The 55997-nt window shown below is 66.0% G+C and carries 50 protein-coding genes and 1 tRNA gene; 14 read left to right on the forward strand and 37 right to left on the reverse strand.

Translation table 11 applies throughout. The features are described 5' to 3' along the window. Window positions 1-153 precede the first annotated feature (153 nt). From ACX9OT_RS19905 to ACX9OT_RS19920, 4 genes are all read right to left on the reverse strand, one after another. Entirely contained in the window at window positions 154-1749 is a 1596-nt protein-coding gene (locus ACX9OT_RS19905) for an alkaline phosphatase D family protein (protein ID WP_459003351.1), read from the reverse strand. 10 nt (window positions 1750-1759) lie between these two features. Beyond that, on the reverse strand, window positions 1760-4693 hold the full coding sequence (locus tag ACX9OT_RS19910; RefSeq protein WP_459003353.1) for a TonB-dependent receptor: 2934 nt from the start codon (window positions 4691-4693) through the stop codon (window positions 1760-1762). Between the two features lie 141 nt (window positions 4694-4834). Continuing rightward, on the reverse strand, window positions 4835-5857 hold the full coding sequence (locus tag ACX9OT_RS19915; protein ID WP_459003355.1) for a FecR family protein: 1023 nt from the start codon (window positions 5855-5857) through the stop codon (window positions 4835-4837). Beyond that, on the reverse strand, window positions 5854-6369 hold the full coding sequence (locus tag ACX9OT_RS19920; protein ID WP_049400446.1) for an RNA polymerase sigma factor: 516 nt from the start codon (window positions 6367-6369) through the stop codon (window positions 5854-5856). Before ACX9OT_RS19920 ends, ACX9OT_RS19915 begins: the two co-directional genes overlap by 4 nt. A gap of 138 nt (window positions 6370-6507) precedes the next feature. Here ACX9OT_RS19920 and ACX9OT_RS19925 point away from each other — a divergent pair, with 138 nt between their 5' ends. Both ACX9OT_RS19925 and aceE read left to right on the forward strand, forming a co-directional pair. Beyond that, complete coding sequence (locus ACX9OT_RS19925) at window positions 6508-6807, forward strand: hypothetical protein (protein WP_032128423.1); 300 nt, start codon at window positions 6508-6510, stop codon at window positions 6805-6807. Between the two features lie 244 nt (window positions 6808-7051). After that, the gene (aceE, locus tag ACX9OT_RS19930; RefSeq protein ID WP_459003357.1) at window positions 7052-9724 is read left to right on the forward strand and encodes a pyruvate dehydrogenase (acetyl-transferring), homodimeric type; all 2673 of its coding nucleotides are present in this window, start codon (window positions 7052-7054) and stop codon (window positions 9722-9724) included. Window positions 9725-9781: 57 nt separating this feature from the next. On the opposite strand, the gene ACX9OT_RS19935 is transcribed toward aceE, so the two are convergent. Beyond that, entirely contained in the window at window positions 9782-10264 is a 483-nt protein-coding gene (locus tag ACX9OT_RS19935) for a LuxR family transcriptional regulator (RefSeq protein ID WP_459003359.1), read from the reverse strand. Between the two features lie 60 nt (window positions 10265-10324). Here ACX9OT_RS19935 and ACX9OT_RS19940 point away from each other — a divergent pair, with 60 nt between their 5' ends. From ACX9OT_RS19940 to ACX9OT_RS19955, 4 genes are all read left to right on the forward strand, one after another. Next, window positions 10325-11683, forward strand: a complete 1359-nt coding sequence (locus ACX9OT_RS19940) for an MFS transporter (protein WP_459003361.1) — start codon at window positions 10325-10327, stop codon at window positions 11681-11683. Beyond that, a complete protein-coding gene (locus ACX9OT_RS19945; RefSeq protein ID WP_125895295.1) occupies window positions 11680-12837 on the forward strand; it encodes an ROK family protein in 1158 nt (385 codons plus the stop codon). The genes ACX9OT_RS19940 and ACX9OT_RS19945 overlap by 4 nt, the downstream gene beginning before the upstream one ends. Window positions 12838-12923: 86 nt before the next feature. Beyond that, window positions 12924-15419 (forward strand): TonB-dependent receptor, encoded by a 2496-nt coding sequence (locus ACX9OT_RS19950; RefSeq protein ID WP_201118718.1) that lies wholly within the window; start codon window positions 12924-12926, stop codon window positions 15417-15419. Next, window positions 15419-16525 carry a YdcF family protein gene (locus ACX9OT_RS19955; RefSeq protein ID WP_459003364.1) on the forward strand — a complete coding sequence of 369 codons (1107 nt, stop codon included), beginning with the start codon at window positions 15419-15421 and terminating at the stop codon, window positions 16523-16525. Before ACX9OT_RS19950 ends, ACX9OT_RS19955 begins: the two co-directional genes overlap by 1 nt. Window positions 16526-16542: 17 nt before the next feature. Here ACX9OT_RS19955 and fauA read toward each other — a convergent pair whose 3' ends face one another. After that, window positions 16543-18714 (reverse strand): TonB-dependent alcaligin siderophore receptor FauA, encoded by a 2172-nt coding sequence (gene fauA / locus ACX9OT_RS19960; protein ID WP_459003366.1) that lies wholly within the window; start codon window positions 18712-18714, stop codon window positions 16543-16545. 111 nt (window positions 18715-18825) lie between these two features. Then, window positions 18826-19764 carry a helix-turn-helix transcriptional regulator gene (locus tag ACX9OT_RS19965; RefSeq protein ID WP_049422688.1) on the reverse strand — a complete coding sequence of 313 codons (939 nt, stop codon included), beginning with the start codon at window positions 19762-19764 and terminating at the stop codon, window positions 18826-18828. Between the two features lie 139 nt (window positions 19765-19903). On the opposite strand from ACX9OT_RS19965, the gene ACX9OT_RS19970 reads away from it, so the two are divergent. Together ACX9OT_RS19970 and ACX9OT_RS19975 are read left to right on the forward strand one after the other, a co-directional pair. After that, complete coding sequence (locus ACX9OT_RS19970; RefSeq protein ID WP_459003368.1) at window positions 19904-22234, forward strand: TonB-dependent receptor; 2331 nt, start codon at window positions 19904-19906, stop codon at window positions 22232-22234. Between the two features lie 120 nt (window positions 22235-22354). Beyond that, on the forward strand, window positions 22355-22810 hold the full coding sequence (locus ACX9OT_RS19975; RefSeq protein ID WP_459003370.1) for a DUF4189 domain-containing protein: 456 nt from the start codon (window positions 22355-22357) through the stop codon (window positions 22808-22810). 84 nt (window positions 22811-22894) lie between these two features. On the opposite strand, the gene ACX9OT_RS19980 is transcribed toward ACX9OT_RS19975, so the two are convergent. The 15 genes from ACX9OT_RS19980 to rlmE all read right to left on the reverse strand — a co-directional run bounded on the left by ACX9OT_RS19980 (window position 22895) and on the right by rlmE (window position 38374). After that, window positions 22895-22987 (reverse strand) — tRNA-Ser (locus ACX9OT_RS19980). 78 nt (window positions 22988-23065) lie between these two features. Continuing rightward, a complete protein-coding gene (gene csrA, locus ACX9OT_RS19985; RefSeq protein WP_004152909.1) occupies window positions 23066-23269 on the reverse strand; it encodes a carbon storage regulator CsrA in 204 nt (67 codons plus the stop codon). A 147-nt stretch (window positions 23270-23416) separates the two neighbouring features. Beyond that, entirely contained in the window at window positions 23417-26065 is a 2649-nt protein-coding gene (alaS, locus tag ACX9OT_RS19990; RefSeq protein WP_459003372.1) for an alanine--tRNA ligase, read from the reverse strand. Between the two features lie 109 nt (window positions 26066-26174). Further along, window positions 26175-26666: a recombination regulator RecX gene (recX, locus tag ACX9OT_RS19995; protein WP_005409024.1), complete on the reverse strand. Its 492-nt coding sequence runs from the start codon at window positions 26664-26666 to the stop codon at window positions 26175-26177. Between the two features lie 110 nt (window positions 26667-26776). Further along, window positions 26777-27814, reverse strand: a complete 1038-nt coding sequence (recA, locus tag ACX9OT_RS20000) for a recombinase RecA (protein WP_005412937.1) — start codon at window positions 27812-27814, stop codon at window positions 26777-26779. 203 nt (window positions 27815-28017) lie between these two features. After that, complete coding sequence (gene lexA / locus ACX9OT_RS20005) at window positions 28018-28653, reverse strand: transcriptional repressor LexA (protein ID WP_005412936.1); 636 nt, start codon at window positions 28651-28653, stop codon at window positions 28018-28020. 212 nt (window positions 28654-28865) lie between these two features. Then, window positions 28866-30548: a 2-polyprenylphenol 6-hydroxylase gene (gene ubiB, locus ACX9OT_RS20010; RefSeq protein WP_459003401.1), complete on the reverse strand. Its 1683-nt coding sequence runs from the start codon at window positions 30546-30548 to the stop codon at window positions 28866-28868. Window positions 30549-30582: 34 nt separating this feature from the next. Beyond that, complete coding sequence (locus ACX9OT_RS20015) at window positions 30583-31077, reverse strand: CinA family protein (RefSeq protein WP_010484249.1); 495 nt, start codon at window positions 31075-31077, stop codon at window positions 30583-30585. A gap of 122 nt (window positions 31078-31199) precedes the next feature. Beyond that, window positions 31200-32510 (reverse strand): ribosome rescue GTPase HflX, encoded by a 1311-nt coding sequence (hflX, locus tag ACX9OT_RS20020; RefSeq protein WP_032128411.1) that lies wholly within the window; start codon window positions 32508-32510, stop codon window positions 31200-31202. Window positions 32511-32524: 14 nt separating this feature from the next. Continuing rightward, the gene (gene hfq, locus ACX9OT_RS20025) at window positions 32525-32800 is read right to left on the reverse strand and encodes an RNA chaperone Hfq (protein WP_004152891.1); all 276 of its coding nucleotides are present in this window, start codon (window positions 32798-32800) and stop codon (window positions 32525-32527) included. Window positions 32801-32896: 96 nt separating this feature from the next. Beyond that, complete coding sequence (gene miaA, locus ACX9OT_RS20030) at window positions 32897-33850, reverse strand: tRNA (adenosine(37)-N6)-dimethylallyltransferase MiaA (RefSeq protein WP_459003376.1); 954 nt, start codon at window positions 33848-33850, stop codon at window positions 32897-32899. Next, window positions 33850-34746 carry a dihydropteroate synthase gene (gene folP / locus ACX9OT_RS20035; RefSeq protein ID WP_071229244.1) on the reverse strand — a complete coding sequence of 299 codons (897 nt, stop codon included), beginning with the start codon at window positions 34744-34746 and terminating at the stop codon, window positions 33850-33852. Before folP ends, miaA begins: the two co-directional genes overlap by 1 nt. A gap of 703 nt (window positions 34747-35449) precedes the next feature. Further along, window positions 35450-35635: a hypothetical protein gene (locus ACX9OT_RS20040; RefSeq protein WP_005409016.1), complete on the reverse strand. Its 186-nt coding sequence runs from the start codon at window positions 35633-35635 to the stop codon at window positions 35450-35452. Between the two features lie 102 nt (window positions 35636-35737). Next, window positions 35738-37672, reverse strand: coding sequence for an ATP-dependent zinc metalloprotease FtsH (gene ftsH / locus ACX9OT_RS20045; protein ID WP_005409015.1), 1935 nt, complete (start codon window positions 37670-37672; stop codon window positions 35738-35740). Window positions 37673-37741: 69 nt separating this feature from the next. Next, a complete protein-coding gene (gene rlmE / locus ACX9OT_RS20050; protein WP_005409014.1) occupies window positions 37742-38374 on the reverse strand; it encodes a 23S rRNA (uridine(2552)-2'-O)-methyltransferase RlmE in 633 nt (210 codons plus the stop codon). A gap of 65 nt (window positions 38375-38439) precedes the next feature. Here rlmE and yhbY point away from each other — a divergent pair, with 65 nt between their 5' ends. Together yhbY and ACX9OT_RS20060 are read left to right on the forward strand one after the other, a co-directional pair. Beyond that, window positions 38440-38745, forward strand: coding sequence for a ribosome assembly RNA-binding protein YhbY (gene yhbY, locus ACX9OT_RS20055; protein WP_004152868.1), 306 nt, complete (start codon window positions 38440-38442; stop codon window positions 38743-38745). A gap of 13 nt (window positions 38746-38758) precedes the next feature. After that, the gene (locus ACX9OT_RS20060; RefSeq protein WP_459003380.1) at window positions 38759-39133 is read left to right on the forward strand and encodes an Mth938-like domain-containing protein; all 375 of its coding nucleotides are present in this window, start codon (window positions 38759-38761) and stop codon (window positions 39131-39133) included. 26 nt (window positions 39134-39159) lie between these two features. Here the strand turns inward: ACX9OT_RS20060 and ACX9OT_RS20065 are convergent, their stop codons facing one another. From ACX9OT_RS20065 to surE, 5 genes are all read right to left on the reverse strand, one after another. Next, a complete protein-coding gene (locus ACX9OT_RS20065) occupies window positions 39160-39648 on the reverse strand; it encodes a YqhG/Tai3 family protein (protein WP_459003382.1) in 489 nt (162 codons plus the stop codon). Window positions 39649-39821: 173 nt separating this feature from the next. Further along, window positions 39822-40607 (reverse strand): peptidoglycan DD-metalloendopeptidase family protein, encoded by a 786-nt coding sequence (locus ACX9OT_RS20070; protein WP_107432324.1) that lies wholly within the window; start codon window positions 40605-40607, stop codon window positions 39822-39824. Further along, entirely contained in the window at window positions 40604-41218 is a 615-nt protein-coding gene (locus tag ACX9OT_RS20075; protein ID WP_014036746.1) for a YqaA family protein, read from the reverse strand. The genes ACX9OT_RS20070 and ACX9OT_RS20075 overlap by 4 nt, the downstream gene beginning before the upstream one ends. A gap of 18 nt (window positions 41219-41236) precedes the next feature. Then, the gene (locus ACX9OT_RS20080) at window positions 41237-41914 is read right to left on the reverse strand and encodes a protein-L-isoaspartate(D-aspartate) O-methyltransferase (protein WP_010485977.1); all 678 of its coding nucleotides are present in this window, start codon (window positions 41912-41914) and stop codon (window positions 41237-41239) included. Then, window positions 41911-42690 carry a 5'/3'-nucleotidase SurE gene (gene surE, locus ACX9OT_RS20085; RefSeq protein WP_132809783.1) on the reverse strand — a complete coding sequence of 260 codons (780 nt, stop codon included), beginning with the start codon at window positions 42688-42690 and terminating at the stop codon, window positions 41911-41913. The genes ACX9OT_RS20080 and surE overlap by 4 nt, the downstream gene beginning before the upstream one ends. A 209-nt stretch (window positions 42691-42899) precedes the next feature. Here surE and ACX9OT_RS20090 point away from each other — a divergent pair, with 209 nt between their 5' ends. Beyond that, window positions 42900-43439: a Smr/MutS family protein gene (locus ACX9OT_RS20090; RefSeq protein ID WP_032130120.1), complete on the forward strand. Its 540-nt coding sequence runs from the start codon at window positions 42900-42902 to the stop codon at window positions 43437-43439. 69 nt (window positions 43440-43508) lie between these two features. Here ACX9OT_RS20090 and truD read toward each other — a convergent pair whose 3' ends face one another. The 10 genes from truD to ACX9OT_RS20140 all read right to left on the reverse strand — a co-directional run bounded on the left by truD (window position 43509) and on the right by ACX9OT_RS20140 (window position 51402). Further along, window positions 43509-44540 (reverse strand): tRNA pseudouridine(13) synthase TruD, encoded by a 1032-nt coding sequence (gene truD, locus ACX9OT_RS20095; RefSeq protein WP_459003385.1) that lies wholly within the window; start codon window positions 44538-44540, stop codon window positions 43509-43511. Next, entirely contained in the window at window positions 44537-45034 is a 498-nt protein-coding gene (gene ispF / locus ACX9OT_RS20100; RefSeq protein WP_005409005.1) for a 2-C-methyl-D-erythritol 2,4-cyclodiphosphate synthase, read from the reverse strand. Before ispF ends, truD begins: the two co-directional genes overlap by 4 nt. A gap of 34 nt (window positions 45035-45068) precedes the next feature. After that, window positions 45069-45767, reverse strand: coding sequence for a 2-C-methyl-D-erythritol 4-phosphate cytidylyltransferase (gene ispD / locus ACX9OT_RS20105; RefSeq protein WP_459003388.1), 699 nt, complete (start codon window positions 45765-45767; stop codon window positions 45069-45071). Then, the gene (gene ftsB / locus ACX9OT_RS20110) at window positions 45764-46117 is read right to left on the reverse strand and encodes a cell division protein FtsB (protein WP_032130117.1); all 354 of its coding nucleotides are present in this window, start codon (window positions 46115-46117) and stop codon (window positions 45764-45766) included. Before ftsB ends, ispD begins: the two co-directional genes overlap by 4 nt. Window positions 46118-46121: 4 nt before the next feature. Continuing rightward, window positions 46122-47414, reverse strand: coding sequence for a phosphopyruvate hydratase (gene eno, locus ACX9OT_RS20115; protein WP_032130116.1), 1293 nt, complete (start codon window positions 47412-47414; stop codon window positions 46122-46124). Window positions 47415-47510: 96 nt separating this feature from the next. Next, complete coding sequence (locus tag ACX9OT_RS20120) at window positions 47511-47840, reverse strand: hypothetical protein (RefSeq protein ID WP_459003391.1); 330 nt, start codon at window positions 47838-47840, stop codon at window positions 47511-47513. Then, the gene (locus tag ACX9OT_RS20125; RefSeq protein ID WP_459003393.1) at window positions 47840-48187 is read right to left on the reverse strand and encodes a hypothetical protein; all 348 of its coding nucleotides are present in this window, start codon (window positions 48185-48187) and stop codon (window positions 47840-47842) included. The genes ACX9OT_RS20120 and ACX9OT_RS20125 overlap by 1 nt, the downstream gene beginning before the upstream one ends. After that, window positions 48184-49014, reverse strand: a complete 831-nt coding sequence (gene kdsA / locus ACX9OT_RS20130) for a 3-deoxy-8-phosphooctulonate synthase (protein ID WP_459003395.1) — start codon at window positions 49012-49014, stop codon at window positions 48184-48186. The genes ACX9OT_RS20125 and kdsA overlap by 4 nt, the downstream gene beginning before the upstream one ends. Before the next feature lie 89 nt (window positions 49015-49103). Further along, window positions 49104-50768, reverse strand: a complete 1665-nt coding sequence (locus tag ACX9OT_RS20135; protein WP_458075220.1) for a CTP synthase — start codon at window positions 50766-50768, stop codon at window positions 49104-49106. 400 nt (window positions 50769-51168) lie between these two features. Further along, complete coding sequence (locus ACX9OT_RS20140) at window positions 51169-51402, reverse strand: hypothetical protein (RefSeq protein WP_005416022.1); 234 nt, start codon at window positions 51400-51402, stop codon at window positions 51169-51171. Window positions 51403-51574: 172 nt separating this feature from the next. On the opposite strand from ACX9OT_RS20140, the gene parE reads away from it, so the two are divergent. The 3 genes from parE to ACX9OT_RS20155 all read left to right on the forward strand — a co-directional run bounded on the left by parE (window position 51575) and on the right by ACX9OT_RS20155 (window position 55797). Further along, a complete protein-coding gene (gene parE / locus ACX9OT_RS20145; RefSeq protein WP_005408996.1) occupies window positions 51575-53464 on the forward strand; it encodes a DNA topoisomerase IV subunit B in 1890 nt (629 codons plus the stop codon). A 147-nt stretch (window positions 53465-53611) separates the two neighbouring features. Continuing rightward, complete coding sequence (locus ACX9OT_RS20150) at window positions 53612-54190, forward strand: GNAT family N-acetyltransferase (RefSeq protein WP_107432345.1); 579 nt, start codon at window positions 53612-53614, stop codon at window positions 54188-54190. Between the two features lie 110 nt (window positions 54191-54300). Continuing rightward, on the forward strand, window positions 54301-55797 hold the full coding sequence (locus ACX9OT_RS20155) for a S10 family peptidase (protein WP_459003398.1): 1497 nt from the start codon (window positions 54301-54303) through the stop codon (window positions 55795-55797). The last annotated feature ends 200 nt before the right edge of the window (window positions 55798-55997 follow it).

Genomic DNA, 55997 nt, shown 5'->3' on the forward strand with positions numbered 1-55997 from the left:
CATGCTTGACGGTCCCTCCACCCTGGCTCCTACATACCTCGTAGGAGCCGGGAGGAACATACAAGCCATGCTCGACTGCTTTTTCCGGTCAATGATCGAAGAACGATCGAAAAGCAGTCGAGCATGGCTCGACTCTACAGTGGTGCTGGCTGATCAGGCCTCCTGCAACCCCGGCCGGCCGTGTTCCACCGCGTAGCGCTTCCAGCTCTGCACCGTTCCATTCGGCTGCATCACGGTATCCAGCGTCTTCATGTCGCCGATCCAGGCATCACGGGTGACATCGCACAGCACATAGCCACGCTTGTCGGTGGTCGCCCTCAGATAAGGGCTGTGCGCGAGCTGATTCCTGGCGTACGCATCCACGCCCTGGCCGTCGGCCCCCGAAGTGATCGAAGTGGCAAGGAACTCACTGGAGACCACGCCTGAATCACGATGGTCCTGCACCAGGTCGCTGGCGTAATGCCGGTGCGCGTCGCCACACGCCGTCACCACGTTGCCGAAGCCCACCTTCTGGATGTGGTCGAGCAGGCGCCGGCGGCTGTCCAGATAGCCCGACCATTGGTCGTCGGACGACTGCACCACGCCGTCCTTCTCGCGCATGTAGTTGCCCAGTGCCACCTGGTGGGCGATGGTGTGCCAGCGCGGCGCGGCATCGGCCAGGCCGTCGAACAGCCAGCGCTCCTGCGTCGCACCCACAATGCTGCGCTCCGGCGATTCCACCTCCCCGCGCACCGCCATGTTTACCTGCTTGCTGCGGTACTGGCGTGTGTCGAGCAGGTGCAGGTCCATCAGCGTGCCATAGCGTGCGCGCCGGTACATCTGCATGTGGCCATCGCGCGGGAATGCCGAACGGCGCAGTGGCATGTTCTCGTAGTAGGCCTGGAACGCCTGTGCGCGGCGCAGCAGGAACACTTCGCTGGGCGTATCGTCCTGGTCTTCGGCGCCGGCCCAGTTGTTGTCCACTTCATGGTCATCGAAGGTGACGAACCACGGCGCCGACGCATGCGCGGCCTGCAGGTCAGCATCGCTCTTGTACTGGGCGTAGCGGCGACGGTAGTCGTCCAGCGTGTAGGTCTGCGGCCCGACATGATTGCGCAGGTTGGTGAACGGCTGGCCGTTCATTTTCCGCAGGCCCGGCTGGCTTTCGCCTTCATAGATGTAATCACCGTAGTGGAAGACGAAATCCAGCGGTTCCTCGGCAATGCGCCGCCACGCGGTGTAGTGGCCTTCCTCGTAGTGCTGGCAACCGGCCACCGCAAAACGCACGCGATCCACTGCGGCCGTGGCTGCGGGCAGCGTGCGGGTGCAACCGACCGCACTGGCGTGGCCGCCTACGGTGAAGCGGTACCAGTAAGGCCGTGCGGGCGCCAACCCACCCAGCTCCACGTGCACAGCGTGGCCGAGTTCGGGATGCGCCATCGCCGAACCCTGGCGTACCACCTTGCGCATGCCCTCGTCCGCAGCCAGCTGCCATTCGACCACCATCGGCCGGGTCGGCATGCCACCGCCGAACACCAGCGGCTCGGTCGCCAGCCGTGTCCACAGCACCATGCCATCGGCCGAGGGATCACCCGAGGCCACGCCCAGGGTGAACGGTGTACTGGCGAACCGCGGCGATGCCAGCAGGTTGCGCGGGTTCAGCGCGGTGGCATCGGTCTGCGCGGCCAGCGCCCGTGCCGTGCCCATCCAGGCGCCGGCGGCGGACAGACCGGCCAGGGCCAGGAATCGCCTGCGATTGATCGTATCCACGGATGCGCCCTCAGTTGTAGATGATGTGGAAGTAGAAGAAGCGGCCGTAGTCGTCGATCTCGGTACGGAAGCGCCCGTTCGGACCAGTGCTGTAGGTCGGCTGGGTGTTGAACAGGTTCTTGGCCTCGTACTTCAGCGTCACGTGCTTGCTGACCTTGTGGCTGAAGCCCATGTTGAAGGTCATGTACGGGTCGTAGTACGAATCCAGCCACTGGGTATCACCGAAGTCGACCAGCATCCGGCTGCGGTAGGTACCGGACAGGCGCAGCTGTGCGCTCTTCCACGGCATGCGCCAGATCACCGACCCATTGAGCGACCAGTCCGGCTGGTACAGCAGGCGGTCCAGGCGGCGTTCGGTGCCATCACTGATGCGGTAGTTGGTCTGGCCTTCCAGCCGCGTGGCGTTGAAGTACATGTCGAAGCGCTGACGGCCCCACTGCAGGTTGCGGTTGGCCACCGCGAACTCGACACCGCGCAGCCTGGACTCATCGGTGTTCATCGGCTGGGTGACCCGGTAGCGCGTGTCACCCACGTTCTCGAAGGTGGTCAGGGTGTAGATGTCGTCCTTGATCACCTTGTCGAACAGTGCCACCGAGACCAGGCCGTTGTTGCCGTTGAAGTACAGGTCCCACCCCAGGTCGATGTTGGTGGAACGGCGCGGCTGCAGGTTGGCGTTGCCCTGCTTGATGGTGCAGAAGCCCCTGCCCTCCTCGTCATCACCACAGCTGGTGCTGGTGGCCTGGGCGATGTTGCTGGGTGTCGGCCGGCCCAGCGTTCGGCTGGCGGAGAAGCGCAGGCGCTGGTCCTCGCTCAGCTTGAACGTCGCATTCAATGACGGCAGCAGGTTGTTGTAGCCACCGCTCGTATTGCGGAAGGCAGAGGTATACGTAGTGCCGCCATCATCGCTGAATGGGCTGTAGGCATCGAAGCGGGTGTGGTCGTAGCGCAGGCCGCCGATCAGCAGCAGTCGGTCCCAGGCGTAGTGTGCGGACACGTAGGCATTGGTGATGTCCTCCACGTACTTGTAGTCGCTGGTGAAGTTGGCATTTGGATACGCCGCATTGTTGTTGCCCAGTTTAGGCAGCAGTTCCTCGTTCCACTTGCGGTTGTCGATCAGCGGGAAGCCCGGCACGCTGCCCAGCAGCGTCGAACCCGGATACAGGTAATCGTTGAGCGTGGCACTGCTCTTGAAGTAGTCGAAGTCGATGTCCTGCCAGATCTTCAGATGGCGATACTCGGCGCCGGCGGCCAGGCCGAAGCCACGCGCATCGGCGTCGATGTTGTAGCTGAAGTCGGCACGCAGGTTGTCGATGCTCTCCTTGGCGTCGCGCGGCGAGACATAGGCCTGTGCCGGGTTGAGTTTGAACGCCGAGCTGGTCAGCAGGCTGGAATCGGAAACCGCCACTGCGTTCGGGAAGCCGTGGCTGTCGTTCTCGTAGTCGACGAACAGATTGCTTGGGTAGGCGCGCACACCCCAGTAGACCTGATTGTTGTGGAAGGTCTCTTCGGTGTGGCCACCGCGCAGGGTCAGCCGCGAGTGATCACCGATATCCCAGTTGAAGCTGGCGATGGCGCCACGGTTGCTGCGGTCCCAGCGGTCGTGGCGGTTCTTGATGTAGATGCTGTTGATCTGGGTGGTGCCACTGTCTTCGGTCTGGTTGCGGATCGGAAACTTGGCGTTGCCGTACAGATCGGTCTTGTTCATCGTCGAGTTCTCGTAGAACCGGTACGAGTACAGCAGCAACGATGCGTAGAAAGGATCGTCCGATGGCTTCCATTCCAGCTTGGCCGAGCCACCGAAGTTGGTGATGAAGTTGGTGTAGGTGCCGGTGCTGAAGTTGCCCGGCGCACGCAGCCCGTTCCAGCCCTTGGCCTCGTCCGGCCCGGTGGTGCCGTCGGTGAGGTACTTGCCGGCGTCGTTGTAGTAGTAGTTCGACTCCACCCAGCGCTTGACGCTGTTGCGCGAACGCTGCTCATAGCGCGCTACCGCAACAAGGCCGAATTCCTGGTCGGCACCGAACTGGTTGGAGAACACCATCTTGGCGCTCTTGCCGAAATGCCCCAGGGTCTCGTGGTTGCCACCGGCACTGCGCTCGACATTGGTCTCGGCCGTGGAGTAGATACCAGCCACATCGGCGAACACGTACTTGCCGGACCGGTCGAAGGCACTGCGGCTGATGATGTCGATCACGCCGCCGATCGCATCCGGCGCCTGCTCTGCGCTGAAGCTCTTGTAGATGTCGGTGCGGGTGCCGATGTCGCTGGGAATCAGCTGCAGGTTGTTCATGCGCTCACCCGAGCCACTGCCACCCACGCTGGCAATCGCGATGCCGTCGATGGTGGTGTAGTTGAGGTTGGCCTGCACGCCACGCACCGTCACGTAACGGGGCTCACCGGCATCCTCCACGGCACTCAGGCCCGGCGCGGCCATCAGGCTCTCGGCCAGTGTCTCGTCGCCGTAGCTGTCCATCTCGTCGTAGACCACCGAATCCTTGATCACCGGCGAGGTCTTCTTCTGGTCGATCACCTCATGCGCAGCAATCACCTTCACCGTGCCCAGGGTCGGCGCCACCACCGCTTCGGCCTCGCGCGGCTTCGGCGCGGCCGGCTTCGGTTCGTTGTGTGCCGGCGCAGGATCAATGGCGATGACGTTGCCATCCACCACGGTGTAGCCCAGGCCGGTCCCTGCCAGCAGCGCGTCCAGCGCCTGCTTGACGGTGGCACCGCGCGGCACCGCCCCGGCCATGTGCGCTTCACCACTGCCCGAATACAGGAACTGCACGCCGGAACTGCGCGACAACTGCTCCAGCGCGCGCGCCAGCGGCTGCGCCGCGATCGGCGCCGAAACGCGGGCCTCGAGGCCATCGGCAGTGGCCGCAGCCGCCAGCGGCACGCTGCAGGGAGACAGGGCGAGGATGATCGACAGGTAGAGCGTGTTGCGCATCACGGGTCCTTGGAAGAGAGAAGGCAGCAGGTGCCGCTGCGTGACTCGGCAGCGGCTTCTCCCAAGTAAGAGCCCGCATCCACCGAAGTGGAGAACGCGGATTTGATGAATTTTTTCTGACAACGCACGGCCATGTCGACCTCAGCGACTGCCAACCCGCACGGTGTCGCCTTCTCGCCGCACCACGAAGCGCGGATCGCGCTCGAGGAAGGCCTGCAGCGCACCGATGCGATGCGCGTCCAGGCTGCCGGACAACCGCGCCGACGCCGCACCTTCATCCAGCACCCGCACCTGCACCTGGTTGTGGCGGTTGAAGGCGGCGGCCACCTCATCCAGCCGCTCGTCCAGGAAAGAGACCTTGCGTTGCTGCCAGTCCAGCAGCATCGACAACGGCACATCCAACGACTCGACCGCATGGCTGCGCGCGTCGACCTGCACCACCTGGCCTTTACCCAGTTGTGCAAGACGCCGCGCATCCGCACCGTGGCTCCACACTTCCACCTCGCCGGAAACCACACCGATGCGGGTGCCCTGCAGCCGTCGCGACACGTCGAACACCGTGCCGATATCGCGGATCTGCAATCCGTTCACCTGCACCTCGAACGGCCGTCGGTCCTGGGCGATGTCGAACGTGGCCTCGCCCTGCAGCAGCTCCACCCTGCGGCTGAACCCGCCCATGCGCACCCGCAGGCGGCTGTCCGCGTTGAGCCGCACCTGGGTCTGGTCGGGCAGCACCAGGTCGCGAATTTCTCCATGTCCGGCGCTGTAAAGCTGCTCGGTAGGCATCAGCTGCGGAACCAGGCCCACGCCGAGCAGGCCGATACAGGCCGCGGCAGCCGCCACCCACCAACGCGTGCGACGGCTGTGCGGCGCACTGCGCAGCGGGGCCTGTGCGTGTCCGAACAGCGGCACGACCTTGGCAGCGGCCTGCTGTGGCGGCACCGAGGCCTCTTCAGCCAATGCCGATTGCAGCGCCTCACCAACCTGCCGGTGCAGTGCGAGCGCGTGCATATAGGCGCGCACATGCTCCGGCGAGCGCTTCATCCAGTCCAGCAACGCAACCCGCTCGGCTTCGCCCAGCACGCCCTCGCGATTGCGCTGGAACCAATCCATGGCCTCGCTGGCGATCACGTCGTCGGCCGCACCCGATGGATTCCGTTTCATGTGAGCTCCCTGGCGCCCAGCGCCTTCCTGCAGGCGTCCAGCCCCTTGCCGATATGCTTGCGCACCATGTGCACCGAGACCTGCAGCTGCTGGCTGATTGCCGGGCAGTCCAGCCCGTCGCGATAATGCAGCTCCATCACCCGCCGCGTGGTCGCCGGCAGCCGTGCGATGGTGGTGCGGATATCGTTCCAGCGCTGCGCGCGCTCGAATTCGCCTTCGATGTCTTCTTCGCTCTTCAACACTTCGGCCAGGAGGTCGACGTCCTCCAACGGCGGCAGCGACGAACGCGCGCGCGCGTGCTCCCGTGCAAGATTGGCGGCCACGGTGAACAGGTAGGCTTCCGGGTTCTCGACCGCGTCGGCATGCTCACCGGTGCTGCGCAGCAGCCGCAGGTAAACCTCCTGCGCCAGATCCTCGGCATCTTCGCTGGCAGAACCCCGGCGCAGGAAGAAGCCGCGCAGCAGCCGCCGCCGCAGCGCATAGCTCTTCTCCCAGATCCTCACGCTGTTCACGGCCGGCCAACCACCCCAAGGCTGGAAAGCCCCGCAGGGTGACGGCCATCGATGACAGTGGCGTTTCAACTGCCGGCAGGCAGCCGCTAGAATGCCGCCTCTGCAGTTTCCGGCAGCCGGCACAAGGAGTGCCCCGCAATGAACGCCCGCACCGCCATCAACACCCTCAGCAGCCTGCTGTTCCTGCTGCTGGTCGCCCACACCACCGCCTACCAGCAGCAGATGTGGCCGCCCAGCCGTGTCGTCCACGTGCATCCGGTGGTCGTCGCCCTCGCCTACGCGCTGGGCCTGCTCACCCTGCTGCTGTGGATCGGAGGACGCCGCTTGCCGGAACGCTGCCAGCAGCTCTCAGGATGGCTGCCGATCGTGGCCTGGTGCCTGCTGGGGGTTGGTGTGGCGGTCATCCCGATGTTCTTCCCGGGCCTGTCACCGGCCTGATCAGCGGCCGCACCCGGCGCGCCCGCCCATGATACGGCGCGCCGTGCCAACCCTTGCTTGCCAGAGACCCAAGCCGGGCCCGCCTATCGAAGCCGGGTGGCCGGGCCTACGCTTGTCTTCTCGGCGGCCGCCACGGTCGCCCTTCGCGTCACGGCCCCGCCGTTGCGACCCCGCTCCAGTGCTGTGCGCCCTGCCGGTGTTGTCGCCCAGGCAGACGTCCGACCGGCGCCCTCTGGAGACAGCCATGAACCAAGCCCTCATTCCCTTCGATACCGATCCACTGGAAACCCAGGAGTGGCGTGAATCGCTGGAGGCGGTGATGCAGGCCGGCGGCCGGCCGCGCGCGCACTACCTGATCGACCAGCTGAGCGATCTGGACGCCCGGCAGCACGGCGACCTGCATACCCGTGCCTGGACCGCCTACGTCAACACCATCCCGCCCGAGCGCCAGCCGGCCTACCCGGGTGACCTGGCCATCGAGCGCCGCCTGAACGCGATGATCCGCTGGAACGCGATGGTGATGGTGCTGCGTGCCGGCAAGCACTCCAACGTCGGCGGCCACATCGCCACCTACCAGTCGGCGGCTGTGCTGTACGACGTGGGCTTCGATCATTTCTTCCGTGGCCGTACTGACACCTTCGACGGCGACATGATCTACATCCAGGGCCACTCCGCGCCGGGGATCTACGGCCGCGCGTACGTGGAAGGCCGCATCGATCCGGCGCGCATGGACAACTTCCGCCGCGAAGCCGGCCGCGAAGGCCTGTCCTCGTATCCGCACCCGCGATTGATGCCGGAGTTCTGGCAGTTCCCCACCGTGTCGATGGGGCTGGGCCCGCTGACCGCCGCCTACCAGGCGCGCTACATGCGTTACCTGGAATACCGCGGCCTGAAGGAACACCAGGGCCGCAAGGTCTGGGCCTTCCTCGGCGACGGCGAGATGGACCAGCCCGAGTCGCTGGCGGCGATCTCGTTGGCCGGCCGCGAGCGGCTGGACAACATCGTGTTCGTGGTGAACTGCAACCTGCAGCGCCTGGACGGTCCGGTGCGCGGCAACGCCAAGGTCATCCAGGAACTGGAAGGCACCTTCCGCGCGGCCGGCTGGAACGTGATCAAGCTGATCTGGGGCAGCGGCTGGGACGACCTGCTGGCCCGCGACCACAGCGGCCTGCTGCGCCAGCGCATGATGGAATGCGTGGACGGCGACTACCAGACCTTCAAGTCGCAGAACGGTGCCTACGTGCGCGAGCACTTCTTCGGCCGTTACCCCGAACTGCTGGAACTGGTCGCGCACATGAGCGATGACGACATCTGGGCGCTGGCACGTGGTGGCCACGATCCGCAGAAGGTGTACGCCGCCTACCAGCAGGCAGTGAACACCAGCGGCCGGCCCACCGTGATCCTGGCCAAGACGGTCAAGGGTTTCGGCATGGGTGAAGCCGGTGAAGGCCAGAACATCAACCACCAGCTGAAGAAGATGAGCGCCGACGCGGTGCGCGCCTTCCGCGACCGCTTCAACCTGCCGGTCAGCGACGACCAGCTGGAGGACATGCCGTACCTGCGTCCGGAACCGGGCAGCGCCGAAGCCATCTACTTCGCCGAGCGCCGCCGCATCCAGGGCGGGCAACTGCCCGCGCGCCTGGCCAAGGTCGATCCGCTGCCGCTGCCGCCGCTGTCGATCTTCAACACCCAGCTGCAGGGCAGCGGCGATCGCGGACAGTCCACCACTATGGGCTTCGTGCGCATTCTCACCAGCCTGCTGAAGGACCCGGAGCTGGGCAAGCTGGTGATTCCGATCGTGCCCGATGAATCGCGCACCTTCGGCATGGAAGGCCTGTTCCGCCAGATCGGCATCCACTCCTACCTGGGCCAGCTGTATACCCCGCAGGATGCCGGCCAGCTGAGCTATTACAAGGAAGCCAAGGACGGCCAGATCCTGCAGGAAGGCATCAATGAATCCGGCGCGATCTGCTCGTGGATTGCCGCCGGCACCGCCTACAGCAACCACGGCCTGGCGACGATCCCGTTCTACATCTTCTACTCGATGTTCGGCCTGCAGCGCGTCGGTGACCTGGCCTGGGCCGCCGCCGATGCGCGCACCCGTGGATTCCTGCTGGGTGCCACCTCCGGCCGCACCACGCTGATGGGCGAAGGCCTGCAGCATGACGACGGCCACAGCCACGTGCTGTCGTCGGTCATCCCGAGCTGCGTATCCTACGACCCGACCTACAACTACGAGCTGGCGGTGATCATCCACGACGGCCTGCGCCGCATGTACGTCGAGCAGGAAGACATCTACTACTACATCACCGTACTCAACGAGAACTATCCGCAGCCGGCGCTGCCCGAGGGCGCCGAGGCCGGCATCCTGAAGGGCCTGTACCTGCTGCACCCGACGGCCGCCGACAGCGACTCGCAGCCATGCGTGCAGCTGATGGGCAGCGGTTCGATCCTGCGCGAAGTGGAAGCCGCGGCAGAACTGCTGCAGCAGGACTTCGGCATCGCCAGCGATGTGTGGAGCGCGACCAGCCTGACCGAACTGCGCCGCGATGGCCTGGCCGCCGAGCGCTGGAACCTGCTGCATCCGGCCGAGGAGCCCCGCGTGCCCTACCTGCAGCAGTGCCTGCAGGGCCATGAAGGCCCGGTGGTGGTGGCCACCGACTACATGAAGATCGTCGGCGACCAGATCCGTCCCTTCATCAACGACCGCCGCTTCACCGCACTCGGTACCGATGGCTTCGGCCGCTCCGACACGCGTGAGTCGCTGCGCACGTTCTTCGAAGTGGATCGCCACTTCATCGTGCTGGCGGCCTTGAAATCACTGGCCGACGAAGGCCGCATCGAGCGCGCGCGGATGCAGGACGCGATCGACAAGTACGGCATCGACACCGGCAAGCGCGACCCGGCTGCGGTGTAAGGTGCCGGTGCCATGCCCGCGGATTCCCTCCCCGTGGGCATGGCGCAGGCGGCGCCACTACGGCATCCGCTTGAACAGATTGGTCTGCAGGATCGGCGTACCGTCGTGGCCGTAGAACGCCTTGGTCTCGGTCATCGTCGAGCGGTCAGCCGCCACGGTATAGATACGGGTGGAGGCCGGCGTGCCGTGGTCCACCAGCTGCATCACCAGGGTGTTCGGCGCCGGCAGTTTCAAATTGGCCTTGTCCGCGCCATAGGTGCCGGACAGGGCGCCCGGCGTACCATCCAGCGCCAGCGTGCCGTCGGATTTCATGGTCTTGCCATCGTGCAGGACGATGTCCACATGTGAACTCCAACGCCCCGCACCGGCGTCCTTGAACTCCAGCACCACCTGCTTCGGGCGCTGCGCCTCGGGCAGCGCCGAGGTGGCGATATCCAGCGACCAGCGCCCCAACAGCGGTGAAGGAGACGCCTCCACTGCCAGCGCCGGAACGGCAGGAAGTGAAAGCGCAGACAACAACACAGCGGACAACAGCTTCATACGTTGCTCCATTCGGCGAAGAAGGCTCTGCGTGAGGCGTTGTGGGGCGCAGCACGGTCAATGCTGCTCGCCGACGGCGTGTGCTGCAAGCCACTCGCTGAATGGCCGACCTCGCACCATGTCAGACCGCTGTCACACAGGGGTAGTAGAACGATCCCGGTTCTCCGGCCTCCTCCCCCAAAAACAGCGTTGAACGCGCAGCCATCGCTGCGGCAGCTCTATGCCGCCGGCCACTTCGCCCGCACTCTGGTCTGGTCGTTCGTGGACCTGGCACTCGGCTACTACCTGCACGCGCGGCTGGGGCTGTCGGCTGCCCACACCGGCCAACTGCTGGCGATCTCCCTGGCCTACAGCAGCGTGCTCGACCTGCTGCTGGCCGCCGTGTTCACCCGCCTGCACGACCAGCGTCGCCTCGCCTTGCGCCTGCAGTTGATCGGCGGGCTCGGCACCGCCGCCAGCGCCTGCCTGCTGTTCAGTCCGAGCACCGCGACCGAGCCCGCCTTCCTGCCGCTGCTGGCCGCCTCGCTCTTGTTCCGTACCTGCTACGCGGTTTACGACGTGGCCCAGAATGCATTGACTTCGCTGTTGCCCCGCGACGAGAACGAGGCCATGCGCTACGTTTCCGCTCGCGCGGTAGTGGTACCGATCTCCAAGCTTTGCATCGCTGCAGCACTGTTCGGCGTGGTCGGTGCACCTGAATCTGCAGGCAGTGGCAGCGCGTTGCTGATCTGCATGATCATCGGCATCCTGATCGCGGCCGCCGCGCTTCCCCTGGCCTGCGTTTCGACGCCCTCACGGCCCTCCACAGCCAGGATGCCCGGTGCGAGCGCTCCGCCCCTACTGGCGCTGCTGCCGGTTCTGCTGGCCGCGGCGGCGGAGACCGCGTTGGTTGGCCTGGCTGGGCGTCTGTTTCCCTTTGCCGAACATGGGGCAGCACTGACCTTCGCCATGGTCGCGGGCATGGTGGTCGCGCCTTGGCTCCATCTGCGCCTGCGCCCCCCGCTGTCCAGCGAGACAGGCCTGATCGCGCTGATGTCGATGCTGGTCATCGCTGCCGTCTGCGTTTACCAGGCCAAGCCCTCCCTGCCTGTAGCGATTGCGTGTGCCGCTGTCCATGGGGCGGCGGTGGCCAGTGTCGGCCTGGTGCTGTGGCGGCGCACCGCGCTGATCGCTCGTCGCCATGCCGCCCGCAGCGGGCGCGAGGATGACCTTAGCTGTTTTGCACTGCTCACTGGAACCATGAAACTGTCCATTGCCGCCTCCTCATTGCTGCTGGGCCAGCTGCTGCCCGGCATACAGGCCGGTGATCCGGGCACCTCTGCCGTACTGGTCTCGCTGGTTGCCGTCGGCAGTCTGCTGTCGCTGGCCGCATTGGCCTGGCCGGTCGCGCTTCCGCATACCGAGGGCCTGCACCCATGAACCTGGCTCCTACATCGCGGCTGCGCCGCAAACCGCTGATCGCGCTGGATGCCGACCACAAGCGCATCATCTGGCTGTTGCGCACGATGGGCGCTGTTCCCCGCATCACCATTGCCCACCAGCTGGGCATGCACAACGGTGCATTGACCCGCCTGGCGCGTGAACTGTTGATGCTGGAGGTGATCGAGGAACAGGGACAACTGTCCGATGGCCAACGGGGGCGTCCATCGGTGCCACTGGCACTGTCCGGGCGGGGTGGCTATGCCGCCGGTGCCACGGTGCACCCCGGTTGGCTGGAGATCGCGCTGGTCGATTTTGCCGGCCAGGTCATCGCCCGCGATGCAACCGCATTCGACAGCGCAGATCCCTACGACTTCGTGCACGCGGTGGACCAGCGCCTGCGCAGCCTCACCAGCCGCACCGGGCTCATGCGCGCGCGCTTCCTGGGCCTCGGCGTGGCGGTTCCCGGGCCCGTGGTCGAAACCGGTCCGGCACGCCGGCACGCGGTGGACTGGCTGCATGGCTGGCGCGATATCGACAACGACCAGTTCTTCGAAGACTACTTCGGCTTCCCGGTCTGGGTGGAGAACGATGCAACCCTGGCGGCGCTGGCGGAATACTACGACAGCGGACTGATCCGCGACTGCGCGTCGGCGCTGTTGCTGTATGTCGGCCACGGCGTGGGCGGTGGCGTGATCCATCGACGTGATGTGATGCGCGGTGAGTTCGGCAATGCCGGGGATATCGGTCGCCTGTTCCGCATGGACGCACCGCGTCCCTCGGGCATCGACCTGCTGGCCACGTTGCGCGACGCCGGCGCCGGCATTCCTTCACTGTTCGAACTTGAGTCCTGCCTGGAAACCCATGCCGGCATCATCAATGCCTGGGCAGAACGTGCAGGCAACCAGCTGGGCGTGGCGGCCAATACCGGTGTGGCATGGCTCGATCCTGGCGCCGTGATCCTGTCCGGCTCACTGCCAAGGCAGGTACTGGAAGTGTTGGGGCAACACCTGCAGCAACCGGCACGCTGGAGCAGTGCGCTGGACAGTCTGCGCCTGCCACAGGTGCATGTGTCACGGTTGGGAGGATCCGCGGTATCAGTGGGCGCGGCCCTGCTGCCGATCCATCAGCTGGGCGCCGACGCCATCGCTTAATTGTTTATTTCCGCCGAAGTAAACAATTCCGTCATCACCCGGACCTACCGTGCAGCGGTCCCCCTTTCCTGCATGGCCGCCCTCCGATGAACATCAGCCCTCTGGTCCTGGGCATCTCCCTGGCCCTGATCACCCTGCACGGCAGTGCGTCTGCGCAGGACGCCCCTGTCCAGAACAAGGACAGTGCCGACGCTGCAACGCTGGATGCGGTGGTGGTCACCGGTGCGGCACGCACCCAGCGTCGCTTCGATGCGTCCTTCGCGGTCAATTCACTCAGCCGCGAAGACGTGCAGAGACTCGCACCGAAAAGCTACGCCGACCTGCTCGGCTCGGTTCCCGGCATCCATGTCGAGGCCACCGGCGGCGAGGTGCAGAACATCACCCGGCTGCGCGGCATTCCCACCGATCGTGGCTTCATCGCCTTCCAGCAGGATGGCCTGCCGCTCTACCAGGAGCTGGATGGTCACTTCTTCAATTCCGGCGACGGCATGAACCGGTTCGATGTGATGAACCAGCGGGTAGAGATCGTACGTGGTGGCCCGGCGCCGATCTATGCCAGCAGCGGCGGCGCCATCGTCAACAACATCCTGGCCGAGGGCTCGGAAGAGACCCGCGGCAAGGCGCAGCTGACCATCGGCGATACCGGCCTGTACCGCGGCGAGATGTACCAGTCCGGCGCGCTGGGCAAGGACACCTTCTACGCCGTCGGTGGCTTCCTGCGCCAGCACGACGGCTACCGCGACAACGGCTTCCCGAACGACAAAGGCGGCCAGATCCGCGGCAACATCAAGCACTACTTCGACGACACCAGCTGGTTCAAGGTCAGCGGTACCTTCGTTGACGACCACAATACGTTCTATCTGCCGATCCCGGTCGCCGACCCGCGCAATCCCAGCGTCCCGCTGGATCCCTACATCGACTACTTCGACGGCACCCTGAACTCGCCGTCACTGCGCAGCGTCAACCTGAAATACCTCGATGGCGGCGGTGTCCTGCAGGGCATGAACCGCGACCTGGCCGATGGCCGCCACATGCGCTTCGGCAACATCGGCTTCCAATACGAGAACACCGCCACCGACTGGACCCTGTCGCTGAAATCCGGCTACACCAAGGGCCGCAATACCTTCGACGCGCTGTACTCGACCACCAATCCGGTCGACGCACGCAGCTTCGCCAACGGCTATCTGGGCGCGGCCCGTACCGCCTTCGGTGCCGGTGTCGCGCGGATGGGCTACGCGCTGGCCGGCAGCAACGGCGCCACTGCCTACGATCCCTACGCCGACTCCGGCCTGGTGATCTCGGCCCAGTACCGTGCCGCTGATTCGGACTTCTACTCCGGTCAGGCCGATTTCAGTGCGACGCGGCTGTTTGAAACGGCCTGGGGCAGCCACGATCTGAACATCGGCGCGTACACCGCCTTCTTCGGCACCACGTCCTTCAGCCTGTACCAGGACATGCTGATGGAGATGCGCGGCAAGCCACGCCTGCTTGATCTGGTGGCCTACGGTAACGATGGCGCCCCACTGGGCTATGTCACCGACAAGGGCACGCTGCGTTACACCACCACCCTCAATCGCGGCAAGGTCGATGCCCGCATGTTCGCGGTGTATGCCAATGACACCTGGGCACTGACGGACCGCTTGAAGCTTGATGCCGGCATCCGCCATGAGCGCTACCGTTACGAGGGCTATGCCGAGCAGACCGCCCAGGTCGACCTCGGCGACCGCAACACACTGGCCGACAACACCACGCGCCGGTTCACTGGCGTCGTGCAGAACCATCGCCTGAACCCGACCGCCACCAACTGGACGGTCGGTGCCAACTACGATTTCACTGCCACCGTAGGCGCCTATGCCCGCGTGTCGCACATGGAGATCGTTCCCAATTCGTCGGTGGCGCGCTCGATCGACCCCACCATCGTGCAGACCCAGCTGGACCAGTACGAGCTGGGCTTGAAGGCCGGGTTCGGCCGGTCCTATCTCTACCTGACCGCGTTCTACACCAAGTTCGATCCACTCAATGCGTCCTTCGTCGCCTTCAATCCGACGACCGGCCGCAATGACCAGTCGGTGCCCTTCATCGGCACCGCCGTCTCCAAGGGCATCGAGCTGGATGGCCTGTTCCGACCGCTGGACTGGTTCAGCATCGCCGGTTCGATCACGGTCAGCGATCCGCAGTACGACAGCCTGCAGAACGATTCCGGCGCCGATCCGGCCGCGGTCAACGGCAAGCAGATCGTCCGCGAACCCAAGCTCTACGGCAACCTGCGGCCGACTTTCAGTTTCCAGTACGGCCAGGACCAGTTCGAGACCTGGCTGCGCTATGACGTGGTCGGCAAGTCCTATGTCGATCTGTTCAACCAGACCGCGTTGCCTGCCTACCAGACCCTGGGTCTGGGCGTTTCATGGAAGCGCGGCAACTGGGGCGCACAGCTGGTGGGCGACAACCTGACCAATGAAAAGGGGCTCACCGAGGGCAACACCCGCACCGACGCGCTCGCCGGACAGGGTTCGGCCGAGGCAATCTATGGGCGGCCGCTGTTCGGCCGCAACGTCCGCCTGATGGTCAGCAGGAGCTGGTGATGCACCGACGATTGAGCTTGTCCCTCGCCCTGCTGGCCACGGCTGTGCTGCCGCTTGCAGCGGCCGCCGACGACCGTGACAGCGCGGCACTGGCCGGGCGCTTGTTTCCAACCCTGGTGCAGCTGAAGCACGACGCACTGCCCGCCCCTGCGCGCGCCCTCATGGTCGAACGCACGCAGCGCATGACTGGCTGCCGGACGGCGGCCTGCACACTCGAGGCAGCGCGCTGGACGCCGGCGCAGGCCGATCTGCTGGCCACCACGATTCCGGCGCGCGCCGATGCCATCGAAAGAGAGCTGGCGGGACTCAACAACATTCTCTCCGTCTATGGCCAGGGCCAGCCGCCCCGCTACGACGCCATCGACGGCCCGGTCGGCGCGGCAGGCAGCACGCGACTGGCCGGCGATGTTGCCATTGCCATGCAGATGAGCGAAGTGGACGCCGGCGCGGCCTACACCGCATTCGATCGCAGCATCGCGGTGGCGGTGGGCCTGCTTGATGCCAATGACCGCCTCGATGCGATCCGCTTCGAGCCCATCAACGCGGGAATGAACGCCGCGCCATTCGCGCGCGCGCGGCAGTTCGATTGGAATGCGCATCCATACACATCGATCATCGTGCTGGGCCAGGGCCCAGACGAACTGACCACCCCGCTCAGCGCCGGCAGCAAGCTGCGCCTGAAGGCGGCTGCGCAGCGCTACGACGCAGGTGATGCGCCCTTCATCATCGTTTCCGGCGGCGCCGTGCATCCGCGCGGCACCCGCAGCGTCGAAGCGGTGCAGATGCGCGAAGCGCTGATCGCGCGCTTCGGCATTCCCGCAGAGGCGATCATCATCGAGCCGTATGCCCGACACACCACCACCAACCTGCGCAACGCAGCGCGATTGCTGGCGGCCCTGCCGGCACCGCCACGACAACCGGCACTGGTGGTCAGCAGCCCATCGCATATCGATTCGGTCGCCAGCAGCGGCTTCAGCGAGCGCAACCGCCGTGAGCTGGGCTACGTTCCCGGCAAGGTCGGTTCACGCATTTCACCGTACGCGATCACCTTCGTGCCAGCGCCCGAATCACTTCGCATCGACCCGATGGATCCACTGGATCCCTGAACCTCGCCACTGCCGCCTCAATAGCCAACCTTCAGCGTGAACATCACGTTTCGCGGCGCGCCGTACCAGCCCTGGTTGTAGAAGCCGATCTGCGAGTAGTAGTGGCGGTCAAACAGGTTGTTGATGTTGACCGCCGCCGACACATTGGAACTGAACTGATAGCGCGCCATCAGGTTCACCAACGCGTAGCTGGGCTGCTCCACCGGCACACGGCGATTCCCTGGCGCGGTGGCGGTCTGGTACATGCGGTTCTGCCAGTCCACGCCACCGCCGATCGTCAGCCGGTCCCAGGCACCCGGCAGCCGCCAGGTGGTGAACAGCTTGAACAGGCTGCGCGGCTTGGCGGTGTTGATCGCCCGTCCCTGTGCATCCTGCGCGATGAAGGTGGTGAAGCTGGTACCCAGGCTCCAGCCCGGTAGCGGCTCGCCGGCCAGCTCCAGTTCCAGGCCGTCCACGGTTGCGCCCTTCACCGCGCGATAGGCCGCCTGCGTGCTGCCATCGACCAGCCCGCCGGTGGCTTCGGCCAGGTTGTCCTGCTGGGTGCGGAACAGCGCCGCCGAAGCATTCAAACGCTCCTGCAGCCAGCTGCCCTTGAGGCCCAGCTCATAGCTGCGGCCACTGACCGGATCGAGGATCTGCCCGGATTCGTTGCGGTTGTTCTGCGGCTTGAAGATGCCGGTGTAGCTGGCGTACACGCTGCTGTAGCCGTTGAAATCCCAGACCACGCCGGCATACGGTACGAACTCGTTGCGGTAGCGGTACTTCCGCTTGGTGCCAAAGTAGACCTGGTCGGTCTCCCAGTTGCTCATGCGACCACCGACGATCACGTGCAGCGGATCGGCCAGCGACAGCCGCGCCACCGCGTAGGCACCGCTCTGATGGTTGTCCAGGTCATCGGCCTGGGTCTCGCTGCTGGCCCACGTCGGCTCCGGCGTGCCCGGCCCGTGCCAGTCCAGATAGCTGGCCAACGGCGGCAGCGGCGCCAGCGCGCGGTACTGCCCCAGCGCGATTTCATCGCGTGAGCGCGACCAGCCGATGGACGCAGTGTGCTGGCGGCCGAACAGCTGGAACGGACCGCTCAGGCTGGCGCTGATCGCTTCGCGGCGCACCGGACCGTCGTAGCGGGTGAAGCTGTTGCCATTGGGCATGGCGCCAGTGACCGGGTCGGGGTAGCCACCGCGATAGAGATGCTTCATTTCCATGTCGGTATGCGAGCGGCTGTAGGACACGCGCGCCTGCCAGTCGTTGCCGAAACGATGGTTGAAGTCGAAGAAGCCATTGCGGGTGTCGGTGGTCATCCGTGCCCACGGCGCGGTGGCTGATACCGAGCGGTCGAAACGGGTGCGCGTGCCATCGGCGTTGAACAGCGCGAAGCCGCTGCCGAAGCCACGGTTGTCGTTGCCCTGGTAGGAGATGCCGGCGATCAACCCGGTGTCCTCGCCCAAGTCCACGCTGACCACGCCGTAGAGCGTCTTCGCCGTACTGTCCAGGCCAGCGGTGTAGCTGTCGCCCTCTGCCTGCGCGGCCACCAGGCGACCACGCACACGCCCTTCTCGGCTCAGCGGGCTGGACATATCCGCCCACGCGCGCCGTGCGTCCCAGCTGCCGAGGCTGATGCCACCACTGGCAGCGAACTCGCGCATCGGGCGCTTGCGCACGTAGTTCACTGCCGCCGAGGGATTGCCGGCGCCGGTCATCAGGCCGTTGGCGCCGCGCACGATCTCGATGCGGTCATACACCACCATGTCCAGGTTGTTCTCGCCGAAATTCCACGGCGACAGCACCGGCATCACCACGCCATCGAACTGGTAGTTGTCGATGTCGAAGCCGCGTGCGGAGAACGAGTAGCGGTTGGCGTCGCTGCGCGTGACCGAGATGCCAGGTGCGGTCGCCAAGGCATCGGCGGTGCTGAGCAGGCCACGGTCCTCGATCTGCTGGCGGGTGACCACGCTGACGGATTGCGGGGTCTGCCGCGAGGTCAGCGACAGTCCGGTCGCCGTGCCCATCGAGTCGGTGGTGTAGGAACGCGACGTTTCGGTGCTGCCATCGAGGTCGGCCGTGACCTGCACGGTTGGAAGCTGGGAAGGCGTTACGGACGGAGTGCGTTCGGCGGCGTGGGCAGCGTTGAACAGCGCCAGGGTCGTGCCGATGGCGCTAGCCAGGGCACACGGGCGGAAACAGGCAGGCATGGGAGATCCAGCGGGAAGGAAAGGCTGGATGAGAATTATTGTCATTTGAGCGTGAGCGCACGTATGCGCGGACGCAGCAGGCGTATGCGCACTGCCGACGGTGGTCCGGACTCAGCGGAGCTCGCTGGGCGCGATGCCGTAGCGCGCGCGGAATGCGGTCGCGAAATTGGTGGCGTGCCGGTAGCCGACGAAATGTGCGGCCTGCTGCACGCTGCAGCCCTGCCGCAGCTGCTCGCAGGCCAACTGCAGGCGCCGCTCGCGCAGCCAGGCGAACACCGAACACCGGTGCACCTGCTGGAACTTCAGCCGCAGGCTGCTCGGGCTCATGCAGGCCAGGCGCGCCAGATCCTCCAGGCTGTGGTCAGCCGCAGGTGATGCCTGCAGGCAGTCGATCACCCGTTGCAGCATGCGGCGATCACGTGCTGAAACACGCTGGTCCGGCGATGCCTCCTGGGCAGGCGCACCCAACGCCATCGCCAGCATCTGCAGACCCACACCCTCGCACAGCAGCGCATGCATTGCGCCCTGCCAGGTCCCCGACAGCAACTGTTCGGCGGCATGTTCAAGATGCGCGGGTACCTGCCAGCTGTGCAGCCGCCGGCGACCATGGCGATGCGCCTGCAACAGCAGTTCGCTGATCACCGGATCATCCATCTCGGCCGGTGCATCCAGCGAGACATTCAGACTGCGCATCCGTTGACCGGCCGGATGAATCGCAGTCATCGGCGTGGCATCGGCCAACACCATCGCGCCGGCGCCGCGGTTCATGCCGATCACAGCCTGCCCTTCCAGGCGTGCTCCGGCACGACCTTCCAGCATCACGATCGCAGCGAACGGCGGGGGTGCCTCCGAAGTCGCCTCGAACGGCTGATGCGCGACCACGTCCGACAGCGCCAGGCTGATGCCAGGGCGCAAGCAGCGCTGTTCCACCCTGCCCTCGACCACGCACAGCGCCCCCGAATCCGCGGCGGACGCAAGTGCAGGCAGCCGATAGCGGAAGCCGCTGCTGCGGCCCAGGCGGTCCAGGTCGGCGAGGGTGAGGCTGTGCATGGTGCGCCCGTGAAGAATCACCCGCCATTCTCATATGAGAACCGTTCTCATATCCAGCCCTGGTGGCAAGGCCCAATCCGCCCTTGTCGATACAAAGAGTTACGTTATAACATTTCACATCAACTTCACGGATCGTGTCATGCGCCGCCATCTCCTTGCTGCAGCCATTCTGTTCGCCGTCCACACCGCCCAGGCCGCGGACGAACCCACCCTCCCCACCCTCCAGGTCCAGGCCTCCCAGCCCTCGCGCATCGACAGCCGGGTCACCGTCGACAATCCGCAGGCGCAGAACCGCACCCTCGGCGGCCTGCTCGAACACGTCTCCGGTGTGCAGAGCAGCGCCTTCGGGCCAAACGCGGGCGCACCGGTCATCCGCAGCCTCAGCGGCAACCGTGTGCAGATCCTGCAGGACGGCCAATCGATTCTGGGCATGAACGCGATCAGCGGTGACATCAACATCCCGTTCGATCCGCTGTTCGTACGCAGCGTCACCGTCAACAAGTCCTCCGACACCGTGCGCTATGGGGGCAATGCGATCGGCGGCAGCGTGGAGATCGACTCGGGCCTGATCTCGCGCAGCATGGAAGACAAGGACCAGTCGATGGAACTGGTCCTGCGCAAGGGCTTCAACGCGGCCGACGCGCAGGGCTTCCGCATGAACTTCAACAACCAGCGCAACATCTCCACCAATCTGCAGGTGTCGCGGCAGCGCATCTCGCACTACGACATCCCCGGCAACAGCAAGGCCAGCGTCTGCAACACCGGGCTGTTCCCGGCAGGCGGGGGCGTCAACTCGGCGCTGGCCGACGCCTGCCAGAAAGAGGCGCGCGTCCAGCAGATCTACAACAAGGCCTCGCAACCCTACATCGACCAGTTCATGACCGAGAACCCGGACTGGGCCGATGGTGATTTCTCCTTCTACACCAACAATCCGACATCGGTCTGGCAGCGCCGCACCTACATCAATCCGGTCAACCCGGCCTACGTCGCAGGCACGCCTTCATACGTGCAGAAGCAGATCAACAACGATGTGACTCCCGATTACCACCACCGGCTGGGCAACAGCTATGCGCGCAACAGTCAGGTGGCCTTCGGCTCGACCCTGTTCTTCGACCGCGGCTACGTCGGTGTCAGCATTGATGCCAAGGACAGCGAGTACGGCGTTCCAGGCTTCTCGATGCAGAACCTGTCGTTCGGTTCCAACGATGCCGATGGCCTGCCGGTGGGCGTGGTGATCAAGCAACAGCGCTACGCGCTGGAAGCCCTGCTGCGTGATCCACTACCGTGGTTCGAGCGCGCGGAACTCCGCGTTTCCAAGCTGGACAACACCTCAGGCGAGCGGCTGGGCGCAAAAAAAGCCAACGACTACGACTTCGAGAGCACCCAGGCCGAGCTGCTGCTCAGCCATCAACGCATCGGCCCGCTCAGCGGCCTGCTCGGATTCAGCCATCAGTCGCGTGATGTCACCGGCAGTGGTTCTCAGCGCTACCTGCCGGACGTGGACACGCGCAGCAATGCGGTGTTCCTGAAGGAGACGCTGGACTTCGGCTGGGCCACCTTCGATGCCGGCGTGCGCCACGAGCGCGTCGACCACGCACTGCAGCCCAGCCGCTTCAAGACCGCGCGCAATGCCGCCAACACCAAACTGCAGGACCGCGACTACCGGCTCAACAGCTACAGCCTCGGCTCGTACGTCGAGCTCGGTCCGTTGTTCGCGGCCAAGGTGCGCTACTCGTCCTCGCAGCGCGCACCGGAGATCAACGAGCTGTATGCGAGCAATGCTCACTATTCGGTGATGACACAGGAAGAAGGCAACCAGAACCTGGAACCGGAGCGCGCGAAGAACCTGGAACTGACCGGCCTGTTCCACCTCGGTGGTTTCGAGCTGTCCGCCACCGCATACCGGATGCGGTACGAGAACTACCTCTACCTCGGCTACTCCGGCCTGCAGACCGCCAACCGCCTGCCACTGAAGTACTGGAAGCAGACCGACACCACGGTGAAGGGCTTCGAGATCGATGCGTCGCAGGCATTGGACCTGGGCCGCTTCGGCACGTTGAATGTGTCCGCCTTCGCCGACCTGGTGAAGAACAAGGCCGACCACCCCGATTCGCTGCGTGCCCACAACGACGGCGAGTACCTGCCGAACATGCCGACCAACCGTTACGGCGCCAACCTGCAGTGGCAGCGCGAAGGCTGGAAGGCACAACTGTCCAGCACCTACTACGACACGCAGAAGTACCTCGGCCGCAATGTCAGCGAGGAAGTGCCACTGGACGCGTTCAACCTGGTCGACCTGCAGGTCAGCCGTGAGCTGCCGGTACGCAACAGCTACATCGCCGGCATGGAGGTGTTCGTCAACGGCAGCAACCTGCTCAATGAAGAAGCACGGCCGCACAATTCGCCGTTGAAGTACATCGCACCGTTGCCCGGGCGGGGCTTCCAGGTGGGTGTGACGGTGAAGCTCTGACAACCGGATGCATCGGTACACGCCTGCAGGCAGACGGCCTGCAGGCGTCGTCCATCGCCCCCCTGCGTGGTTGCGCCACGCTCCCCGGTTGATTCACCATCGGCAGAAAAGGAGAGCGTGATGAACTGGAAGCATGCGGTTTCACTGGCGCTGTTGTTGTCCGTTTCATCAGGCGCAAGTGCTGCGTCTGCGATCACCTACGACAAGGATGGCCGCTACGGCTATTCGATGAACCAATCTTCCCTCACCACTGCGATGCAGCAGTCGCTGCACTACTGCGCAGCGCGATCGCGCAATTGCGGTCAGTCCGCCAGCACCAGCAGCGAAGGCTATTCGGCCATAGCGACCGGCACGATTGCGTTGGGCTTTGCACTGGGTGAGAAGACCGCGGACGCCGCGCAGCGGAAGGCCGAAAGAATGTGCAGGGAACGTGCCAACGACTGCACGCTTGCCTTGCTGTGGCGGGAAACCCCACCTCGCTATCTTGAACCGCCACAGCTGCCCGGTGCGCCCGCTCCGGCACCAGCGGCGACGCCCATGCCAACGCCTGCCATCCGCACCGATCAGCCAGAATAGCCAGCTCCACGCCGGCTGTACTTTCGAGTGTCGGATAAAGAAAAACGCCTGCAGATCGAGGATCTGCAGGCGCTTCTTTGTATCTGGCGGAGTGAGAGGGATTCGAACCCTCGATAGAGCTTTTGACCCTATACTCCCTTAGCAGGGGAGCCCCTTCGGCCACTCGGGCATCACTCCGGGGTTTTCTCCGCGTCTGGTGCGTTGCACCTCAGCGGGGCGTGAATCATAACGTTAATCGAGTGCGAAGGTAAAGCGTTATTCGGCAGAATTTTCGCTACCGGTGCCACCGGCTTCATCACCACGCTGGATGCGCTGGTAGATCTCTTCGCGATGCACAGCGACGTCCTTCGGCGCGGTGATGCCGATACGCACCTGGTTACCCTTGACGCCAAGCACGGTGACGCTCACCGAGTCACCGATCATCAGGGTTTCGCCGACGCGGCGAGTCAGGATCAACATTTTTGTAAGTCTCCATGGAACCGTGTGGAAGGGTATCCCCCACCGGCTTGACGCTCCGTCAAGAAGCGCTACCACGACAAAGGGAAAAGATTCGCAATGGTACCGTCAGCCGTCCCGCTCCTACAAGGAGGGGGACGGCCAGGTTCATCACAGGCGGGGGCTGACCCATTCGACGACTGCAGCCAGCGCAGTGGCAAGGGCGGGCCCGTCCTCGCCACCACCCTGGGCGAGGTCCGGGCGTCCGCCGCCCTTGCCCCCGATCTGACCGGCGATATGGGACAACAGTTCCCCGGCCTTGACCTTGCCCATTGCGCTGCCGTTCACACCTGCGACCAGGGCGGCCTTGCCGTCCTGGGCGCCAGCCAGCACGACCACCGCATCGCCCAGCTGCTGCTTCAGGCGGTCCATGGCGTCACGCAGGGCCTTGGCATCGAAGCCCTCCAGACGGGCGGCCAACACCTTCACACCGGCAACCTCGACCGCCTGGCCGGACAGGTCGGCGGTAGCACCGGCGGCAACCTTGGCCTTCACGGCTTCCAGTTCGCGCTCCAGCTGCTTCTGGCGCTGGCCGAGGGCACGGATCTTCTCGACCACGTCGGCAGCGCTGCCACCGAGCAGGTCGGCGGCTTCGGCCAGGCGAGCCTCTTCGGCGTCCACGTAGTCCAGGGCGCCCTGGCCGGTGACCGCTTCGATACGGCGCACGCCAGCGGAGACACCGCCCTCGGAGGTGATCTTGAACAAGCCGATGTCGCCGGTGCGGTTGACGTGGGTACCGCCGCACAGCTCGGTGGAGTAGTCACCCATCTTCAGCACGCGCACGTGTTCGCCGTACTTCTCGCCGAACAGGGCCATCGCGCCGAAGTCCAGCGCTTCCTGCATGCCCATGTTGTGCACTTCGGCAGCGTTGTTGGCACGCACCTGCTGGTTGACCTTGCGCTCGATCACGGCCAGCTCTTCCGCGCTGATCGGCTGGAAGTGCGAGAAGTCGAAGCGCAGGCGATCCGGCGCCACCAGCGAGCCCTTCTGCTGCACGTGGGTGCCGAGCACTTCGCGCAGGGCGGCGTGCAGCAGGTGGGTGGCGGAGTGGTTGAGGATGGTGGCGCCACGGCGCTCGCCATCGACCTGGCCGGACAGCACATCACCGACCTTCAGGCCGCCTTCGCACAGGGTGCCGACGTGGCCATGGAACTGGCCGGCGAACTTCTGGGTGTCTTCTACCGCCAGGCGCACGCCGTTGCCGGTGAGCACGCCGGTGTCGCCGACCTGGCCGCCGGACTCGGCGTAGAACGGGGTCTGGTTGGTGATCACGATGACCGCATCACCGGCATCGGCCGACTGCACCGGACGACCGTCCTTGAGCAGGGCCAGCACGGTCAGGCCGTCGGCCTGCAGGCGGTCATAGCCCAGGAACACGGTCGGGCTGAGGGTCGCCACCAGCTCGGCTGGCAGCGTCACGCCGCCACCGAACTTGCCGGCCGCGCGCGCGGTCTCGCGCTGCTGCTCCATCGCGGCGTCGAAGCCGGCAATGTCGACGGTCAGGTCGCGCTCGCGGGCGATGTCTTGGGTCAGGTCGAGCGGGAAGCCATAGGTGTCGTACAGGCGGAACGCGTCAACACCCGGGATCACACCATTGCTGGCCTTACCGGCCACATCCTCGAAGATCTTCATGCCGGCATCGAGGGTTTCGGCGAAACGCTCTTCCTCGGCCTGCAGCGCACGGGTGACGGTGTCCACTGCCGCCGGCAGTTCCGGGTAGGCCTCGCCCATCTGCTCGACCAGGGTCGGCACCAGCTTGCTGAAGAACGGCTGGCGCACGCCCAGCATCCAGCCGTGGCGCAGGGCGCGGCGGATGATACGGCGCAGCACGTAGCCGCGGCCTTCGTTGGACGGCAGCACGCCGTCGACGATCAGGAACGAACAGGCACGGATGTGGTCCGCGATCACGCGCAGTGACTTGTTTTCCAGGTCGGCGGTGCCGGTCAGCTCGGACGCCTTGCGGATCAGCGCCTGGAACAGGTCGATCTCATAGTTGGTGTGCACGTGCTGCAGGATCGCCGCCAGGCGCTCCAGGCCCATGCCGGTATCCACGCACGGCGCCGGCAGCGGCACCAGGGTGCCATCCGGCTGGCGGTCGAACTGCATGAACACCAGGTTCCAGATTTCGATGAAGCGGTCGCCGTCCTCATCCGGGGAGCCCGGGGGGCCGCCAGCGATATGGTCACCGTGGTCGTAGAAGATCTCGGTGCACGGGCCGCACGGGCCGGTGTCGGCCATCTGCCAGAAGTTGTCCGAAGCGAACGGTGCGCCCTTGTTGTCGCCGATGCGCACGATGCGCTCTTCCGGCACGCCAACCATGTCGCGCCACAGCGCGTAGGCCTCGTCGTCGGTCTGGTAGACGGTGACCAGCAGGCGCTCGGCCGGCAGCTTCCAGACCTGGGTCAGCAGCTCCCAGGCCCAGGCGATCGCGTCCTTCTTGAAGTAGTCGCCGAACGACCAGTTGCCCAGCATTTCGAAGAAGGTGTGGTGGCGTGCGGTGTAGCCGACCTGGTCAAGGTCGTTGTGCTTGCCGCCGGCGCGCAGGCAGCGCTGGACATCGGCCGCGCGCACGTAGCTGCGCTTCTCCGCGCCAAGGAACACGTCCTTGAACTGCACCATGCCGGAGTTGGTGAACAGCAGGGTCGGATCATTGCCCGGCACCAGCGGCGCCGACGGCACGATGGTGTGGCCTTTGCCCTTGAAGAATTCAAGGAAGTCGCTGCGGATCTGGGAAGTCGTGAATTTGGCGGATGCGTTCATTGGGGGCTGGCAGTCTGCGGGCCGGCGGACCCGGACCACCGGCCGCGTTGGCCAGGGTCGCGAGGGACCGCCGAAAACCTAAAGGGTATCAGGCCCGGCGCCGCCAGTCTCAGTCATCCGGGTCGTAGCGGGTTGCGCGGCGGATGCTGTCGCCGTCGAAGCCCCGTCGGGCCAGCAGATCGGCGGCCTTGCGCCGCTGCGTCAGGTCCTGCGGGCCGGCCTCGCCAAAGCGTCGGCGGACCAGATCACGGGCGTTTTCCTGCCAGTCGCCTTCGTAGCTGTCCATCGCTGCGGCAATCGCGGCACTGTCCAGGCCGTGGGTCCCCAGCTCGGCGCGGACATGGATCGGCCCATAACCGGTGTTGGCGCGCATCCTCACCAGGTTCTCGGCAAAACGGGTGTCGTCCTGCCAGCCGGCCTCGGTCAACTTGGCGACAGCGGCCTGCGCGGCTTCGTCTTCGATGCCACGGGCGGTCAGCTTGCGGGTGAGTTCCTTGCGCGAGTGCTCGCGGCGGACCAGCAGGCCCAGCGCCCGTTGCACGGGGGTCTGCTCACGCGGCCGGCGCTTGCGGCCGGTCGGAATGTCTTCGGCGTCGGACATGGGTACTCCAAGGGTGGCGCCATCCGTGGCGCCCAGCCCATCCCTGGGCGATTCGAACCTGCGGGACAGGGCGACGTCACTGACGGCGCCACCCTGCCCCACAGCAAGCCTTATTCGTCTTCGCCTTCGTCGTCGCCTTCCTCGCGGGCCGCTTCGGCCGGCTGGAATTTCTCGCGCAGCTCGGCCTCGAGCTTGGCGGCGACAGTCGGGTTGTCGCGCAGGTAGCCGCGGGCGTTGTCCTTGCCCTGGCCAATGCGTTCTTCACCGTAGCTGTACCAGGCGCCAGCCTTCTCGACCAGCTTGGCATCCACACCCATGTCGATCAGCTCGCCTTCACGGCTGATGCCTTCGCCATACAGGATCTCGGTGATGACCTGCTTGAACGGAGGTGCCAGCTTGTTCTTGACGACCTTGATCTTGGTCTGGTTTCCGATGATCTCGTCACCCTTCTTGATCGCGCCGATACGGCGGATGTCCAGGCGGACCGAGGCGTAGAACTTCAGCGCGTTGCCACCCGTGGTGGTTTCCGGGCTCTGGCCCGGCATCATCACGCCGATCTTCATGCGCAGCTGGTTGATGAAGATCACCAGGGTGTTGGAGCGCTTGATGTTGCCGGTCAGCTTGCGCAGCGCCTGGCTCATCAGGCGCGCCTGCAGGCCTGGCAGCTGGTCGCCCATCTCGCCTTCGATTTCGGCCTTCGGGGTCAGCGCGGCAACCGAGTCGATCACCAGGATGTCGACCGAACCCGAACGGACCAGCATGTCGGCGATTTCCAGCGCCTGCTCACCGGTGTCCGGCTGCGACAGCAGCAGGTCGTCCACGTTCACGCCCAGCTTGGCGGCGTAGATCGGGTCCAGCGCGTGCTCGGCGTCGATGAAGGCCGCGGTGCCGCCCATCTTCTGGCATTCGGCGATGGCCTGCAGGGTCAAGGTGGTCTTGCCCGAAGATTCCGGCCCGTAGATCTCGACGACACGGCCCTTCGGCAGACCACCAATGCCCAGCGCGATGTCGAGCATCAGCGAACCGGTCGGGATGGCTTCGACGGGTTCGACCACGCGGTCGCCCATGCGCATCACCGAGCCCTTGCCGAACTGCTTTTCGATCTGGCCCAGAGCTGCAGCGAGGGCGCGCTTCTTGTTCTCGTCCATCGGATTGGTCCTTGCAGAGGTCGTGTCGTTGGAGGTGCTGTCTTTGGGGGTCTTCTTTGCCATGGGTTCACTTTAAGTCGGACGTATCGCACAGGCTGAGATTCTGCCCGGCGCTCTGAAAAGAATTATCGGACATCCGTACCAACCTCAGTGGAACCAGAGAATCGCCACAAAAGACCGCGGGTAATGCGCCATGGAACGGGTCAACGGTTGGGCCGCAGCAGGCCGCAATAGAGGCCCTCGATAGCGAAGTCCTGATCCGGCAGTACCTCGATCGGCTTGTAATCGGGATTGCGCGGCAGCAGGCGGATGCGATCCTTGGCGATCTTCAGCAGCTTGACCGTGATCTCGTCATCGATGCGGGCCACCACGATCTGCCCGGAATGGGCGTCGCGGGTGCGATGCACGCCGATCAGGTCACCGTCGAAGATGCCCTCGTCGATCATCGAATCGCCCTGCACCTTCAGCAGGTAGTCCGGCGCGGGCGAGAAGAACACCCGGTCCAGCACCACGAAATCGTCCGAGCCGATATCGGCGCCGATTGGCAGGCCGGCCGCAACCCGGCCGAGCACCGGCAGGCGCAGGACGCTGTCGGGGAGGCCCGGCTCGGCCAGCTTCTCGACCGGCGGTGCCTGTACCAGGCGGATGCCGCGGGCCTGGCCCGGGATGCGACGGATCGCACCGGCCTGCTCCAGGGCTTCCAGGTGGTACTGGGCCGCGCGCACGCCCTTGAAGCCGAACGCACGTGCGATTTCAGTCTGCGAGGGCGGCGCGCCTTCGCTCTCGATACGCTCGGCGATCAACTGCAGGATCGCCTGCTGGGTGTCGGTCAGGTCCATGGTTAGTAGTATTACTACTAACGAGCGGGACTGCAAGTGCCGGGGGCGACACGGCGACAGCTGTAGTGCCGAGCCCTGCTGGGCGATCGTCGCTGGGCTTGGCCTGGCTGGCAGAGACAAAGGCGGAGCAAAAGCAGCCGACCAGCGGTCGGCTCTACAGGAATCGCGCGGCGATTCCGCGGTTCCCGTTGGGAACCGCTGCGGCAAGCACACTATGTGTGCTTGCCGCTTCTCCAGATCGAAAACAGGATCCAGACGCCGCAGAAGCCGGCGCCGATGAAGCCGCACACGCCCAGTGCCAGCAGCCAGCGGCTGGAGACGCCGCCAACGCTGTGCATCACGATCGACGAGCCGATGATCAGGGCGGCAGTGACGATGCCCATCACCAGCCGGTTCGCCGCGCGGTTGACCTGCTCGCCGAAGCCCTGCAGCGCCGTGGTTTCCACCTTCAGCTGCAGGCGTCCCCGGCGCGCAGCCTGGACCAGCTTGCGCAGATCGCGGGGCAGTTCGCCGGCGAAGTCGACCAGGCCCAGCAGGCTGCGCCGGCCGCGCTTGAGCAGGGCCTTGGGCGCATAGCGCTGCAGTACCACCCGTTCCAGGAACGGGCGCGCGGCGCTGGCCATGTCGAAATCCGGGTCCAGCTGCCGCCCCATCCCTTCCAGTGTCAGGAACGCCTTGATCATCAGCGCCAGGTCGGCCGGCAGGGTCAGGCTGTAGCTGCGCAGCAGCTGGGTGATGTCGCCCAGCATCAGACCGATGCGCAGGTCCTTCAGCGGCACGCCACGGTACTGGTCGACGAACTGGCTGATGTCGTGCTGCAGCCGGTTCTCGTCCACTTCCACGCCGCCGGCCCAGTCCAGCAGCACGTCGGCCACGCCCTGCGGGTCCTGCTCGACCAGCCCGTGCAGCAGCTGCGCAACCTGGAAACGACGCACTTCGGACAGCGCACCGACCATGCCGAAATCGATCACGCCGATACGGCCGTCGCGCAGGTAGATGATGTTGCCGGGATGCGGATCGGCGTGGAAGCTGCCGTCCTCCAGCACCATCTTCAGCACGATGTCAGCACCACGCCGCGCCAGTTCGCGCCGATCCAGCCCCGCCGCATCGACGCCGGCCAGATTACGCCCTGGAATGCCGTCGACGAAGTCCTGCACGTTCAGGCTCTCGCAGGTCCACTGCCAGTGCACCTTCGGAATCAGTATGTCGTCACGGCCGCTAAAGTTGCGCGCGATGCGCTCGGCATTGCGGCATTCGGCAGCGAAATCCAGCTCGCGGCGCAGCGACACGGTGAACTGCTGCACGACTTCGGCCGGGCGGTAACGACGCAGGTCCGGCAGTCGCGCTTCAACGATCTCGGCCAGGCGGGCCAGCAGACGCAGGTCGGCCTCGACCACATCGCGGATACCCGGGCGCCGCACTTTCAGCACCACCTCACGGCCGTCATGCAGGCGCGCGCGATGGGCCTGCGCCAGCGAGGCGGCGGCCATCGGGGTTTCATCAAGGAAGGCGAACACGTCTCCAGGCGATGCGCCCAGGTCGGCTTCGAGCTGCTCGCGGATATCCGCGTACGGCAGCGCCGGCACCGCGTTCTGCAGTTCGGACAGCTCGGCGATCCATTCCGGCGGCAGCAGGTCGACGCGCGTCGCCAGTACCTGGCTGAGCTTGACGAAGGTCGGGCCGAGATCCTGCATCGCGCTGCGCACGCGCACCGGCGCGGTCATCCGCAGCAGTTCCTGCCGCTCCTCGTTCCAGTGCAGCAGGCGCCCTGCCCGCTCCAGCGTGCTGGCCAGGCCGATGCGCCGCACCACATCGCCGAAGCCATAGCGGATCAGGACGACGGCGATTTCCTGCAGTCGGCCCAGGTCACGGACCGTGCCCAGCGTTTCCCACATCATGCGTGCTCCGGACGATTACCGGAGCAGCATGTCACAGCTGGGCGTCGATACCGCGCAATGCCGCCGCCACGGTTTGCCGGCGGATGGCTTCGCGGTCGCCATCGAACTGGAACAGCTCGGCACGGGCATAGCCGCCGCGGCGCTTCCAGCCAATCCAGACGCTGCCGACCGGTTTGTCCGGGCTGCCGCCACCAGGACCGGCGATGCCGGTCACCGCCACGGCGATACCGGCGCCGGAATTGACCAGCGCACCGGACACCATTTCCAGCACGGTTTCGCGGCTGACCGCGCCGAACTGCTCCAGGGTCTGCGCACGCACGCCCAGCAGGCGCTGCTTGGCCTCGTAGCTGTAGACCACCATGCCGCAGTCGAAGAACGCAGAGGAACCGGCGATATCGGTCATGCACTTGGCGATCCAGCCACCACTGCAGCTTTCAGCGGTCACCAGCTGCAGCGAAGCCTGCTGCAGGCGCTGCCCGAGCGCGGCGGACTGGGCATTGAGTTCAGCGTCGGTGGGAATGGACATCGGCATGACGGTGGGGTGAAGAACCTGCACGTTGTACCGCAGATGACAGCTGGATGTCGCGCCCCTCCGGCACGGTTACGCTGCCGGCCAGCGGCCGGCACTACCGGGCATGGGCCGCTACCTCACCACTCCGGCAGTTTCTCCGGCAGCAGCGCCCGGATCGGCGCGCCGTCGGCACTGGCAGCCAGTTTTTCGGCTTCGGCAATCGGCAGGTCGACCTGCAGCAGCCAGCCGTCTTCGTCGGCCTGCTCGCTGCGGATCACTTCCAGCTGGTGCAGGCGCGCACGCAGGCGACCGGCATCCGGCGGCAGGCGCAGTTCGCCGGTGACATGCTGCAGGCCCAGGCGCTTGCCCAGCACCGCCTGCAGCAGCTCCAGGCCCTGCCCGTCACGCGCGGAAATCCACACCCGCTCGCGACGCGACTCATCCGGGATACCGTCCTGGCCATCGTGGCGGACGTCAGCGCCCTCGATCCGGTCGATCTTGTTGAACACCAGCAACTGCGGCAGGTCACCGGCACCGACCGCGGTCAGTACTTCGTCGACCTGGGCGATGCGCTCCTCGCGGTGCGGATCGGCGGCGTCGACCACATGCAGCAGGAAATCGGCCTCGCGCGCCTCGGACAGGGTCGAGCGGAAGGCAGCGACCAGGTCATGCGGCAGATCGCGGACAAAGCCGACGGTGTCGGCCAGCACCACGTTGCCGCCCGGCACCGCGATGCGGCGCACGGTCGGGTCCAGCGTGGCAAACAGCTGGTCGGCGGCATAGGCCTCGGCGCCGGTCATGGCATTGAATAGGGTCGACTTGCCGGCGTTGGTGTAGCCGACCAGGGCCACGCGCGGCAGCTCGCTGCGCACGCGCGCACGGCGCATCTGGGTGCGCTGCACTTCCACCTTTTCCAGCCGCTTCTGCAGCTGCTCGACCCGCTTCTGCAGCAGGCGGCGGTCGGTTTCCAGCTGGGTTTCACCCGGGCCGCGCAGGCCGATCGAACCGCCGCGCTGGCGCTCCAGGTGGGTCCAGCCGCGCACCAGCCGCGTGGCCAGGTGACGCAGCTGCGCCAGCTCGACCTGCAGCTTGCCTTCGTGGCTGTGCGCACGCTGGGCGAAGATGTCCAGGATCAGGCCGGTTCGGTCGATCACCCGGCGCTCGAGGAAGCGTTCCAGGTTGCGCTCCTGGCCCGGGCTCAACGCATGGTTGACCAGGATCAGGTCGGCACCGCTGGCGTCGGCCGCGGCCTTGATCTCGTCCAGCTTGCCGCTGCCGATCAGGGTCGACGGATTCGGACGATCCAGGCGTGCGGTGATCGTCGCGGCGATGCTGGCCCCAGCCGAGCGGGCCAGATCACCGAACTCTTCAAGCACATCGTCTTCCAGCTTGCCGAAATGGGGCTGGATCAACAGGGCGTGTTCACCCTTTTTCGAGCGGTCAAACATTCACCGCTCCGGAATTACTCGTCTGCTTCATCACCTGCCTGACCACCTTCACCCGACTGCACGTAACCACCGCCCGGACCGACCTTCACGTTGCGTGCCGGAACGACCGTGGAAATGGCGTGCTTGTAGACCATCTGACTGACCGTGTTGCGCAGCAGGACCACGAACTGGTCGAACGACTCGATCGTGCCCTGCAGCTTGATGCCGTTCACCAGGTACACCGAAACCGGCACGCGTTCGCGCCGCAGTGCGTTCAAGAAAGGATCCTGCAGCGATTGCCCCTTGGACATTGCACACTCCTGATTATTGTTCTTATTGGGTTGCCGACGGTTGCCACGGCCCCCGAGCCGCCCGCCGACCGATGATGTTACACGGCTGGCGGGGGTTCAGCGTGCGACGAAGGTCGACACCGCGCCGGCCAGGCGCTCGTGGTCGATATGGGGGTCGAACCAGCGCGCATCAAGCTCGCCGCGCAGCCAGGTCAGCTGGCGCTTGGCCAGCTGCCGGGTGGCGAAGATCGCCTTGTCACGGAAACGGGCGGCATCACCCTCCCCGTCCAGGTATTCCCAGGCCTGGCGATAGCCAACCGCGCGCACCGCCGGCAGGTCCAGCGGCGCCGTCACGGCGGCCATTTCCGGCATTGCACGCAGTGCCCGCACCTCGTCCAGGAAGCCCTGCGCCAGCATGGCGTCGAAGCGCGCCTCGATGCGCTGGTGCAGTACCGCGCGGTCACGCGGGGCGAGGATCAGCTTGAGGGTGCGCACCGGCAATGGCGCGACGCCCGGCCGGCGCTGCCATTCACTGATCGGCGTGCCGGTGAGGCGATAGACCTCCAGCGCCCGCTGGATGCGTTGCGGGTCGGTGGCATGGATACGTGCGGCTGCGGCTGGATCGACCTTGGCCAGTTCTGCGTGCAGTGCCGCCCAGCCCCGCTCGGCCGCTTCGGTGCTGAGTGCTTCGCGCATCACCGGGTCGGCCTCCGGCATCGGCGACAGGCCCTGCAGCAGGGCGCGGAAGTACAGCCCCGTGCCACCTGCCAGGATCGGCGTTTTGCCGCGTGCCACGATGTCGGCCACGACGCGGCCGGCATCGGCGGCGAATTCGGCTGCCGAGTAGGTCTGCCAGGGATCGCGCAGGTCCAGCAGATGGTGCGGCGCCTGCGCACGCTCTGCCGCATCGGGCTTGGCCGAACCGATATCCAGGTGGCGGTACACCAGCGCCGAATCGACGCTGACGATCTCGCCATCCAGCTGCTTCGCCAGGGCGATCGCGGTGGCGGTCTTGCCACTGGCGGTCGGCCCCATCACGGCGATCGCCAGTGGCCGCCGGTCGATGCCCATCAGTCTTCGTCCGGCCAGCGGATCGTCGGCGTGGCGTCGGCGCGCGGCGTCGGCACCGCCTCGACTGCTTGCCAGATCTTCAGCGCATCGACGGTGGCCGCCACGTCATGCACGCGCACGATGCGCGCACCACGCTGCACCGCAATCAGGTGCGCGGCCACCGAAGCCGCCACGCGTTCGGACGGCGTGTCGCGGCCGGTCAGTTCCCCCAGGCTGCGCTTGCGCGACAAGCCGGCCAGCATCGGCACGCCCAGTTCCAGGAAGCGCTCGGAGCGCGCCAGCAGGGTCATGTTGTGGGCGGTGGTCTTGCCGAAGCCGAAACCGAGATCGATCAGCAGGTTCTTCTTCGCGATGCCGGCCATTTCTGCAGCGAACAGGCGCTGCACCAGGAAACCGTGCACCTCGGCGACCACGTCATCGTAGTGTGGGTCAGCCTGCATGTGGCCCGGCTCGCCCTGCATGTGCATCAGCACCACCGGCACGCCGGTTGCAGCGGCGGCGTCCAGCGCCCCTTCCTGGCGCAGGCCGTAGATGTCATTGATCATGCCCGCGCCGACGGCCACGGCCGCACGCATCACCTCCGGCTTGAAGGTGTCGATGCTGATCGGAACCTGGGTTCGGGCGGCCAGCTGCTCGATCACCGGAATCACGCGGCGCAGCTCGTCCTCGATCGATACCGGCGCGGCGCCCGGGCGGGTCGATTCGCCGCCAATATCGAGCAGGTCCGCACCCTCCTCGACCAGCTTCAGGCCATGTGCGACCGCGGCCTCGGTAGTGTCGTGCGCGCCGCCATCGGAGAACGAATCCGGGGTGACGTTGACGATGCCCATGACCCGGGCACGGTCGAGGCGCAGGATGCGGCCGGCGCAATCGAGCTGGGGCGAGGTATCGAACATGGGCAATCCTGCAGGGACAACGGCGGGTAGTTTAGTTCGGCAGGGCGGCGCCCTGCACCCGCAGAGGCCAGAGCTACAGCAAGAGCCGGAGCAACAGCGGGTTTACTGAGGGATGGCGGGGTGGATCCGGTTGCGGGGGACGCCGTAAACCCCGCTCCGCGGTCCGGCCCAGCCGCTGGCGGCTGTGCGTTCGGGCGCTTGCGAAGCAGTGCTTCGCAAGCAAAGCGTCCTCACCCATGGAGGCTCGGTCGCGCCATCCATGGCGCTCACGCCCCCGCAACCGGACCCACCCCGCCTTCGACAGTTTTCTGCGATCTGCAGTAGATCCACGCCATGCGTGGATGACTCATTCGATATCTGACAGAGGTGTCGACCAAGGTCGACACCTACCAACAGCCGCGGAGATCTGTCAGAGGTGGGGCGGTGTCGGAGTGCGGGGTGTCAGCCGCATGGGCCCGAGGCATGCCTCGGGCGGGTTGGGCAGGACGCCCAACCCCGGTCTTGCCGTGTGCGCAGGAATGCGCACGCGAGCAAGCGGCTGCCAAGCTTACAGGGACGTACTTGCAGCGCCCCCGCACTCCGACACCGCCCCGCCATCCTACGGAAAGCCCGCTGTTGCTGTTGCTGTTGCTGTTGCTGTTGAGGTTGCCGGCCAGCGGCCGGCACTACCACGGGTGCAGGGCGCAGCCCTGCCGACACCCCCTCAACGGCGGCGGCGCTTGCGGTCCACGTACAGGGTCTTGGCAATGCTCAGCACGATGCCGACTCCGATGCCCACCACGCAGCCCAGCAGCAGGTTGTCGGCCCCCAGGCCCACACCCACGCCGACCACGGTGGCGATCACCATTTCGGCAGTGTGGGAAATCGGTTCGGGCTTCGGGGCGGACATGCGGGCTCCAGCGTCAGATCGGATCTTCGGGATGGGCCAGTGGCCCGGAAACGACGAAGCCGGGTTGCCCCGGCCTCGCCTAGTGTCACCTGCAGCGGGCCGTCAGTGCGATTCGGCCGGGCCTGCGATCGGCGGCAGCGGACGGGCGTCGCCGCCCTTGTCGTTGCCGCCATCCTTGTTCGACTTGCTCCAGCCCGCCGGCGGCGGCGGATCGCGGCCTTCCATGATCGCGTCGATCTGCGGCGCGTCGATGGTCTCGTACTGCAGCAGCAGCTGCGACATCGCGTGCAGCTTGTCGATGTTCTCGGTCAGCAGCTGGGTCGTGCGGGCGTAGGCCTTGTCGAGGATGTTGCGCACTTCCTCGTCGATCCGGCGCGCCGTGTCGTTGGACACGCTCTTGTGCTGGGTCACCGAACGGCCCAGGAACACCTCGTCATCCTCTTCGCCATAGGCGATCGGGCCGAGCTGCTCGGACAGGCCCCACTTGGTGACCATGTTGCGGGCCATCTTGGTGGCACGCTCGATGTCGTTGGAGGCGCCGGTGGTGACCTTGTCCTCGCCGAAGATCAGCTCTTCAGCGACGCGGCCGCCGTACAGCGAGCACAGCTGCGACTGGATCGCCACGCGGTTCATCGAGTACTTGTCGCCTTCCGGCAGGTACATGGTCACACCCAGCGCGCGGCCGCGCGGAATGATGGTCACCTTGTAGACCGGGTCGTGCTCGGGCACCAGGCGGCCGACGATGGCGTGGCCGGCCTCGTGGTACGCGGTCAGGGTCTTCTCGTCCTCGCTCATGGCCATCGAGCGGCGCTCGGCACCCATCAGGATCTTGTCGCGGGCACGGTCGAAGTGGTCCATGCGGACTTCCTTCTCGTTGCCACGCGCGGCGAACAGGGCCGCCTCGTTGCAGAGGTTGGCCAGGTCCGCACCGGAGAAGCCCGGGGTACCACGCGCGATCACCATCGGCTCGACGTCGTCAGCCAGCGGCAGCTTGCGCATGTGGACCTTGAGGATGTGCTCGCGGCCCTTCACGTCCGGCAGGCCGACCACGACCTGACGGTCGAAACGGCCCGGGCGCAGCAGCGCCGGGTCCAGCACGTCCGGACGGTTGGTCGCAGCGATCACGATCACGCCTTCGCCGCCTTCAAAACCGTCCATCTCGACCAGCAGCTGGTTCAGGGTCTGCTCGCGCTCGTCATGACCGCCGCCCAGGCCGGCGCCACGGTGGCGGCCGACGGCGTCAATTTCGTCGATGAAGATGATGCACGGCGCGTGCTTCTTGGCCTGCTCGAACATGTCACGCACGCGGCTGGCGCCGACGCCGACGAACATTTCCACGAAGTCCGAACCGGAGATCGAGAAGAACGGCACCTTGGCTTCGCCGGCGATGGCCTTGGCCAGCAGCGTCTTGCCGGTACCCGGGGGGCCGACCATCAGCACGCCGCGCGGAATCTTGCCGCCCAGCTTGGTGAACTTGGACGGGTCGCGCAGGAAGTCGACCAGTTCGCCCACTTCTTCCTTGGCCTCGTCGCAGCCGGCGACGTCGGCGAAGGTGACCTTGATCTGGTCTTCGCCCTGCAGCTTGGCGCGCGACTTGCCGAAGGACATCGCGCCCTTGGCACCGCCGCCACCGCCCTGCATCTGGCGCATGATGAACAACCAGAAGCCGATGATCAGGATGACCGGCAGGAAATTCATCAGGATCGCGCCGAGGGAAATGCCGCTGGACGGCTCCTCCTGCACGATCTCCACGTTCTTGGTACGCAGCACGTTGATCAGGTCACGATCGAACGGCGCGGTGATGGTGGAGGACTGACCACCGCGGGTGGTGTAGGTCAGCTGGCTGGTGCCGCCACGCATGTCGCCGCCAAAGGCGACCTTCTGCACGTTGCCGCTGTCCACCTGGTCCAGGAATTGCGAGTAAGACGCGCCCTGCGCGCCGGCCCCGGAGGACTTCGGCGAGAAGCTCTGGAAGACCACCATCAGCACGACGGCGACGACCACCCATAGCAGGAGGTTCTTGGTCAAGTCGTTCATCCTCATTGGCTCCGGTGTTCCTCTCAGTGCTGGCGTTGCGTTGGGGTCGAACTTGCGTACGTTGCGAGCTTACTTCATGTGGGCGCGTTTTCCCTGACCCAAGGCATACACCTCGGGAGAGCGCTTGCGCGACGCTTCCGGCTTGCGGATGGAGACCTTGTCGTACCGGCGGCGCATGTCGCGCACGTAGTCGTCAAAGCCCTCACCCTGGAACAGCTTGATCAGGAACGCCCCACCGGTCTTCAGGTGGTTGTCGGCAAAATCCAGGGCCAGCTCCGCCAGGTGCATCATCCGCGGCTGGTCGACCGCGCCTACACCACTCTTATTGGGGGCCATGTCCGACAGCACAAGGTCTACCGGCTGATCCCCGAGCATGGCTTCAAACTGCGATAGAACGGCTTCTTCCCTGAAGTCACCATGAAGGAACTCCACGCCGGCCAGCGGCGGCATGTCCAGGATGTCCAGCGCCAGCACGCGACCGGTGTCGCCGATCTGTCTCCGCACCTGCTGAGACCAGCCGCCCGGGGCGGCACCGAGGTCGACCACCACCATGTGCGGCTTCAGCAACCGGTCACGTTCCAGCAGCTCTTCGAGCTTGTAGGCGGCGCGCGAGCGCATGCCTTCGGCCTGGGCCTTCTTCACGAAGGGGTCGGAGAAGTGTTCCTTGAGCCAGCGCTGGCTGCTTTTGCTGCGGGTAGCCATTGAAAATAGGGGCTGATGGGGTCCTCATGATACCCTGATCGCCCCATTCAACCGTGTTTTCCTGCATGTCCATCGCCCTGACCGCCTCCCAGACCCGTTTCCTGCGCGGCCAAGCCCACGACCTGAAGGCCCTGCTGCAGACCGGCGGCAAGGGTGTGACCCCGGCCTTCATCGCTGAGCTGAACGAAGTGCTGGAGCGCCACGAGCTGGTCAAGGTGAAGGTCGCTGCTGAAGACCGCGACGCCCGTGACGTGATGATCGGCGAGATCGTCGAAGCCACCGAAAGCGCGCTGGTGCAGCGCATCGGCCACGTCGCCGTGCTGTACCGCCCGAGCAAGGAACAGCGCCAGATCGTGCTGCCGCGCGGCTGATCGCCCTACTGCCATGCAGCTGAACCACGAACCGCCGGATTACGCCTATAGCCTCCGTGCCGCCGATGGCCGCTCGGCCAAGGTGAATGACCAGGCGCTGGGCAGCAGTTTCTTCCTGACCCCGGACCAGCTGGTCTCGCAATGGCCGGTGGTGAGCGCCACTGCGCTGCAGGTGGCTGACCTGGAGCCGATCCTGGCGCTGAATCCGGCGCTGATCGTGCTCGGCACGGGTGACCGTCAGGTGTTCCCGCCGGCGGTGGTGATGGCCGCCTGCCTGTCACGCGGCATCGGCCTGGAAGTGATGAACAATCCAGCCGCCGCGCGCACCTTCAACATCCTGGCGAGCGAAGGCCGCAAGGTCGCGGCCGCTTTCATTCTGGAAGGCTGAGTCGAGGCGTCGGGCGCGCCCCGGCCCTAGCCGCCAGAAGCGGTGCAGCGGAAGGCCGAGAACTGCTTCAGCCGCCCGATCAGGTTGCCGCCCTGGCCCCAGCGGATGTCCATGACCTTCCAGTCCTGGCCCTGCCTTTGCAACAGGACACGGTCGGTCCAGCGATAGTCGCCTATCGCCATTTCGACGGACACCCAACTGCCGTCGCCGCTCGTCGCGGGCAGCCCCACCTTTACCGTTTCCGGCCGATCCGGCGCCATGAGATACGGGCTCTGGTCCAGCATGTGCGGCTTCTCGTCATGCGCGGCCAGCGCCGCACAGGTCCGCTCGTAAGCGCGCTGCGCATCGATGGCTGAGCGCAGCGCATCGCCCAGCAACGGCGGAATGGTCGCTTCGTCCGAAGCCGGCGCCTGGACGGCCGCGTAAAGACGGGTGACCACGTCGCGCGGATCGCTGGCTGCGGAGGCCAGCGGCGCGACGATGAGCAACGCGAGAGTGGAAGCAGGACGGAGCATGGGCACCGGATCGACTGGGACCGCTCAAGAATGCCGGGTATCCCGTCCGCCGTGAAGGTGAGCCTGCGACACACAAGATCGCAAATGACCACTCTGCAGTACCCGAGTCGAGCATGGCTTGCCTCTACAGCTCAGGAACGCCGGGCATGGCCCGGCGCTATCGCATCTGACGATCAGCGTGCCGGCAGGTACTGCTGCGGGTCGACCGGCTTGCCGTTGTAGCGAATCTCGAAGTGGACCATGTCGCGGTTCGCACCGGTACGGCCCATTTCGGCGATCTGCTCACCGGCCTTCACGCTCTGGCCTTCATTCACCAGGCGCTTGCGGTTGTGGCCATAGGCCGACAGCCACTGGTCGCTGTGCTTGATGATGATCAGCTCGCCGTAGCCGACCAGGCCGGCGCCGGAATACACCACCACGCCATTGGCGGTGGCCTTGACCGCCTGGCCGCTGGTGCCGGCGATGTCGACGCCCTGCTTGGTCGCATCACCAGCCACGTAACGGCCAACGATGGCGCCATCAGCCGGCCAGCGCCAGGCGATATTGCTCTTCACCGGACCGACCGGCGCCGGGGCCGGCGTGGTGCTGCCGCCACTGCTGCCACCGGAACGCGGCGGGGTGACCACCGTGGTGGGCGCGCGACCGCCGCTGGCACCGGCCGGATACAGCCGGATCACCTGCCCCGGATAGATCGTCGAGGGGTTGTCCAGGCTGTTCCAGGCAATCAGGTCGCCCGGGGTGATGTCATGGATGCGGGCCAGCGCATAGATGGTGTCGCCCTTGCGCACCACCACGGTTTGCCCCGGCTTGGGTACCGAGGTCTTCGGCGTGGTCACACCGCCACCGGTGCTGCCACCACCAGGACGAACCACGGTGGCGGTGCCACAGGCGGCCAGGGTGGAAACCAGCAACGCCAGCGCGCCGATGCGCACTCCCTTGCTCAGACGATCAGGACTCATGCGAACTTCGACCTCCATACAAGCCAGGCGATCAGCACCACCACCAGCGCGGTGGCGATCCAGCCCAGCGGTTCAATCCAGCGACGCAGTGCCGCTTCAGCACGCGCACCACCGATACGGATGACCGCAGCCAGCACGAACACGCGCTTGCCACGACCGATCAGCATGCTCAACAGGTACTGCGGCATCGGTACACCGACGATACCCGATGCCCACGTGAAGACCTTCATCGGGATGGGCATGAATCCGCCCAGCACCAGGAAGGTGAACACTGCCCACGGCGACTCGGCCATCTTCGCCTGCACGGTGGTGATGCCCTGCTCGATGGCCGGCAGCATGCCCAGCGCCTCGAACAGCGGCTTGATCGCCTCGAAGGCGTAATGACCCAGCGCGTAGCCAACCAGCGCGCCGACCATCGAGCCGGCCAGGCTCAGGGTGGCGAACCACCAACCGCGCTTGGGCTGGGCCACGCACATCGGCGCCAGCATCACCTCCGGCATCACCGGGAAGATGATCGCCTCGAAGAAGCTCAACACCGTCAGGTAGGTCGGCGCGCGTTCGTGCGCCGCCCACTTCATCGCCCGCTCGTACAGCGGCCCGAAAATCTTCATGCAACCCTGCTCCGTGGATTAGTCGAGCATGCCAGACAGCAGCGGCACGAACGTGACCGGCGCCAGCACGTGTTGTTCGATGCTGCCGTCGGCCTTGCGGTCCAGCTGTACCAGCGACTGCGCCCCGGGGCCACCGACCGGCGCCACCAGGCGGCCGCCCTCGGCCAGTTGCTCGATCAGGGCGTCGACCAGTGCCGGCGCCGCCGCAGTAACCACGATGGCATCGAACGGACCGTGCTCGGCCCAGCCGACGCGACCGTCGTCATGCTTGGTGCGGATGTTCATGCCCAGTGCACGGAAGCGCTTGCGGGCCTGCCGCAGCAGATCACCGATGCGCTCCACGGTGTAGACCTCCAGGCCCAGCGCACCGAGGATGGCGGCCTGGTAACCGGAACCGGTGCCGACTTCCAGCACCCGTTTCGGCGCGACCTGGAGGACCGCCTCGGTCATCCGCGCGACCACCCAGGGCTGCGAGATGGTCTGGCCGTGGCCGATCGGCAGCGCGGTGTCTTCATACGCACGCGAGGCCAGTGCCTCGTCGATGAACAGATGGCGCGGCACCACCCGGATCGCATTCAAGGTCGGCTCGTCAACGATGCCGGCTTCGCGCAGGCGGTCGACCAGGCGGTCACGCACACGCTGCGAGGTCATGCCGATACCGACGGCTTCCGGTTGCAGGCGCAGGCGTGGACTCATGCCGGCTGGTCCAGCGCGGCACTGAGGCCGCCGACCCAGCTGGCCACTTTCTCCAGTGCCTGGTAGCGGGTCAGGTCCACCTGGATCGGGGTGATCGAGATATGCCCGGTGCGCACCGCATGGAAGTCGGTACCGGGGCCGGAGTCCTGCTCACGGCCGGCCGGGCCGATCCAGTACACCTCGTTGCCGCGCGGGTCCTTCTGCGCGATGCAGCCTTCGGCGCGATGGCGGTTGCCGAGGCGGGTGACCTCGAAGCCCCTGACCTCGCTCCACGGCAGATCAGGCACGTTGACGTTGAGGATGGTGTCAGCCGGCAACGGATCGGCCTTGAGCCGGGCAACGATCTCCACCGCAGCGCGCGCGGCGGTCTCGAAATGTTTCGGATCGTGGTTGCGGGTAACCAGCGAGACCGCCACCGCCGGCAGCCCGAGGAAGCGACCTTCCATCGCCGCCGAGACGGTGCCGGAGTAGATCACGTCATCGCCGAGGTTGGCGGCATTGTTGATGCCGGACACGACAATGTCCGGTTCGAACTCGAGCAGCCCGGTCAGCGCCAGGTGCACGCAGTCGGTCGGAGTGCCGGCCACCGAGACGGTGTAATGGTCGATGCGCTTGAGGCGGATCGGCAGGTCCAGGGTCAGCGAATTGCTGGCGCCGGAGCGATCACGGTCGGGCGCGACCACCGTGACTTCGTGTCCGGCCTCGCGCAGCACCGAAGCAAGCATCCGGATGCCTGCGGCGTCGACGCCATCGTCGTTACTGACCAGGATTCGCATCTTCGATTTAACCGCTTGATTTTCCAAGAATTCGATTCCGTCACCGTGCAGTGTGGGCGGGACCGCCGTACTCCCCTGCGGAAGCCGTCGACCCTGCAAGGGCATCGTCTATTGTGCCGCATGCGAGCCGCCGGTCCTACCCTGTCGGCGGTCATGACCGACATCGAACCGTCATAGGCAGAGATGCGCCGGCGGTTTACCCTGTGCGCATGTCGCACCCTGAAGACGAAGATCCGGCCGCATTGTTCCGTGCGGCCATCGGCGAAGTGACGCCGCTGCGCAAGGATGCCGAGCCGGCGCCTGCCGCGCCCCGGCCGAAGCCGCGCGCGCGCATGGCCGAACGTGACGAGGCCGAAGCCGCCGGCGAATTCGCCCGGCTGCTGCGCGACAGCACGCCGCTGGAAGCCGGCGACGTGGCCAGCTATCGCCGCGACAACCTGCCACCACGCTTGTTCCAGCGCCTCAAGCGTGGCCAGTACTCGGTGCAGGACGAGCTGGACCTGCACGGCGCCACTGCGTCGCAGGCGGAGGCGCTGCTGCGCCAGTTCCTGCTGGAGGCACATGCACACGACTATGGCTGCGTGCGCATCATCCACGGCAAGGGCCTGCAGTCCGATGGCGGTGCACCGGTGCTGAAGAATCTGGTCGATCGCCTGCTGCGGCTGCGCAACGACGTACTGGCGTTCCATTCGGCGCCGACCGGACAAGGCGGCACCGGCGCGGTGCTGGTGCTGCTGGCCCGTAGATGAAAAAGGGGACGGAGGGAATTAAGTCGTTTGTGGCACAAACGACTTAATTCCCTCCGTCCCCTTTTTCTGTCAGGCCTGCGAGGCGTCTTCGACCGAGCCGAGTTCGTGCAGTACGGCGGTGGCGTAGCAGCCTGGCGGCAGCGCGAATGACAGCTCCAGCACGTCGTCGGCCAGCCACTGGTGCTGCAGCAGCGCCGGGCGCAGGCGCAATGCGCGGCGCTCCTGCTTCAGCCGTGCGTCTTCCAGGCCGGCCCGCAGTGCCTTTGACTCGTCGTCGTCCAGCGCGGCCAGCTCCAGCTCACGTGCCGCGTCGGCGCTGCGCAGCTCGCCTTCGCCCCACAGCGGTGCGCTGGGATGGATGTCGAAACGCGCCAGTCGCTCGGCCAGCACGTCGGTGTACGGCTCGGGTCCGAACACGCTGCGGCTGCCATCGAGCATCCACACTTCGCCATCGAGCGGCTGATCCCAGTTGCCCTGCTCCACGCGCGCGGCCAGCACGCGGTTGAACAGCGCCGAGCGGGCTGCAGAGAGCAGCAGCGAACGCTGGTCCTTGCGCATGCGGCGGCCACCGAACATCGCCAGTGCCGCCGGCACATTGCCGCCGTCACGGCCAAAGCGCTGTTCGCCGAACCAGTTCGGCAGGCCGCGCACGGCAATCTGCTGCAGGCGCTCGCTGATCGCGGCGGCATCCCCCTGCACCTCGCGCAGTACCAGCTTGAAGCGGTTGCCGGCCAGTGCACCGCGCTGCAGCTTGCGGTTGTGCCAGGTCGCTTCGAGCACCTCGATTTCGTCACTGGCCAACTCGGCCAGGTCCGGCGCGATGCGCTTTGGCAGGTGCACGCTGAAACGCTGGGTGGTGACCGCGTGGCGATCCTTCATGCCGGCGTAGCTCACCGCCATTTCCGGCAGGCCCGCCCACTTGGCCAGCAGCTTGGCCACATGCACGGTGTTGGCTCCACGCTTGCGGATATGCAGCAGCAGGTGCTCGCCTTCACCGGTCGCCTCGAAGGCCGGCAGTTCGTCGACCTGGAAATCGTCCGGCGTGGTGCGGATGCGCGCCGTCAGCAACGGTGCACCAAACGCCAACGGCAGCGGGATCATGCCGCCACCAGCAGTACCACCGCCTGTGCGGCGATGCCTTCGCCACGGCCGGTGAAGCCCAGCTTCTCAGACGTGGTGGCCTTGACGCTGACTGCATCCAGCGGCAGCTGCAGCAACCCACCGATGCGCTCACGCATCGCCAGCGCATGCGGGCCGACCTTCGGCCGCTCGCAGATCACGGTGATGTCGGTGTTGCCGACGCGCCAGCCACGCTCGCGCAGCAGGCTGTCGCAATGGCGAACGAAATCACTGCTGTCGGCGCCCTTCCAGCGGTCGTCACTCGGCGGGAAATGCTGGCCGATATCGCCCAGCGCCAACGCGCCGAGCATCGCATCGCACAGGGCGTGCAGGATCACGTCGCCATCGCTGTGTGCGAGCACGCCGCAGCTGTGCGGCACGTTCACGCCGCCAAGCATGATGTGGTCGCCTTCACCGAAGGCATGGACGTCGTAGCCCTGGCCGATGCGGACGGGCGGGAACGGTGCGGTGCTCATGGATGCAACCCTTGCAACAGGGCCGCGCGGACGGTCAGCCGGCGCGGCGGGAAAGTACGAATTCGAACCGGTCCAGATCGGCCGGAGTGGTTACCTTGAAGTTGTCCTCGCTGCCTTCCACCAGCAGCGGGCGCTGGCCCTGGCGCTCCATGGCCATGGCCTCGTCGGTGACTTCAACACCGGCGGCAGCGGCGTCGGACAGCGCGCGGCTGAGCTGGTGGCGGCGGAACAGCTGCGGCGTCAGTGCGCGCCACAGGCGCTCGCGTGGCTCGGTGTCATCGATGCCGCCGTCGTCGCCAGCGCGCTTGAGGGTGTCGCGCACCGGCGCAGCCAGGATCGCCCCGACCGGGTCGGCACGACCGACTTCAAGCAGACGACCGAGATCGGCCAACGACAGGTTCGGCCGTGCAGCATCGTGAACCAGCACGAATTCATCGGCACGCACGGTGTCCGGCAGCGCCTGCAACCCGGCCAGCACCGAGGCGGCACGGGTCGCGCCGCCGATGCAGGTCAGCACCGGCTTGCCCGACCACTCATTCCAGCCCGGCCAGTCGGCATCGTCCTGGCCGATCACCACCATCGCTCCGGCCACGGCGGGGTGCGCCAGCAGCGCGTCCAGCGTGTGGGCGAGCAGGATCTGCCCGCCCGCCTGCAGGTACTGCTTGGGCAGCGGTGCACCGAAGCGGGTGCCACGGCCGGCCGCAGGAACGACGACCCAGATCGCCGCGCTCATGGCACGTCTGCCGGGTGTTCGCCCGCCTGGGCAGTGACGCCGGCAGCAGGCTGCGCCGGGTGGACCGGCGCATCCTCGACCACACGGTAGAACTTCTCGCCAGGCTTGATCATGCCCAGCTCGCTGCGCGCGCGCTCCTCGATGGCGGACTGGCCTTCCTTGAGGTCCTTCACTTCGGCAGCGAGCGCGTCGTTGCGCTGCTGCAGACCCTCATTGTCCCGCTCCTGGTTGGCGACCTGGGCTTCGAGCATCATCACTTCGCCCGAATTGCCCGGACCGAACCAGAAGCGGTACTGCAGCCAGCCCAGCAACAGGGCCAGCACCAGCAGCATCCAGCGCCAGTCGCGCATCGGCTCAGCGCTTCAGCGAAACGAACGCGTCACGACCCGCGTAACGCGCGCCGGCGCCGAGGGCTTCCTCGATGCGCAGCAGCTGGTTGTACTTGGCCACGCGATCGCTGCGGCACAGCGAACCGGTCTTGATCTGGGTGGCGGTGGTGGCCACCGAGATATCGGCGATGGTGGTGTCTTCGGTTTCGCCCGAACGGTGCGAGACGACGGCGGCATAACCGGCGCGGTCGGCCATCGCGATCGCTTCCAGGGTTTCGCTCAGGGTGCCGATCTGGTTGACCTTGATCAGGATCGCGTTGGCGGTGCCCGAGTCGATGCCTTCCTGGAAGATCTTCGGGTTGGTCACGAACAGGTCGTCGCCGACCAGCTGGACCTTCTTGCCGATGCGGTCGGTCAGCAGCTTCCAGCCGGCCCAGTCGTTCTCGGCCAGGCCATCTTCAATCGTGATGATCGGATACTGCGCGGCCCAGTCGGCGAGGAAGTCGACGAACTGCTCGGAGGTCAGGCGCTTGTTCTCGCCGACCAGGTTGTACTTGCCGTTCTCGAAGAACTCGCTGGAGGCGACGTCCAGGCCCAGCAGCACGTCTTCACCGGCGGTGTAGCCAGCCTTGCCGATCGCTTCGAGGATGGTGTCCAGCGCTTCGACGTTGCTGCGGAAGTCCGGCGCGAAGCCGCCTTCGTCACCGACCGCCGTGCTCAGGCCGTGGCCCTTCAGCACCGACTTCAGCGAATGGAAGATTTCGGTACCGGCACGCAGCGCTTCGGAGAACGAGGTGAAGCCGACCGGCAGCACCATGAATTCCTGGAAGTCGACGTTGTTGTCGGCGTGCGCACCACCGTTGATGATGTTCATCATCGGCACCGGCAGCGACGGGGTCACGCCGGTCTTGGCGGCCAGGTACTGCCACAGTGCCTGCTTGTTCGAGGCGGCGGCGGCGTGCGCGGCGGCCATCGAAACACCCAGCAGCGCGTTGGCGCCCAGGCGGCCTTTGTTCTCGGTGCCGTCGAGGTCGATCAGGCGACGGTCGAGGCCGGCCTGGTCGGTGGCTTCGAAGCCCTTCAGCGCATTGGCGATGGTGGTGTTGACGTTGTCGACAGCCTTGCGCACACCCTTGCCCAGGTAACGGGTCTTGTCGCCATCACGCAGCTCGACCGCTTCCTTGGTGCCGGTCGAGGCGCCGGAGGGAACCGCGGCACGACCGAACGAACCGTCCTCCAGGATGACTTCGGCTTCCAGCGTGGGGTTGCCACGGCTGTCGAGGATTTCACGGGCGTGGATGCTGCGGATCGTACTCATGGTCGGGCCGGTTACCTGTATGGAGAGGGGGCGACAAAACGAATGCCGCGTGATTATCCCCGGCTGCCCGCCACTTGCCAAATGGCGTGGGCGGCTTCAGCCCCAATTGGACCCGATCACGATCAGGATCATCGACACCAGCATCACCAGCAATGCACCGGCAATCGCTGCCAGGATGGGGCCACGCCGCCGTCGCCAGGCCAGCACCATCGCCACCGGGCTGCCCAGGAAGGACAGCACCATCGTGACCAGCGCGCCCAGCAGCCACCACTGCGTTTCCTGCACGCCGTTGTTTCCGTCCCCCGGCGGCCGGAAACCGGACGTGAAGGCCAGCACGCCCACCACCAGGGCGATCCAGGTCAACACGGCCAGCCCCAGCGCGATCAGGCCCCAGGGCCAGCCACGCGCCGATGTGGTCGTATTCATCAAAGCAATCCGTAGAACAGGGCACCCAGCCACAGCGAGAGCAGGATGATCGCCAGGCCAGCCGTCACCTTGCCGCGGTTCAGCCGCCAGGCCAGCACCGCGGCCGCGACGCAGCCCACCGCACCGAGCAGCTCCGCGACCAGCAGCGCAATGAAGTACGCGCGCAGATCGAGCGCGCTGCTGCGATCACCGGGTGGCCGCACCGACGCAGCGCCGATCAGTACCAGCCCGAACATGCCCACGGTGAACAGCACGGCCAGACCCAGTGCGATCAGGCCCCAGGGCCACTGTTTCCAGTGCCGGCGGTGACGCTGGGTTTCCAGCGCCAGCCACGGGTCACCACTCACGCGAAGCGCGAAAAGCCGTGCTTCTTGGTCACCGCATCGAGTTCCATCAGGGTCTCGAGCAGCGCTTCCATCTGGTCCAGCGGCCACGCATTGGGGCCATCGGACAGCGCCTTGGACGGGTCCGGATGGGTCTCGGCGAACAGGCCGGAGATGCCCACCGCGACGGCGGCACGGGCCAGCACCGGCACGTGCTCACGCTGGCCACCGGAACTGGTGCCCTGCCCACCCGGCAGCTGCACCGAATGGGTGGCGTCAAACACCACCGGGCAACCGGTATCGCGCATCACCGCCAGCGAACGCATGTCGCTGACCAGGTTGTTGTAGCCGAAGCTGGCACCACGTTCGCAGACCATGATCTGCTCATTGCCGGTGGCCTTGGCCTTCTCCACGACCGGCTTCATGTCCCACGGTGCCAGGAACTGGCCCTTCTTGATGTTGACCGGCTTGCCGGCCGAGCACACCTTGCGGATGAAGTCGGTCTGGCGGACCAGGAACGCCGGGGTCTGCAGCACGTCCACCACCGAGGCCACTTCTTCCATCGGGGTGTATTCGTGGACGTCGGTCAGCACCGGCACGCCGATCTGCTTCTTGACCTCGGCCAGGACCTTCAGGCCCTCTTCCATGCCCGGGCCGCGGAATGCGGTGCCCGAAGTGCGGTTGGCCTTGTCGAAGCTGGACTTGAAGATGAAGTTGACGCCGAGCTTGTCGGTGACTTCCTTCAACTTGCCGGCGGTATCGAGCTGCAGCTGCATCGACTCGATCACGCAGGGGCCGGCGATCAGGAACAGGGGCTGGTCCAGCCCGACCTCGAATCCACACAGTTTCATGGCGTTTCCTTGTTGTCCGCGGCACCGGCCGGGCCGGTGCGCTGGGGGTTGAAGCGTGCAAGATGGGGGCCGGCGGCCCCCATCACAAGTCAGGCGCGGGCTTCCTGCAGCAGCTTGCCGCCGGCCTTGCGCTCGCGTGCGGCACGGATGAAACCGATGAACAGCGGGTGGCCGTCACGCGGCGTGGACAGGAATTCCGGGTGCGCCTGGCAGGCCAGGAACCACGGGTGCGCATCGCGCGGCAGCTCGACCACTTCCACCAGGGTGTCGTCCATCGACTTGCCGGCGATCACCAGGCCCGCATCCTCCAGCTGGGTGCGGTAGCGGTTGTTGAACTCGTAGCGGTGGCGGTGGCGCTCGGCAACCACGTCCTTGCCGTACAGCTCACGGGCCAGCGTGCCCGGCTTCAGGCGCTGTTCCTGCAGGCCCAGGCGCATGGTGCCACCGAGGTCGCTCTTGTCATCACGCTTTTCGACGTCGCCGGTTGCCGTACGCCATTCGGTGATCAGGCCGATCACCGGGTTCGGCGACTGGCGGTCGTTCTCGGTGCTGTTGGCACCTTCCAGGCCGACCACGTTGCGCGCGTAATCGACGACGGCCGCCTGCATGCCGTAGCAGATGCCGAAGTACGGCACGTGCTGCTCGCGGGCGAACTTCGAGGTCAGCACCTTGCCTTCGAAACCACGGTCACCGAAACCACCCGGCACCAGGATGCCGTCGACATCGGCCAGTGCGGCCATGCCGGTGCCTTCCAGGTCCTGTGCTTCCAGCCACTTCAGGTTGACCTTGGTGCGCTGGCGCAGGCCGCCGTGCTTGAGGGCTTCGCCGACCGACTTGTAGGCATCCTGGTGATCGACGTACTTGCCAACCACGGCGATGGTCACTTCGTCCAGCGGATGCAGGGTCGCGTCGACCGCGTCTTCCCACATCGACAGGTCGACCGGGCCGGCCTTGTCGGCCAGCTTCAGCTGGTTGACCACGATCTCGTCCAGGCCCTGCGCGTGCAGGCCCGACGGAATGCGGTACAGGACGTCCACGTCCGGCACGCTGATCACCGCGCGCTCGGAGACGTTGGTGAACTGGGCGATCTTGCGGCGCTCCGAATCCGGCACCGCCTGCTCGGAGCGGCACAGCAGCACGTCCGGCTGGATGCCGATCGAGCGCAGCTCCTTCACCGAATGCTGGGTCGGCTTGGTCTTCAGCTCGCCGGCGGCGCCGATGTACGGCACCAGGGTAAGGTGCATGAACAGCGCCTTCTCCGGGCCACGCTCGGTGCGCACCTGGCGGATCGCTTCCAGGAACGGCAGCGACTCGATGTCGCCGACAGTACCGCCGATCTCGACCAGCGCCACGTCGTAGCCTTCGGTGGCTTCATCGATGCAGCGGCGGATCTCGTCGGTGATGTGCGGAATGACCTGCACCGTCGCGCCCAGGTAGTCGCCACGGCGCTCCTTGCGGATCACGTTCTCGTAGATGCGGCCGGTGGTGACCGAGTTCTTGCGGCTCAGGCGGGTGCGCACGAAGCGCTCGTAGTGGCCCAGGTCGAGGTCGGTCTCGGCGCCGTCGTCGGTGACGTAGACCTCACCGTGCTGGAACGGGCTCATGGTGCCCGGGTCGACGTTGATGTACGGGTCGAGCTTCATCATCGTGACCTTCAGGCCACGGGCTTCGAGAATGGCGGCCAGTGACGCGGCGGCAATGCCTTTGCCGAGCGAGGACACCACGCCGCCGGTTACGAAAATCAAGGGAGTCATGGCTGCAAGCATCCTGTCTGGAAATGGAAAACGGCAGCACCACGCGCGCCCGGAGGGCAGGCATGGTGCTCAGAGGGGGTTTTCCGGTTCGCTGTGGCAGCGAGGGAGGTGCGGATCCGTGCGACGGCAGGCGCCGGACGGGGACCACCGTGCGAGGTCGGGGCGACCGTGCCGGTCAAATCGACCGTCACCTGCGACCCGCCATGCTGGAAGCCACGCTTGGCCGCTCCAGCCCATTCGCAAATGGTGGACACGCACTTACTCCCGGAAAGCCATAGTTTACAGATTGATGGCCGCCAACCCAAGAGGCAGATGGCACGCCACTAAAAAGAAACGCCCCGCAAAGCGGGGCGTTCCGGAGCGCAACCCTTGTCGCAAGGGCGCCTGGCAGGGGGCGGGATCAGCGCTTCTTGCGCGCTTCCTCTTCCTCTTCCTGCTGCGGGGCCGGCTGGCCCTGCGCCTTCATTTCGGCATTGGCCTGGGCCCGACGCTTGGCCTTGGCATCGGCCTCGGCCTGCGCCTTGTCGGCCTGGTCACCCTGCTGCGGGGCCGGCTGGCCGGCGTTCTGCGCCACCACCAGCGGCACTGCAACGGCGGCAGCGGCCAGGATCGCAATGGTCAGCAACTTCTTCATGAGGTCCTCCTCGCGGTATGGCTTGGACGTTTCGACCCAACGGGGGTCGCCGGTGTTCAGATTCCAGCAGCTGCCATTTTACCCCCTCTGCGTCGCCGAGACTGAACCGCAGGCGTGCAAAATCCCGTGCCAGACCCCACACTTGCCCGTCGCTCCAAGCTTTCGAAGACAGATGAACGCCCGTTATAACGCCGCCGATATTGAAGTCCTGTCCGGCCTTGACCCGGTCAAGCGCCGTCCCGGCATGTATACCGACACCGCGCGCCCGAACCACCTGGCGCAGGAAGTGATCGACAACTCGGTGGACGAGGCCCTCGCTGGCCACGCCCGCTCGATCGAGATCACCCTGTACAAGGACGGCAGCGTGGAGGTCAGCGATGACGGCCGCGGCATGCCGGTGGACATCCATCCGGAAGAGAAGATCCCGGGTGTCGAGCTGATCCTCACCCGCCTGCATGCGGGCGGCAAGTTCAGCAACAACAACTACACCTTCTCCGGCGGCCTGCACGGCGTCGGCGTCAGCGTGGTCAATGCGCTGTCGACCCTGGTGGAAGTGCACATCAAGCGCGAAGGTGCCGAGCACCGCATCACCTTCCGCAACGGCGACCGCGCCACGCCGCTGGAAGTGGTCGGCAGCGTCGGCAAGAAGAACACCGGCACCCGCGTGCGCTTCTGGCCTGACCCGAAATACTTCGACACGCCCAAGTTCGCGGTGCGCGCGCTGAAGCACCTGCTGCGCGCCAAGGCCGTGCTGTGCCCGGGCCTGACGGTCAAGCTGACCGATGAGGCCACCGGTGAAGTCGACACCTGGTACTACGAAGACGGCCTGCGCGATTACCTGAAGCTGGAACTGGGCGAACGCGAATCGCTGCCGGCCGACCTGTTCGTCGGCAACCTGAAGAAGGACACCGAGGTGGTGGACTGGGCCGTGGCCTGGCTGCCGGAAGGCGAGCTGGTGCAGGAAAGCTACGTCAACCTGATTCCCACCGCCCAGCACGGCACCCACGTCAACGGCCTGCGTACCGGCCTGACCGAGGCGCTGCGCGAGTTCTGCGACTTCCGCAACCTGCTGCCGCGCGGCGTCAAGCTGGCCCCGGAAGACGTGTGGGACCGCGTGTCGTTCGTGCTGTCGCTGAAGATGACCGACCCGCAGTTCAGTGGCCAGACCAAGGAACGCCTGTCCTCGCGCCAGGCCGCCGGCTTCGTTGAAGGCGCCGCCCACGATGCCTTCAGCCTGCTGTTGAACCAGAACGTCGAGCTGGGCGAGAAAATCGCGCAGATCGCCATCGAGCGCGCCAGCGCACGCCTGAAGACCGAGAAGCTGGTCGTCCGCAAGAAGGTCACCCAGGGCCCGGCCCTGCCCGGCAAGCTGGCCGACTGCATCAGCCAGGACCTGTCGCGTACCGAGCTGTTCCTGGTGGAAGGCGACTCGGCAGGGGGCAGTGCCAAGCAGGCCCGCGACAAGGACTTCCAGGCCATCATGCCGTTGCGCGGCAAGATCCTGAACACCTGGGAAGTCTCGTCCAACAGCGTGCTGGCCTCGGAGGAAGTACACAACCTGGCCATCGCCATCGGCTGCGACCCCGGCAAGGACGACATCAGCGGCCTGCGTTACGGCAAGGTCATCATCCTGGCCGACGCGGACTCCGACGGCCTGCACATCGCAACCCTGCTGACCGCACTGTTCCTGAAGCACTTCCCGGCGCTGGTCGATGCCGGCCACGTGTTCGTGGCGATGCCGCCGCTGTTCCGCATCGACGTGGGCAAGCAGGTGTTCTACGCCCTGGATGAAGAAGAAAAGCGCTCGATGCTGGACAAGATCGAACGCGAGAAGATCAAGGGCGCCATCAACGTGACCCGCTTCAAGGGCCTGGGCGAGATGAACCCGCCGCAGCTGCGTGAATCCACCATCCACCCGGATACGCGCCGCCTGGTGCAGCTGACCGTGGACGATCGCGAGCAGACGAGCTCGCTGATGGACATGCTGCTGGCCAAGAAGCGCGCCTCCGACCGCAAGGGCTGGCTGGAGAGCAAGGGCGATCTGGCTTCGCTGGAAGTCTGACCCGACGCGGGGCCGGATCCGTTTCCTGCAGGGAAACGGCTCTGGCCCCATCGCCCGGTAATGCCGGTTCATGTGCCCTTGGCATTACGCCCCCATCGGCAAACCCGGCGGCGCCATAATGCGCGTCCATCTGTGTGGACCATCGTATTGGCCAGCCACTCGCTGCTGTTCCCGGGCCTGCCGCTGCACAGCGCGCGCCTGGTCCTGAGCCCGATCCGCCGCGACGATGCGGCCGCCCTGTTCGCGATCCAGTCCGATCCGGACGTGATGCGGTTCTGGAACCACCCGGCGTGGACACGACCGGCCGAAGCGCGCGCGCAGATCGACGATGACCTGGCGGCACAGGCCACCGGCACCCAGCTCAAGCTGGCCGTGCGCGAAACGCTGGATGGCCCGTTGCTGGGCATCTGCGTGGTGTTCGCCCTGGATCGCGATGCCGCTCGTGCCGAGATCGGCTACCTTCTGGCCCCCGACAGGCAAGGCCAGGGCTACATGCACGAAGCGCTGCAGCATCTGCTGGACTACCTGTTCCAGACCCTGCGCCTGCATCGCGTGGAAGCCGAAGTCGACCCGCGCAACCGGCCCTCGGCACACGTGCTTGAACGGCTGGGCTTCCACCTGGAGGGCGTGCTGCGGCAGCGCTGGCGCATCCAGGGCGAACTGTCCGATTCGGCGGTATACGGCCTGCTGGCCGACGACGAACTGCGCACCACCCTGCCCGCTTGACCCAATCTGGCCACTGGCGGCCTCGACGCGCGGCCATGCCTTTGGACACATACGGCATGGGCCGCCACCGGCCTAGCATCGGAACCCCCTTCCGCTGCCGATCCGGTGCCATGAAGTCCCTGCTGCACACTGCCGCGCTCTGCGTCGGCCTGCTCATCGCCCCTGCCAGCGTGCTGGCCGCGCCCGACGCCGAGGCCAAGCCCGACCCGAAAGACGACAAGACCGAAGCGCCTGCGCTGCCCGCCGACGCCTCGGTCCGCCAGAGCATGCGCCTGGCCGGCCGCACCCTGGACTACACCGCCACCGTCGGCACCCTGCCGGTACGCGATGCCAAGGGCAAGGTGATCGCCGATGTGGTGTTCACCGCCTACACGATGCCGGGCAAGGACCGGCCGGTGACCTTCGCGCTCAATGGCGGCCCGGGTGCATCGTCGGTCTACCTCAACATGGGCGCGATCGGACCCAAGGTGGTCACCTTTGGTTCGGAGGGGGACAGCGCATCGGCGCCGGCCACCCTGCACGACAACCCCGGCACCTGGCTGGACTTCACCGACCTGGTGTTCATCGACCCGGTCGGCACTGGCTTCAGCCGTGCGCGCATCGGCGATGACGAGGCGAAGAAGCAGCTGTACAACCCCAGCGCCGACATCGAATACCTGTCGCGCTCGATCTACGACTGGCTGCTGCGCAACCAGCGCATGGGTGCACGCAAGTACCTGACCGGCGAGAGCTACGGCGGCTACCGCGGCCCGCGCATCACCCACTTCCTGCAGACCCGCCTGGGCGTGGCGATGAACGGCCTGGTGCTGGTGTCGCCCTACCTGAGCCCGACCCTGGAAGACAACGCCGATGTCTCGCCGATGGCGTGGATGCAGACGCTGCCGTCGATCGCTGCAGCGCACCTGGAGCGCCAGGGCAAACTGACCGATGCGGCGATGCGCGACGTGGTGGAATACACCCGCGGCGACTACGCCACTGCGCTGATGAAGGGCCGCAGCGATCCGCAGGCGACCGAGGCGATGCTGCGCCGGGTGACCGAGCTGACCGGGCTGGATGCGCAGTTCGTGCGCCGCGCCGGTGGCCGACTGGAGACGCAGGCCTATCTGCGTGAGGTATTCCGCGACAAGGGCACGCTGGGCAGCCGCTACGACTCCAACGTGACCGCGTTCGATCCGTTCCCGAATGATCCGGAACAGCGCGCCAACGATCCGCTGCTGGACAGCATCATCGCGCCGACCACCACCGCGATGGTCGACTTCGTGACGCGCGTGGTCGGCTGGAAGGTGGATGCACGCTACCAGGCGCTGAACTACGACGTGAACCGGCTGTGGGACCGCAACGGCGAGCTGCGCCAGGGCGCGGTGACCCAGCTGCGGCAGGCGGTGGCGATCGATCCGCATCTGCAGGTGCTGATCGTGCATGGCTGGAATGATCTGTCGTGCCCGTTCATGGGGTCGATCCTGACGGTGGACCAGATGCCGGCGATGGGCAGCAATCCGGACCGGGTGCAGGTGCGCAGTTATCCGGGCGGGCACATGTTCTACAGCCGGGCGGACAGCCAGGCGGCGTTCCGGAAGGATGTGCAGGCGCTGTTCCAGCGTAATTGAGGGGTTCGGCCGGGCCTGCGGCCCGGCACCTGCCGGATCAACGGCAACGGCAACGGCAAAAGCAGGGTTTCCGTGGGCTGGCGAGGTGGGGTGGGGTTGCAGGACACGCCGTAAACCCGTCCATGAAGTGACCCCCGGGAGTTGGACGTCAGATCCAACCCCGAGGGTTACATGAACAGATATGACGCACGTTTCAAACT

Source organism: Stenotrophomonas genospecies 3 (assembly GCF_054473855.1).

What these genes read in the sequence shown, in the direction of transcription:
- ACX9OT_RS20070 (WP_107432324.1), bottom strand. Translation starts at nt 40,607, where the DNA reads ATGAGTCCTGATCGTCTGAGCAAGGGAGTGCGCATCGGCGCGCTGGCG.
- ubiB (WP_459003401.1), bottom strand. Translation starts at nt 30,548, where the DNA reads ATGTGGGAAACGCTGGGCACGGTCCGTGACCTGGGCCGACTGCAGGAA.
- ACX9OT_RS20140 (WP_005416022.1), bottom strand. Translation starts at nt 51,402, where the DNA reads ATGAAGAAGTTGCTGACCATTGCGATCCTGGCCGCTGCCGCCGTTGCA.
- recA (WP_005412937.1), bottom strand. Translation starts at nt 27,814, where the DNA reads ATGGACGAGAACAAGAAGCGCGCCCTCGCTGCAGCTCTGGGCCAGATC.
- hfq (WP_004152891.1), bottom strand. Translation starts at nt 32,800, where the DNA reads ATGTCCAAGGGGCAATCGCTGCAGGATCCTTTCTTGAACGCACTGCGG.
- truD (WP_459003385.1), bottom strand. Translation starts at nt 44,540, where the DNA reads ATGATCCCGCTGCCGTTGGCGTTTGGTGCACCGTTGCTGACGGCGCGC.
- ACX9OT_RS20065 (WP_459003382.1), bottom strand. Translation starts at nt 39,648, where the DNA reads ATGCTCCGTCCTGCTTCCACTCTCGCGTTGCTCATCGTCGCGCCGCTG.
- parE (WP_005408996.1), top strand. Translation starts at nt 51,575, where the DNA reads ATGAACGCCCGTTATAACGCCGCCGATATTGAAGTCCTGTCCGGCCTT.
- lexA (WP_005412936.1), bottom strand. Translation starts at nt 28,653, where the DNA reads ATGGACCTGACCGACACCCAGCAGGCGATCCTGCAGTTGATCGCCGAG.
- ACX9OT_RS20155 (WP_459003398.1), top strand. Translation starts at nt 54,301, where the DNA reads ATGAAGTCCCTGCTGCACACTGCCGCGCTCTGCGTCGGCCTGCTCATC.
- ACX9OT_RS19915 (WP_459003355.1), bottom strand. Translation starts at nt 5,857, where the DNA reads ATGAAACGGAATCCATCGGGTGCGGCCGACGACGTGATCGCCAGCGAG.
- fauA (WP_459003366.1), bottom strand. Translation starts at nt 18,714, where the DNA reads ATGCCTGCCTGTTTCCGCCCGTGTGCCCTGGCTAGCGCCATCGGCACG.
- ACX9OT_RS20060 (WP_459003380.1), top strand. Translation starts at nt 38,759, where the DNA reads ATGCAGCTGAACCACGAACCGCCGGATTACGCCTATAGCCTCCGTGCC.
- kdsA (WP_459003395.1), bottom strand. Translation starts at nt 49,014, where the DNA reads ATGAAACTGTGTGGATTCGAGGTCGGGCTGGACCAGCCCCTGTTCCTG.
- miaA (WP_459003376.1), bottom strand. Translation starts at nt 33,850, where the DNA reads ATGGGCATCGACCGGCGGCCACTGGCGATCGCCGTGATGGGGCCGACC.
- ACX9OT_RS19910 (WP_459003353.1), bottom strand. Translation starts at nt 4,693, where the DNA reads ATGCGCAACACGCTCTACCTGTCGATCATCCTCGCCCTGTCTCCCTGC.
- eno (WP_032130116.1), bottom strand. Translation starts at nt 47,414, where the DNA reads ATGAGTACGATCCGCAGCATCCACGCCCGTGAAATCCTCGACAGCCGT.
- rlmE (WP_005409014.1), bottom strand. Translation starts at nt 38,374, where the DNA reads ATGGCTACCCGCAGCAAAAGCAGCCAGCGCTGGCTCAAGGAACACTTC.
- ftsB (WP_032130117.1), bottom strand. Translation starts at nt 46,117, where the DNA reads ATGCGCGACTGGCGCTGGATGCTGCTGGTGCTGGCCCTGTTGCTGGGC.
- ACX9OT_RS19975 (WP_459003370.1), top strand. Translation starts at nt 22,355, where the DNA reads ATGAACTGGAAGCATGCGGTTTCACTGGCGCTGTTGTTGTCCGTTTCA.
- ACX9OT_RS20080 (WP_010485977.1), bottom strand. Translation starts at nt 41,914, where the DNA reads ATGAGTCCACGCCTGCGCCTGCAACCGGAAGCCGTCGGTATCGGCATG.
- ACX9OT_RS20075 (WP_014036746.1), bottom strand. Translation starts at nt 41,218, where the DNA reads ATGAAGATTTTCGGGCCGCTGTACGAGCGGGCGATGAAGTGGGCGGCG.
- surE (WP_132809783.1), bottom strand. Translation starts at nt 42,690, where the DNA reads ATGCGAATCCTGGTCAGTAACGACGATGGCGTCGACGCCGCAGGCATC.
- alaS (WP_459003372.1), bottom strand. Translation starts at nt 26,065, where the DNA reads ATGAACGCATCCGCCAAATTCACGACTTCCCAGATCCGCAGCGACTTC.
- ACX9OT_RS20135 (WP_458075220.1), bottom strand. Translation starts at nt 50,768, where the DNA reads ATGACTCCCTTGATTTTCGTAACCGGCGGCGTGGTGTCCTCGCTCGGC.
- ftsH (WP_005409015.1), bottom strand. Translation starts at nt 37,672, where the DNA reads ATGAACGACTTGACCAAGAACCTCCTGCTATGGGTGGTCGTCGCCGTC.
- csrA (WP_004152909.1), bottom strand. Translation starts at nt 23,269, where the DNA reads ATGTTGATCCTGACTCGCCGCGTCGGCGAAACCCTGATGATCGGTGAC.
- recX (WP_005409024.1), bottom strand. Translation starts at nt 26,666, where the DNA reads ATGTCCGACGCCGAAGACATTCCGACCGGCCGCAAGCGCCGGCCGCGT.
- ACX9OT_RS20015 (WP_010484249.1), bottom strand. Translation starts at nt 31,077, where the DNA reads ATGTCCATTCCCACCGACGCTGAACTCAATGCCCAGTCCGCCGCGCTC.
- ACX9OT_RS19970 (WP_459003368.1), top strand. Translation starts at nt 19,904, where the DNA reads ATGCGCCGCCATCTCCTTGCTGCAGCCATTCTGTTCGCCGTCCACACC.
- ACX9OT_RS19925 (WP_032128423.1), top strand. Translation starts at nt 6,508, where the DNA reads ATGAACGCCCGCACCGCCATCAACACCCTCAGCAGCCTGCTGTTCCTG.
- aceE (WP_459003357.1), top strand. Translation starts at nt 7,052, where the DNA reads ATGAACCAAGCCCTCATTCCCTTCGATACCGATCCACTGGAAACCCAG.
- folP (WP_071229244.1), bottom strand. Translation starts at nt 34,746, where the DNA reads ATGTTCGATACCTCGCCCCAGCTCGATTGCGCCGGCCGCATCCTGCGC.
- ACX9OT_RS20040 (WP_005409016.1), bottom strand. Translation starts at nt 35,635, where the DNA reads ATGTCCGCCCCGAAGCCCGAACCGATTTCCCACACTGCCGAAATGGTG.
- ACX9OT_RS19965 (WP_049422688.1), bottom strand. Translation starts at nt 19,764, where the DNA reads ATGCACAGCCTCACCCTCGCCGACCTGGACCGCCTGGGCCGCAGCAGC.
- ACX9OT_RS19945 (WP_125895295.1), top strand. Translation starts at nt 11,680, where the DNA reads ATGAACCTGGCTCCTACATCGCGGCTGCGCCGCAAACCGCTGATCGCG.
- hflX (WP_032128411.1), bottom strand. Translation starts at nt 32,510, where the DNA reads ATGTTTGACCGCTCGAAAAAGGGTGAACACGCCCTGTTGATCCAGCCC.
- ACX9OT_RS19955 (WP_459003364.1), top strand. Translation starts at nt 15,419, where the DNA reads ATGCACCGACGATTGAGCTTGTCCCTCGCCCTGCTGGCCACGGCTGTG.
- ACX9OT_RS20120 (WP_459003391.1), bottom strand. Translation starts at nt 47,840, where the DNA reads ATGAATACGACCACATCGGCGCGTGGCTGGCCCTGGGGCCTGATCGCG.
- ACX9OT_RS19935 (WP_459003359.1), bottom strand. Translation starts at nt 10,264, where the DNA reads ATGAAGCTGTTGTCCGCTGTGTTGTTGTCTGCGCTTTCACTTCCTGCC.
- ACX9OT_RS19950 (WP_201118718.1), top strand. Translation starts at nt 12,924, where the DNA reads ATGAACATCAGCCCTCTGGTCCTGGGCATCTCCCTGGCCCTGATCACC.
- ACX9OT_RS20090 (WP_032130120.1), top strand. Translation starts at nt 42,900, where the DNA reads ATGTCGCACCCTGAAGACGAAGATCCGGCCGCATTGTTCCGTGCGGCC.
- yhbY (WP_004152868.1), top strand. Translation starts at nt 38,440, where the DNA reads ATGTCCATCGCCCTGACCGCCTCCCAGACCCGTTTCCTGCGCGGCCAA.
- ACX9OT_RS19940 (WP_459003361.1), top strand. Translation starts at nt 10,325, where the DNA reads ATGCTGCTCGCCGACGGCGTGTGCTGCAAGCCACTCGCTGAATGGCCG.
- ispD (WP_459003388.1), bottom strand. Translation starts at nt 45,767, where the DNA reads ATGAGCGCGGCGATCTGGGTCGTCGTTCCTGCGGCCGGCCGTGGCACC.
- ispF (WP_005409005.1), bottom strand. Translation starts at nt 45,034, where the DNA reads ATGAGCACCGCACCGTTCCCGCCCGTCCGCATCGGCCAGGGCTACGAC.